The organism is Streptomyces sp. NBC_00029 (assembly GCF_045160505.1).
GTDB lineage: Bacteria > Actinomycetota > Actinomycetes > Streptomycetales > Streptomycetaceae > Streptomyces.
Genome location: NZ_CP108292.1, coordinates 3,658,811 through 3,713,223 on the forward strand (window position 1 = coordinate 3,658,811; position 54,413 = coordinate 3,713,223).

The 54,413-nt window shown below is 71.0% G+C and carries 59 protein-coding genes, 2 tRNA genes and 1 riboswitch (2 of these 62 running past the window's edge); of the genes, 22 read left to right on the top strand and 39 right to left on the bottom strand.

The window, feature by feature from the left end; genetic code table 11:
* Both OG753_RS17220 and OG753_RS17225 read right to left on the bottom strand, forming a co-directional pair.
* Positions 1-71 carry the start of a DUF6412 domain-containing protein gene (locus OG753_RS17220; protein ID WP_405789068.1) on the bottom strand. It extends 298 nt beyond the left edge of the window, so only the first 71 of its 369 coding nucleotides appear in the window; its start codon is at positions 69-71; its stop codon lies off the left edge, out of view.
* 82 nt (positions 72-153) lie between these two features.
* Complete coding sequence (locus tag OG753_RS17225) at positions 154-990, bottom strand: class E sortase (protein WP_405789069.1); 837 nt, start codon at positions 988-990, stop codon at positions 154-156.
* A 56-nt stretch (positions 991-1,046) separates the two neighbouring features.
* On the opposite strand from OG753_RS17225, the gene OG753_RS17230 reads away from it, so the two are divergent.
* Positions 1,047-2,042, top strand: a complete 996-nt coding sequence (locus tag OG753_RS17230; protein WP_405789071.1) for an SEC-C metal-binding domain-containing protein — start codon at positions 1,047-1,049, stop codon at positions 2,040-2,042.
* Positions 2,043-2,056: 14 nt separating this feature from the next.
* On the opposite strand, the gene OG753_RS17235 is transcribed toward OG753_RS17230, so the two are convergent.
* The 3 genes from OG753_RS17235 to OG753_RS17245 form a co-directional block, all read right to left on the bottom strand.
* Positions 2,057-2,983 carry a YDG/SRA domain-containing protein gene (locus OG753_RS17235; RefSeq protein ID WP_405789072.1) on the bottom strand — a complete coding sequence of 309 codons (927 nt, stop codon included), beginning with the start codon at positions 2,981-2,983 and terminating at the stop codon, positions 2,057-2,059.
* Between the two features lie 134 nt (positions 2,984-3,117).
* Entirely contained in the window at positions 3,118-3,417 is a 300-nt protein-coding gene (locus tag OG753_RS17240; protein WP_401283623.1) for a hypothetical protein, read from the bottom strand.
* A 39-nt stretch (positions 3,418-3,456) separates the two neighbouring features.
* Positions 3,457-3,648 (bottom strand): hypothetical protein, encoded by a 192-nt coding sequence (locus OG753_RS17245; RefSeq protein ID WP_401283621.1) that lies wholly within the window; start codon positions 3,646-3,648, stop codon positions 3,457-3,459.
* Between the two features lie 186 nt (positions 3,649-3,834).
* Between OG753_RS17245 and OG753_RS17250 the strand changes: the two genes are divergently transcribed.
* Together OG753_RS17250 and OG753_RS17255 are read left to right on the top strand one after the other, a co-directional pair.
* Complete coding sequence (locus OG753_RS17250) at positions 3,835-4,371, top strand: GNAT family N-acetyltransferase (RefSeq protein ID WP_405789073.1); 537 nt, start codon at positions 3,835-3,837, stop codon at positions 4,369-4,371.
* A gap of 35 nt (positions 4,372-4,406) precedes the next feature.
* Entirely contained in the window at positions 4,407-5,438 is a 1,032-nt protein-coding gene (locus OG753_RS17255) for a hypothetical protein (protein WP_405789074.1), read from the top strand.
* Here OG753_RS17255 and OG753_RS17260 read toward each other — a convergent pair.
* From OG753_RS17260 to OG753_RS17280, 5 genes are all read right to left on the bottom strand, one after another.
* Positions 5,408-6,781, bottom strand: a complete 1,374-nt coding sequence (locus OG753_RS17260) for a DUF445 domain-containing protein (protein WP_405789076.1) — start codon at positions 6,779-6,781, stop codon at positions 5,408-5,410. The two genes, OG753_RS17255 and OG753_RS17260, sit on opposite strands and share 31 nt — an antisense overlap.
* Positions 6,782-7,508: 727 nt before the next feature.
* Complete coding sequence (locus tag OG753_RS17265) at positions 7,509-8,168, bottom strand: DUF1707 domain-containing protein (protein ID WP_327262671.1); 660 nt, start codon at positions 8,166-8,168, stop codon at positions 7,509-7,511.
* A gap of 129 nt (positions 8,169-8,297) precedes the next feature.
* Positions 8,298-9,266 carry an ATP-binding cassette domain-containing protein gene (locus tag OG753_RS17270; RefSeq protein ID WP_405789078.1) on the bottom strand — a complete coding sequence of 323 codons (969 nt, stop codon included), beginning with the start codon at positions 9,264-9,266 and terminating at the stop codon, positions 8,298-8,300.
* 4 nt (positions 9,267-9,270) lie between these two features.
* A complete protein-coding gene (locus OG753_RS17275; protein WP_383195599.1) occupies positions 9,271-10,191 on the bottom strand; it encodes an ABC transporter permease in 921 nt (306 codons plus the stop codon).
* Complete coding sequence (locus OG753_RS17280) at positions 10,184-10,987, bottom strand: ABC-2 family transporter protein (RefSeq protein WP_327262673.1); 804 nt, start codon at positions 10,985-10,987, stop codon at positions 10,184-10,186. Before OG753_RS17280 ends, OG753_RS17275 begins: the two co-directional genes overlap by 8 nt.
* Positions 10,988-11,245: 258 nt before the next feature.
* Here OG753_RS17280 and OG753_RS17285 point away from each other — a divergent pair, with 258 nt between their 5' ends.
* Entirely contained in the window at positions 11,246-13,672 is a 2,427-nt protein-coding gene (locus OG753_RS17285; RefSeq protein ID WP_405789081.1) for a transglycosylase domain-containing protein, read from the top strand.
* A gap of 24 nt (positions 13,673-13,696) precedes the next feature.
* On the opposite strand, the gene OG753_RS17290 is transcribed toward OG753_RS17285, so the two are convergent.
* The 3 genes from OG753_RS17290 to OG753_RS17300 form a co-directional block, all read right to left on the bottom strand.
* Positions 13,697-14,017, bottom strand: a complete 321-nt coding sequence (locus tag OG753_RS17290; RefSeq protein WP_030158619.1) for a multidrug efflux SMR transporter — start codon at positions 14,015-14,017, stop codon at positions 13,697-13,699.
* 31 nt (positions 14,018-14,048) lie between these two features.
* Positions 14,049-14,120, bottom strand: a riboswitch (guanidine-III (ykkC-III) riboswitch).
* Positions 14,121-14,206: 86 nt separating this feature from the next.
* The gene (locus OG753_RS17295) at positions 14,207-14,548 is read right to left on the bottom strand and encodes a co-chaperone GroES (RefSeq protein ID WP_030009035.1); all 342 of its coding nucleotides are present in this window, start codon (positions 14,546-14,548) and stop codon (positions 14,207-14,209) included.
* Positions 14,549-14,591: 43 nt separating this feature from the next.
* Positions 14,592-14,912, bottom strand: coding sequence for a DUF3618 domain-containing protein (locus tag OG753_RS17300; protein WP_327266789.1), 321 nt, complete (start codon positions 14,910-14,912; stop codon positions 14,592-14,594).
* 103 nt (positions 14,913-15,015) lie between these two features.
* Here OG753_RS17300 and bcp point away from each other — a divergent pair, with 103 nt between their 5' ends.
* The 4 genes from bcp to OG753_RS17320 all read left to right on the top strand — a co-directional run bounded on the left by bcp (position 15,016) and on the right by OG753_RS17320 (position 17,049).
* Positions 15,016-15,483 carry a thioredoxin-dependent thiol peroxidase gene (gene bcp, locus OG753_RS17305; protein WP_327262675.1) on the top strand — a complete coding sequence of 156 codons (468 nt, stop codon included), beginning with the start codon at positions 15,016-15,018 and terminating at the stop codon, positions 15,481-15,483.
* Between the two features lie 153 nt (positions 15,484-15,636).
* On the top strand, positions 15,637-16,275 hold the full coding sequence (locus OG753_RS17310) for an HNH endonuclease signature motif containing protein (protein WP_401688732.1): 639 nt from the start codon (positions 15,637-15,639) through the stop codon (positions 16,273-16,275).
* Entirely contained in the window at positions 16,272-16,928 is a 657-nt protein-coding gene (locus OG753_RS17315) for an HNH endonuclease (protein ID WP_405789083.1), read from the top strand. Before OG753_RS17310 ends, OG753_RS17315 begins: the two co-directional genes overlap by 4 nt.
* Before the next feature lie 48 nt (positions 16,929-16,976).
* Positions 16,977-17,049, top strand: a tRNA-Leu gene (locus OG753_RS17320).
* Positions 17,050-17,098: 49 nt separating this feature from the next.
* Here OG753_RS17320 and rdgB read toward each other — a convergent pair.
* From rdgB to OG753_RS17340, 4 genes are all read right to left on the bottom strand, one after another.
* On the bottom strand, positions 17,099-17,713 hold the full coding sequence (gene rdgB / locus OG753_RS17325; RefSeq protein WP_327262678.1) for an RdgB/HAM1 family non-canonical purine NTP pyrophosphatase: 615 nt from the start codon (positions 17,711-17,713) through the stop codon (positions 17,099-17,101).
* Positions 17,714-17,720: 7 nt separating this feature from the next.
* On the bottom strand, positions 17,721-18,101 hold the full coding sequence (locus OG753_RS17330; protein WP_383195583.1) for a hypothetical protein: 381 nt from the start codon (positions 18,099-18,101) through the stop codon (positions 17,721-17,723).
* Positions 18,102-18,254: 153 nt separating this feature from the next.
* Positions 18,255-18,980 carry a ribonuclease PH gene (rph, locus tag OG753_RS17335; RefSeq protein WP_327262680.1) on the bottom strand — a complete coding sequence of 242 codons (726 nt, stop codon included), beginning with the start codon at positions 18,978-18,980 and terminating at the stop codon, positions 18,255-18,257.
* A 126-nt stretch (positions 18,981-19,106) separates the two neighbouring features.
* Positions 19,107-19,430, bottom strand: coding sequence for a PTS glucose/sucrose transporter subunit IIB (locus OG753_RS17340; RefSeq protein WP_327262681.1), 324 nt, complete (start codon positions 19,428-19,430; stop codon positions 19,107-19,109).
* 138 nt (positions 19,431-19,568) lie between these two features.
* Here OG753_RS17340 and OG753_RS17345 point away from each other — a divergent pair, with 138 nt between their 5' ends.
* Together OG753_RS17345 and OG753_RS17350 are read left to right on the top strand one after the other, a co-directional pair.
* Positions 19,569-20,870 (top strand): PTS transporter subunit EIIC, encoded by a 1,302-nt coding sequence (locus OG753_RS17345; RefSeq protein WP_405789086.1) that lies wholly within the window; start codon positions 19,569-19,571, stop codon positions 20,868-20,870.
* Positions 20,871-21,136: 266 nt separating this feature from the next.
* Entirely contained in the window at positions 21,137-22,411 is a 1,275-nt protein-coding gene (locus OG753_RS17350) for a PTS transporter subunit EIIC (RefSeq protein WP_405789087.1), read from the top strand.
* A gap of 101 nt (positions 22,412-22,512) precedes the next feature.
* Here OG753_RS17350 and OG753_RS17355 read toward each other — a convergent pair whose 3' ends face one another.
* Positions 22,513-23,265, bottom strand: a complete 753-nt coding sequence (locus tag OG753_RS17355; protein ID WP_383195574.1) for an MBL fold metallo-hydrolase — start codon at positions 23,263-23,265, stop codon at positions 22,513-22,515.
* A 195-nt stretch (positions 23,266-23,460) separates the two neighbouring features.
* On the opposite strand from OG753_RS17355, the gene OG753_RS17360 reads away from it, so the two are divergent.
* Positions 23,461-23,880 carry a hypothetical protein gene (locus tag OG753_RS17360; RefSeq protein WP_327262684.1) on the top strand — a complete coding sequence of 140 codons (420 nt, stop codon included), beginning with the start codon at positions 23,461-23,463 and terminating at the stop codon, positions 23,878-23,880.
* Entirely contained in the window at positions 23,877-24,239 is a 363-nt protein-coding gene (locus tag OG753_RS17365) for a DUF488 domain-containing protein (RefSeq protein WP_405789090.1), read from the top strand. Before OG753_RS17360 ends, OG753_RS17365 begins: the two co-directional genes overlap by 4 nt.
* Positions 24,240-24,411: 172 nt before the next feature.
* Here OG753_RS17365 and OG753_RS17370 read toward each other — a convergent pair whose 3' ends face one another.
* The 7 genes from OG753_RS17370 to clpS form a co-directional block, all read right to left on the bottom strand.
* Positions 24,412-25,362 (bottom strand): cysteine synthase, encoded by a 951-nt coding sequence (locus OG753_RS17370; protein ID WP_327262686.1) that lies wholly within the window; start codon positions 25,360-25,362, stop codon positions 24,412-24,414.
* Positions 25,362-25,640: a MoaD/ThiS family protein gene (locus OG753_RS17375; protein ID WP_030010597.1), complete on the bottom strand. Its 279-nt coding sequence runs from the start codon at positions 25,638-25,640 to the stop codon at positions 25,362-25,364. Before OG753_RS17375 ends, OG753_RS17370 begins: the two co-directional genes overlap by 1 nt.
* 90 nt (positions 25,641-25,730) lie before the next feature.
* Positions 25,731-25,838: a putative leader peptide gene (locus OG753_RS17380; RefSeq protein WP_314252769.1), complete on the bottom strand. Its 108-nt coding sequence runs from the start codon at positions 25,836-25,838 to the stop codon at positions 25,731-25,733.
* A gap of 77 nt (positions 25,839-25,915) precedes the next feature.
* A complete protein-coding gene (locus OG753_RS17385) occupies positions 25,916-26,338 on the bottom strand; it encodes a M67 family metallopeptidase (RefSeq protein WP_327262687.1) in 423 nt (140 codons plus the stop codon).
* 101 nt (positions 26,339-26,439) lie between these two features.
* Positions 26,440-27,879, bottom strand: coding sequence for an amino acid permease (locus tag OG753_RS17390; protein WP_405789092.1), 1,440 nt, complete (start codon positions 27,877-27,879; stop codon positions 26,440-26,442).
* Positions 27,880-28,197: 318 nt separating this feature from the next.
* Positions 28,198-28,800, bottom strand: coding sequence for a DUF2017 domain-containing protein (locus OG753_RS17395; RefSeq protein ID WP_405789093.1), 603 nt, complete (start codon positions 28,798-28,800; stop codon positions 28,198-28,200).
* Positions 28,800-29,114: an ATP-dependent Clp protease adapter ClpS gene (clpS, locus tag OG753_RS17400; RefSeq protein WP_327262690.1), complete on the bottom strand. Its 315-nt coding sequence runs from the start codon at positions 29,112-29,114 to the stop codon at positions 28,800-28,802. The genes OG753_RS17395 and clpS overlap by 1 nt, the downstream gene beginning before the upstream one ends.
* Before the next feature lie 143 nt (positions 29,115-29,257).
* On the opposite strand from clpS, the gene OG753_RS17405 reads away from it, so the two are divergent.
* Positions 29,258-30,586, top strand: coding sequence for a nicotinate phosphoribosyltransferase (locus OG753_RS17405; RefSeq protein ID WP_327262691.1), 1,329 nt, complete (start codon positions 29,258-29,260; stop codon positions 30,584-30,586).
* A 169-nt stretch (positions 30,587-30,755) separates the two neighbouring features.
* Positions 30,756-31,370 carry an isochorismatase family protein gene (locus OG753_RS17410; protein ID WP_327262692.1) on the top strand — a complete coding sequence of 205 codons (615 nt, stop codon included), beginning with the start codon at positions 30,756-30,758 and terminating at the stop codon, positions 31,368-31,370.
* Positions 31,371-31,374: 4 nt separating this feature from the next.
* Here the strand turns inward: OG753_RS17410 and OG753_RS17415 are convergent, their stop codons facing one another.
* Entirely contained in the window at positions 31,375-31,677 is a 303-nt protein-coding gene (locus OG753_RS17415) for a hypothetical protein (protein ID WP_033226620.1), read from the bottom strand.
* Positions 31,678-31,789: 112 nt separating this feature from the next.
* The gene (locus OG753_RS17420; protein ID WP_327262693.1) at positions 31,790-34,144 is read right to left on the bottom strand and encodes an immune inhibitor A domain-containing protein; all 2,355 of its coding nucleotides are present in this window, start codon (positions 34,142-34,144) and stop codon (positions 31,790-31,792) included.
* Positions 34,145-34,637: 493 nt separating this feature from the next.
* Here OG753_RS17420 and OG753_RS17425 point away from each other — a divergent pair, with 493 nt between their 5' ends.
* Positions 34,638-34,943, top strand: coding sequence for a hypothetical protein (locus tag OG753_RS17425; RefSeq protein WP_405789096.1), 306 nt, complete (start codon positions 34,638-34,640; stop codon positions 34,941-34,943).
* Between the two features lie 75 nt (positions 34,944-35,018).
* Here OG753_RS17425 and OG753_RS17430 read toward each other — a convergent pair whose 3' ends face one another.
* Both OG753_RS17430 and OG753_RS17435 read right to left on the bottom strand, forming a co-directional pair.
* Positions 35,019-35,750: an RDD family protein gene (locus OG753_RS17430; protein ID WP_405789097.1), complete on the bottom strand. Its 732-nt coding sequence runs from the start codon at positions 35,748-35,750 to the stop codon at positions 35,019-35,021.
* An 87-nt stretch (positions 35,751-35,837) separates the two neighbouring features.
* Complete coding sequence (locus OG753_RS17435) at positions 35,838-37,394, bottom strand: RDD family protein (protein ID WP_405789098.1); 1,557 nt, start codon at positions 37,392-37,394, stop codon at positions 35,838-35,840.
* Between the two features lie 257 nt (positions 37,395-37,651).
* Between OG753_RS17435 and OG753_RS17440 the strand changes: the two genes are divergently transcribed.
* A complete protein-coding gene (locus OG753_RS17440; RefSeq protein WP_327262697.1) occupies positions 37,652-38,131 on the top strand; it encodes an SsgA family sporulation/cell division regulator in 480 nt (159 codons plus the stop codon).
* A gap of 44 nt (positions 38,132-38,175) precedes the next feature.
* On the opposite strand, the gene OG753_RS17445 is transcribed toward OG753_RS17440, so the two are convergent.
* The gene (locus OG753_RS17445; RefSeq protein ID WP_327262698.1) at positions 38,176-39,558 is read right to left on the bottom strand and encodes an FAD-linked oxidase C-terminal domain-containing protein; all 1,383 of its coding nucleotides are present in this window, start codon (positions 39,556-39,558) and stop codon (positions 38,176-38,178) included.
* Between the two features lie 124 nt (positions 39,559-39,682).
* Between OG753_RS17445 and OG753_RS17450 the strand changes: the two genes are divergently transcribed.
* Positions 39,683-41,212 carry a tetratricopeptide repeat protein gene (locus OG753_RS17450; protein WP_327262699.1) on the top strand — a complete coding sequence of 510 codons (1,530 nt, stop codon included), beginning with the start codon at positions 39,683-39,685 and terminating at the stop codon, positions 41,210-41,212.
* A gap of 139 nt (positions 41,213-41,351) precedes the next feature.
* On the opposite strand, the gene hppD is transcribed toward OG753_RS17450, so the two are convergent.
* Positions 41,352-42,506: a 4-hydroxyphenylpyruvate dioxygenase gene (hppD, locus tag OG753_RS17455; protein ID WP_327262700.1), complete on the bottom strand. Its 1,155-nt coding sequence runs from the start codon at positions 42,504-42,506 to the stop codon at positions 41,352-41,354.
* 141 nt (positions 42,507-42,647) lie between these two features.
* Here hppD and OG753_RS17460 point away from each other — a divergent pair, with 141 nt between their 5' ends.
* The 3 genes from OG753_RS17460 (at position 42,648) to OG753_RS17470 (ending at position 45,192) form a co-directional block, all read left to right on the top strand.
* Positions 42,648-43,127 (top strand): Lrp/AsnC family transcriptional regulator, encoded by a 480-nt coding sequence (locus OG753_RS17460; protein WP_327262701.1) that lies wholly within the window; start codon positions 42,648-42,650, stop codon positions 43,125-43,127.
* A 75-nt stretch (positions 43,128-43,202) separates the two neighbouring features.
* Entirely contained in the window at positions 43,203-43,802 is a 600-nt protein-coding gene (locus OG753_RS17465; RefSeq protein WP_327262702.1) for a helix-turn-helix domain-containing protein, read from the top strand.
* Positions 43,803-43,896: 94 nt separating this feature from the next.
* The gene (locus OG753_RS17470) at positions 43,897-45,192 is read left to right on the top strand and encodes an MFS transporter (protein WP_327262703.1); all 1,296 of its coding nucleotides are present in this window, start codon (positions 43,897-43,899) and stop codon (positions 45,190-45,192) included.
* Here the strand turns inward: OG753_RS17470 and OG753_RS17475 are convergent.
* Together OG753_RS17475 and OG753_RS17480 are read right to left on the bottom strand one after the other, a co-directional pair.
* Positions 45,122-45,919 (bottom strand): S16 family serine protease, encoded by a 798-nt coding sequence (locus OG753_RS17475; RefSeq protein ID WP_327262704.1) that lies wholly within the window; start codon positions 45,917-45,919, stop codon positions 45,122-45,124. The genes OG753_RS17470 and OG753_RS17475 overlap by 71 nt on opposite strands.
* A gap of 212 nt (positions 45,920-46,131) precedes the next feature.
* Positions 46,132-46,773 (bottom strand): IclR family transcriptional regulator, encoded by a 642-nt coding sequence (locus OG753_RS17480; RefSeq protein ID WP_007264382.1) that lies wholly within the window; start codon positions 46,771-46,773, stop codon positions 46,132-46,134.
* A 437-nt stretch (positions 46,774-47,210) separates the two neighbouring features.
* Here OG753_RS17480 and OG753_RS17485 point away from each other — a divergent pair, with 437 nt between their 5' ends.
* Complete coding sequence (locus tag OG753_RS17485) at positions 47,211-47,501, top strand: hypothetical protein (protein ID WP_327262705.1); 291 nt, start codon at positions 47,211-47,213, stop codon at positions 47,499-47,501.
* Positions 47,502-47,558: 57 nt separating this feature from the next.
* Here the strand turns inward: OG753_RS17485 and OG753_RS17490 are convergent, their stop codons facing one another.
* From OG753_RS17490 to OG753_RS17505, 4 genes are all read right to left on the bottom strand, one after another.
* Positions 47,559-49,343, bottom strand: coding sequence for a DEAD/DEAH box helicase (locus OG753_RS17490; RefSeq protein ID WP_327262706.1), 1,785 nt, complete (start codon positions 49,341-49,343; stop codon positions 47,559-47,561).
* 136 nt (positions 49,344-49,479) lie between these two features.
* A complete protein-coding gene (locus tag OG753_RS17495; RefSeq protein WP_327262707.1) occupies positions 49,480-49,890 on the bottom strand; it encodes a type II toxin-antitoxin system death-on-curing family toxin in 411 nt (136 codons plus the stop codon).
* Positions 49,887-50,087 (bottom strand): hypothetical protein, encoded by a 201-nt coding sequence (locus OG753_RS17500; RefSeq protein WP_327262708.1) that lies wholly within the window; start codon positions 50,085-50,087, stop codon positions 49,887-49,889. Before OG753_RS17500 ends, OG753_RS17495 begins: the two co-directional genes overlap by 4 nt.
* Positions 50,088-50,139: 52 nt before the next feature.
* Entirely contained in the window at positions 50,140-51,591 is a 1,452-nt protein-coding gene (locus OG753_RS17505; RefSeq protein ID WP_327262709.1) for an MFS transporter, read from the bottom strand.
* A gap of 180 nt (positions 51,592-51,771) precedes the next feature.
* Between OG753_RS17505 and OG753_RS17510 the strand changes: the two genes are divergently transcribed.
* Positions 51,772-51,843 (top strand) — tRNA-Cys (locus tag OG753_RS17510).
* 56 nt (positions 51,844-51,899) lie between these two features.
* Here OG753_RS17510 and OG753_RS17515 read toward each other — a convergent pair.
* Together OG753_RS17515 and OG753_RS17520 are read right to left on the bottom strand one after the other, a co-directional pair.
* Entirely contained in the window at positions 51,900-52,445 is a 546-nt protein-coding gene (locus OG753_RS17515) for a hypothetical protein (protein WP_405789102.1), read from the bottom strand.
* A protein-coding gene (locus OG753_RS17520; RefSeq protein WP_405789104.1) for a hypothetical protein crosses the window boundary here: on the bottom strand, positions 52,445-54,413 show its 3' portion. The gene runs 314 nt beyond the window's last position; only the last 1,969 of its 2,283 coding nucleotides appear in the window; the start codon falls outside the window, past its right edge; it ends in the stop codon at positions 52,445-52,447. The genes OG753_RS17515 and OG753_RS17520 overlap by 1 nt, the downstream gene beginning before the upstream one ends.

Here is a 54,413-nt window from a genome sequence, read left to right on the forward strand (position 1 = left end):
GACAGGGGGAACGGCGGCGAGAAGGACGAGGACAGCGAGGGCAGCACACCCCGTCGCTGTTGCCGAGCCATGCAGACCACCCCCTCTCCACTCCCGCGCACGAACTCCCGTACGAGACCGATATTAACCGGGCCCACCGACAAAGCGCCCGGGTCAGGAGGACTTGAGGGTCCCCCAGACCACGAGCCGGTACTTCGAGCTGTACTCGGGCGTGCAGGTGGTGAGCGTGATGTACGCGCCGGGCTCGCTGTACCCCTGGTCCGGCTTGACCACGCTCCGCGGCACGGGCGCGATCACCCCGGTGTCCCGCTCGGTCGTCTGGCTCAAGGTCTTCCCGACCATGTACGTGTACCGGCGCCCCCGCATCTCGACGATCAGCTCGTCGCCCGCCCGCAGCCGGTTGATGTACCGGAACGGCTCGCCGTGCGTGTTGCGGTGCCCGGCCAGCGCGAAGTTCCCCTGCGCCCCGGGCCCGGCGGTCCCCGGGTACTGCCCGGCGTACCCCTTGTCCAGGACGGACCGCTTGTCGACCCCCTGCGCGACGGGGACGACGAGGCCGAGGCGCGGGACGCGCAGAACGGCGTACGCCGGCTCCCGGTCCGGGGCCCTGGCGGGCCGGGTCGCGGCGGGGCCCGGCCCGCGCCCGGCCGCCGGAACCCCGTCGCCCTCGTACCCGGCCCCGTCCGCAGGCTCCGACGGAATCCCGGCGACGGGCTCCGCACCGCCGCCGTCCGCACCGCCGGCCTCGCCATCGGCTCCGTCGCCGTCACCGTCACCGTCGCCCCAGGCCCGTTCCAGCGCCCGTACCTGCTCCTGCGCGGCGGCCACGGCCTGCCGATTGGTCCACCACACCTGGTGCACCACCAGCAACAGGACCACCACGCCCACGGTGACGATCAGCTCGGCGCCCGCCCACAGCACCCCCGCGAGACCGGCCCGGCGCCCACGCCGGCCGCTCCCCTGCACCACCACAGGTACGCGATCTCGCACGGGCGGCACCTTAAGTCCTCCCCCGTCAACTGACCAGCGGCAGTACGGTGTGAACCATGCGCCCCGACACGCCTGCCGAGCACATCGCCGAAGCCGAGCGCCTCATCCGCACGGCGACCCGCTACCCCGAGGACCAGGAGCCCTTGCTCCTCCAGGCCGCGGCCCACCTGGAACTGGGGGACGCACGCGACCGGGCGAGTGCCCTGTACGACCAACTCCTCTCCTCCTCCCCGTCCGACCCCCACCTGATCAAGGCCCTGCAGGCGGCGAACCTCTGGGAGTACGGTCACGAGGCGGAGGCCCGCGCACTCATCTCGGGCATCCGTGCCGCCTCGCCCAAGGACCCGGCGCCGTGGGAGGTCATCGCGGAAGCCCTGGAGGCCCACGACGAGTTGGAGGCCTCGCACGACTGCTTCACCGAGGCGGCCGCCCTCCTGGTCGCGGAGGACGACCCGCTGACGCCGGCCACCACCGCCCTGCTGACGGGCCGCCACCGCGTACGCCGCCTCCTCGGGCGCCCGCACGACGACTGGGACATGGTCGCGGACACCCGGCACATCGGCCCGATCCCCCTGGACGAGCTGCACGACCCGAAGCGCATCTGGGCCCTGGGCTCCGACGACCCCGCCGAGCTGCGCGCCGAGATCGCCCGCCTGCGGGCCGAACTGGGCGACCGCCGCGCGGCGCTCTCCCGCCCCTTCCCGGTGGCGATCCTCCACTGGCCCGCGCGCGAGCTGGCGGAACTCCTCACGTCATACCCGACCCTCGCCTCGGAGTACCCCTCGCACGAGGCCCACCTGAGGGACATCGAGTCCTCCCTCCGCGCCCTGGCCGCCTCGGGCACCACGAACCTCGGCATCGTCACCGCGAGCGTCCCGTCCTACGAGGCCTTCGCGGCGTCGGAGAAAACCTCCCCGGCCTCCCCGTCCCTCCTGGCCGAATACGCAACAACCCTGGCCGCCCGCGGCAAGGCCACCCCTTGGCCCCCCACCCCGACGGCCCCCTGCTGGTGCACCTCGGGCAAGCCGTACGCGGAGTGCCACGGAGGTTAGGGCGTCCCTACCCCTTAGGGGAGCCGGTTCGCCCACCGTTCGCGGTGCTTGCGCGCAAACTCAATGCCGATGTTGTGGCCCTTGACCTGCGCAAGCTCCGCGCGAAAACGACCGGTGAGTCCGTCGATCACATGGAGCTCGTCCGTAAGCTGCAGTGCCCCTCGGTCGAACAGCACATGACAGGTGGGGCACAAGCACAGGACGTTCTCAAGCCTGTCGTCGCCCATGTGCGGCTTACCGACGGCCTGTATGTGCGCCCCCTCGCTGTAGGCCTGACCCCCTACCGAGACGATCAGCCGCGTGCGACAGATCTGGCAGGTGTTGTCGTACATCTTCTTCACCGCACTCACGACCTTGGAGTCGCGCACCAAGCGGTCCTGGGAGATGTAGCGGCGGGCTTGCTCCTCGAATGCCGTCTCGGCGCCGGCCAGCGGGTCCACCGGCTGAGGGGTCGGCGCATCACCCGATTCGATCTTGACCAGTTTGAATTGGCAGATGCGGAAGCCTTCTTGCCCGACCGTCATCCAGTGTTCCGCTGCCTGGAACAGCCCCCGGTAGACGTACCCCTTGGTCGCCCTCCGGCGCTTGCCCTGGGTAACCCCTAGGCCCTCGATCACGCGTACGGGATGCCCCATGGCCTGCGAAACGACCAGGGCGGCATTGCCCCGCTCCCCGAGGGTCTGGTCGGCGACCATCTGTCCCGAATCCCGGTCCCGTCCGCCCTCGCCCGTGTAAATGATCACGTCGCCTTCGTCGCGATCGTCCACGTACCCGCCGGAGAGCACGATGGAGTCGGCCCCAGTCTTCTCGGTCCCCGAGATTCCGCGGCCACTGAAGCGATGCAGACCCTTGGCGTGGAGTGCCGCATGACCCGCGAACCAGTCCCCCTCGGTCACACCGTCAGGGGTACCAAACGCAACGGATCTTGAAGGCGTAGTCATGCACGCATCATGCCAAAAGATCACTGGCGGGTCGGGGCAATAGTCGAGGCGCTGCAAGGCACTGATGGCCGGGCGGGTTCAGCATGCCCGGCCTGCGCATCGACCGGCCGCCACGGCCCGGCGAAGCAGCCAGACTAGGCCCGGTCCGCCGCCGCGTAGGAGGCCGTCGCCATCGCCGCCGCTGCCGTGAAGACCGCCGGCCAGGGGCCGATCTTCTTGGCCAGGGGGTGCGATCCCGCGAACGCCGCCACGTAGGCCGCGCCCAGGAGGGCCGTCGTCGTCGGGGTCGTGCGGCGGTGCCATTCGCGGGCCGCCAGGGTTCCGGCGGCTGCGAGGATCACCCCGCCGAGCGGTCGCCTGCCGGTCCAGCGTGCCGTGGCGTAGCCGCCGACCAGGCCGGCCGCCGCTATTGCCGAGGTGGGGATCTGCGCCATTGTGAGGCCTCCGGTCGTTCGAAAAGTGACGGTACGAGGCTAACGCGCGCGGCGCATGAAGCGGCGCGCGGCCGCCACGCCCAGCACCACGACGGCCCCGCCGAGGATGCCGGGCGGGACGGTGTCCTGGACGGCGCGGGGCAGTACCGCCATGACCCCCAGGATGATGAAGAACGCCACCGCGCACGCGGTGAGGCCGACCAGGGCTCGGTTCAGGAGAGAGGTGCGCACACCGGTTCAACGCCGGGCCCGGGCCCGGCGATACGGGCGGCCCGGCCCGGCACACGGAAGTCGGATTTGTCGCACACCCTCCGGATCCGCCCGCGTGCCCTCCGTGGAACCTCCCCGGCGTAGATTCACTCTCCTACACGGGCGATACGACCGAAGCCGCCCAAGCCGGCCCAAGGAGCTGCAAACGTGATCTGCTATGGACCGGCCGTGCTGGACCTGTCGGACGAACTGGCCGACGCCTACAGCGAGGTCTTCTCCGCTCCACCGTGGAACGAGGGCGAAGAAACCATTCGCCAGTTCGCCCTCCGCCTCCAGGCGGACAGCCGCCGCACCGGATTCCGTACCGCCTTCGCACAGTCGGCCACCGGCATCGACGGCTTCGCCACCGGCTGGCTGACCCCCAGGACCTTCCCCCGGGACCGCGCATACGGGCAGGTCACCGCACAGCTCGGCAGGCAGCGCGTACGGGAACTCCTCATCGGCGCCCTGGAGATCGACGAGCTCGCCGTACGCCCGCACGCGCGCGGGACCGGCACCGGGCGCGCCCTCCTCGCCGAGATCACCGCCGACGCCCCGGACGACCGGGCCTGGCTGCTGACCGCCCGGGTGGCCACCGACACCGTCGCCACCTACCGCCGCCTCGGTTGGCACGAGGTCACCCCGCTGCCCGACACTCAGAACGGCGTCGTCGTCTTCCTCGCCCCGAACCACCCCTCGGCCTGAGCATCGCCCGCGCCCCACCCGGGCATACCCCGGGCATGATCGCCTGCAAGGATTCCGTCGCCCGCATCGCCCAGCGCCAGCTGAACATGGCCACCTACCACCAGCTCAAGCAGGCCGGCATCCCGGCCGGCACCATCAGCGGCCGAAGCCGCCGCGGAGGACCCTGGCAGCGTCTCCTGCCACGGGTGTACCTCCTGCAGACCGGCCCGCCGGACACCAGGCAGCGGGCGCTGTCCGCCGTCCTGTACGCCGCCCACCCCGCGGCCGATCCCCTCTCCGGATCCACCGCCGCGCTCACGGGCGGCGCCGCCCTTGCGCTCCTGGGCATCCGCGACGCCCCGCCCGAGCCGCTGGACGTCCTCGTCCGCGCCCCGCGCTCGCCGGCCGCCGCAGGCCGGGTCCGCCCCGCCGCGACCTCGCGCTGGCCCGCCACCATCCACATCTCCGGAGTCCCCGGCACCCGCCCGATCCGGGCCGCCGCGGACTTCGCGGCCCGCACCGACGATGCCGATCTGGTGCGCTCCGTACTGGCCAACGTCGTCCAGGGCGGCTGGTGCCACCCGCACGACCTGCATGCCGAACTGCGCGCGGGCCGGGTCCGCGGGCGCCCCGCCGTCCGGGTGGCCGCCGCGGAACTCGTCGCCGGGGTCCGTTCGATCGCCGAGGGCCGGGCCCGCGACACCCTGGCGGCCACCGACCTCCCGGCCCCGCTCTGGAACGCCCGCCTCCACGGCCCGGACGGGGCGTTCCTCGCCAGCCCCGACGCGTACTGGCCCGACGAGGGCGTGGCACTGGAGATCGACTCCGCGGAGTACCACTACACGCGCGACGCCTGGCAGGCCACCCTGCACCGGCGACTGCGCCTGGAGTCCCGGGGCGTCCTGGTGGCCAGTACGACGCCGGGGATCCTCCGCGACAGACCGGCCGACGTGATCGCCGCCCTGCGCGCCCTCCTCGCCCTAGGCGCCGCCCGCGCCGCGCCCCCGGACGTCACCGCCCGCGGCCACGCGCAGCTGGAGCTGCCCCTCCCGGCGGCCTATGCGCCGAAGGCGCGGGACACCGTGTAGATCAGCAGGCCCGCCAAGGCGCCGACCACCGTGCCGTTGATACGGATGAACTGCAGGTCGCGGCCGATGTGGGCCTCGATCTTGCGGGAGGTGTGCTCGGCGTCCCAGCCCGCGACCGTGTCCGTGATCAGCGAGGTGATCTCGGTCCGGTAGTGGGTGACGACATAGACGACCGCGCCCTCGATCCAGCCCTCCACCTTCGCCTGGAGGCGGCCGTCGGTGGCCAGGCGCGCACCGAGGGACATCAACGAGGCGCGGACGCGCAGGCGCAGCTCGCTCTGCTCGTCCTCCGCCGCCGAGATGATCATCGAGCGGATCGCCGACCACGCGGAGGCGATGACGTCCTGGACCTCGTCGCGCGCCAGGATCTCGGACTTGAGCCGCTCCACCTTCGCCCGGGTCTCCCTGTCCGACTGGAGATCGGCGGCGAAGTCGGTGAGGAAACGGTCCACCGCCCCGCGCGCCGGGTGTTCGGGCATGTCCCGCATCTCCGTGACGAAGCGGAGCAGCTCCTTGTAGACGCGCTCGCCCACCTTGCGGTCCACGAACCGCGGGGTCCAGCCGGGCGCTCCCCCCTGGACCGCGTCCGTGATGGAGGCCCCGTGCGTGATCAGCCAGTCGTGGGCCTTGGCACAGATGAGGTCGACGGCGCGGCGGTGGCCGCCGTCCTCGACGACCCGCTCCAGGGTCTTGCCGATGCCGGGCGCGATCTCGGCGGTCTCGGCGCGCCGGGTGATCGCCTCGCCGACGACGGCCTGCACGTCGGAATCGCGCAGGACGGTCAGGGCGCCGCGGAGCGCCGCGGCGAGCTCGGCGGTGACCCGGTCGGCGTGTTCGGGCTCGGCCAGCCAGGACCCGAGGCGCCCGCCGATGCCGAGGGAGTGGAGGCGGGCCCGGACCACGTCCGCGGAGAGGAAGTTCTCCCCGACGAACTCGCCCAGGGAGACCCCGAGCTGGTCCTTCTTGGTGGGGATGATCGCGGTGTGCGGGATGGGCAGGCCGAGCGGGCGCCGGAAGAGGGCGGTCACGGCGAACCAGTCCGCGAGCGCGCCGACCATGCCGGCCTCGGCCGCGGCGGCGACGTACCCGGCCCAGCCGCCCGCGCCCCAGGCGTGCTGGGCGTACTTGGCCAGTACGTAGACCAGCGCGACCAGGATCAGCAGACCGGTCGCGGTGACCTTCATCCGGCGGACCCCGCGGCGGCGCTCCTCGTCGGCGGCGCTGAAGACGAACCCGCCGCGGGAGGGTGGCGGCGGTGGGGGCGGTGCGGGTGGTGCCGGTGGCGGTGCGGTCCCGGCACCTCCTGCGGTGCCGGGACCTCCGGTGGTGCTGCGGTTCTCCACGTGCTCCTGCCTTCCCCCGGGGGCGCCGGTTTTGTCTGCATAGCATCCGACTCCCGGGAGGGGCGAGGAGTTCCCGCCACGCCAGTCCGCTCCCGCGAGGGGTGCCGGTCCGGGGTGGCCCCCGCCTTCCCCGTCATACCCGCCGGTCCGGAGCGGGCAGCCTTGCCGGACACCCCGTTCCGGACGATCGACCGGCTCACTGCGGCGTGCCGCCGGCCCGAGCCCGGGCCGCTCCCGCACGACCCCGGTCGGGGCGCCGGTTGCCGCTCGCCCGCGACCCGCCGCCGCCGAGAGCAGCTCCCGCCGCCTCACGGACACCCCTGCCCGCCGGGCCCCGGCCCGTGCAGCGCGTGCCGCCGTCGAGGCCGGGGCGCGCCCGAACCACCGGCTCCGCAGTGAGCACCGCCGCCCAGGGACCGGGCGGTCCAGGACCGCCGGGGCGGTGGCCCGCTCGCGGTGGCGAACCGCTGCCCAGAGCCGATCGCGGCCGTCGGCCGGAGCCACGCCGGCCGAGGCTCCACCCGGGCAGCCGGCCCGGGTGGAGCCTCGGCCGGACCGGGGCCTAGGCCGTCTCTTTCGGATCTTGTCGGCCGAGCCCGCGTTGTCCGGTGCCGTGCATCGCAAGGCGGAGGAGCTCCCCGCGTACTGGACGTACTAGGGAGAACCGACAACACAGCGAGGTGCGGTGCCGGGCAACGCGGGCCCGGCAAGATCCGAAAGAGACGGCCTAGAGCTGTTTGCGGAGGGGGTCGTCCGTCAGTGGGGGCTTGCGCTTCTTGATCTTGATTTCGACGCCGCCCCAGAAGGCGAAGCCCGTCACGACCACCCGCGGAGCACCCGGCTCGGAGGGGCCCGGGTTGTCCCGCTGGTCGAAGGCGCCCATGACACCGAAGCCACGGACATCGAGCTCCACCCCCGGCGGGACCGTGATCTCGATGCCGCCCATGATCGCGACACAGTTGATCACCACCTCGCGCTGCGCGAAGTCCGCCTCGCGCAGGTCCAGCTCCCCGCCGCCCCAGAACGCCAACGCGTCGAACCGCGCCGGCACCGTCCACCGGCCCTTGCGCTGGAAGCCCGACATGACGGCCACGGCCGCCGTCGAGGATCCCGCGCCGCCGATCCGGCCCCGCCAGGGCTCGGCCGCCGACCCGGCGACCGCCGCCGGATGGGAGGACGGCCCGGTGGGCGCCGGCAGGTCCTGCGTCAGTGGTTCCAGTTCCGCGTACGTACGGGACTTGTACGCCGCCTCCAGCCGCTCCTCGAATTCCTCCATGTCGAGCCGGCCCTCGGCGACGGCGTCCCGCAGGCGCTCGACCACCCGGTCCCGGTCGGCGTCCGACGCCCTCAGCTCCGGCAACGGCTTCTCCGGCCGCTCGTCACTCATACCCACCAGACTATGCAGAGTGCGGGGGGGAGTTGTATGACTGCGCCCCTGAGATCGCCCCCGGATCACCCCCGGCTTTCCCCTGATTCAGGACCCAGGAGACGAAAGACGCGAGACGTGAGCCGCGCGTCAGCCCCGCCCCGCGTACATCCGCGCGATCACGTCCTCGATGTCCGGCTCCCGCACCGACAGGTCCACCAGCGGGTAATCCGCCGCCACCGCCGCCACCAGCGGCGCCGCCGACGCCCCCGCCGGGAAGGCCAGCCACTGCCGCGGCCCCTCCACCTTCACCACCCGCGCCCCCGCCACGCTGATCGGCGCGAGCTCCCGCTCCAGGTCCACCACCAGCGTCCGCTCGCTCTCCCCCGCCGACCCCGCCGCGTGCAGCCCGCCCAGCGCCCCGTCGTACATCAGCCGCCCGTGGTCGACCACCATCACCCGCTCGCACAGCTGCTCGATGTCCTGCAGGTCGTGCGTGGTCAGCAGCACCGTCGTCCCGAGCTCCTCGTTCAGCTGACGCAGGAAGCCCCGTACCTTCGCCTTGCTCACCACGTCGAGCCCGATCGTCGGCTCGTCCAGGTACAGCACCTCCGGATCGTGCAGCAGCGCCGCCGCGATGTCCCCGCGCATCCGCTGCCCGAGCGACAACTGCCGTACCGGTACGTCCAGCAGCTCGGCCAGGTCGAGGCGCTCCACGCAGCGCTCCAGGTTCTCCTCGAACCGCGCCCGCGGCACCCGGTACAGCCGCCGCATCAGCCCGTACGAGTCCTTCAGCGGCAGGTCCCACCACAGCGTGGTGCGCTGCCCGAACACCACCCCGATCCGGTGCGCGAGGCGCATCCGCTCCCGCGCCGGGTCGATGCCCGCGACCCGCAGCCGGCCGCCGCTCGGCGTCAGGATGCCGGTCAGCATCTTGATCGTGGTCGACTTCCCGGCGCCGTTGGGCCCGATGTAGCCGACCATCTCTCCCCGGGCGACCTCGAAGCTGATCCCGTCCACCGCCCTGACCTGGCGTTTCTCACGGCGCATCAGGCTCACCCGGCGCCTCACGTCGAAGACCTTCTCGACCCCGTCCAACGAGATCAGCGCATCCGCCACAGCTCTAGCTCCCCGTGCTTCGGTACGAACGGACTCCCGCGCGCCACGCCAGCGACGCGGGCAGGAACACCACGAAGGCCACCAGCGGGCTCAGGAACGCCACCCACCCCGGCAGCCCCAGCGGATCGGGCCGCCCCAACACGTGCAGTGCGGGAAGCCAGTTGACGAAGGCCAACGGGACGATGAAGGTCACCCCGCGCACCAGGTCCTGCGCGAACACCGTCGGCGGGTACTGGAGCATCGTGCAGCCGCCGTAGGTGAAGGAGTTCTGCACCTCCGCCGCGTCCCCGGACACGAACTGGAAGGCCGCGCCCGTCACCATCACCGCAGCGAAGATCGCCGCCCCGGCGAGGACCATCACCGGGACCAGCAGCACCTTCCCGGCCGTCCACTCCACGTCCAGCGTCCAGACCGCCCAGCCCATCACGCCCAGCCCCTGCCCGATCCGGCCCAGCCGGCGCAGCGCGAACCGGTCCGCCGCGACCTGCGCGAGCACCGGGACCGGACGCACCAGCATCGTGTCGAGCGAGCCGTCGCGGATCCGGGCGCCGATCCGGTCGGTGTTGCCCAGCAGCATGTCCGCCAGGCCCAGGGAGGCCGAGCAGGAGCCGTAGAGCAGGGCGATCTCGGGCAGCGTGAAGCCGCCGAGGGCGTCCACGTGGGAGAACATGATGTAGATCGCGACGAAGTCCAGCAGGGTGATCGCCGCGTGCCCCACGGTCGTCAGGACGAAGGAGGTCCGGTACGTCATCGTGGACCGGATCCACATCCCCACGATCAGCCGGTAGCCGCGCAGCCCCTCGCGCACACGACCGCGCCGCGCCTCCTGCGCCACCGCCCCGTCACCCGCGAACCCGCCCGCCCGGAACCTCGGACCCGCAACCGCCCCCGCAACCGCCTCCGCCTCCACTCCCGCCTCAGCCACCCTGGACCACCACCTTCCGCGTCGCGGCCGACTGCAACAGCCGCCCCGCTCCCAGCAGTACGAGCGCCCATCCGGCCTGGAAGGCCAGCGCCTCGGCCGCACCCCCGGCCCCCGCGTGCTTGCCCAGCAGGACGTCCATCGGCACCTGGAGCATCGCCGCCCACGGCATGGCCCGGACGAACTCGCCGAAGCCGCCCGGGAAGACGGTCAGCGGCAGCAGCATCCCGGAGAAGAAGATCGAGGAGACGGTGGCCATGATGTTGATCCCCTGCCCGTCCATCAGCCAGAAGGCCACCAGCCCCACCATGTAGCGCAGCGCGAAACTCACCACCAGCGCGAGCAGCACGGACACCAGGAACAGCAGCCAGCGCACCGGATCGACGGGCAGCGCCAGCGGGAACACCAGGGCTCCCGCCACCAGCGGCACCACCCCGCGGCCCAGCAACTGGAAGCCCGCCCGGCCCAGATCGGCCGCGAGCCACCACATCTGCAGGTCCGCCGGCCGGTACAGGTCGACCGCGACGTCGCCCGTCCGGATCCGCTCCTGCAGCTCCTCCTGGAACCCGCCGCCGATCAGCGCGGCGGCCGCCAGCAGCGACTGGCTCACCCAGACGAAGGTGAGCGCCTGCGCCTGGTCGTAGCCGCCGAGTCCGGGGCGCTGGTCCCACAGCGCGATGTACGTGTACGCGACGATGAATCCGAACACGGTGTTGGTGAACACCCCGGCCGCTGTCGCCGTCCCGTAGGTGGCGTAACGCCTGAATCCGCCTGCCGCGACCGCCAGGTGGAGACGCACTGCGTGACCTACTCCGTGACCTACTCCGTGACCCACTCCGTGACCCACTCCGCGTTGCACTCTGCGACGCACTCTCCGGCGCACCGTATCCCTCCGTTTCCCACGTCGTTCCTACGTCGGCCAAAGCGCGCGAGCTTAGTGCGGAGGGGCGAGCCACGCGACCGATTTATGCCCGTCCGGAGCGGATTCAGCGGCCATCGGGTAGACACCATGAGGTACAGAAGTGGATATTTCGAACGGCGTCGAGGAGTCCTGGAGATGAGCGACCAGTCACCACCCCCTGGCTGGACCCCTCGCGACCCCGACACCCCGCCCGGCGGACCGCATGACGTCCCGCAGCCGCGGGCGCACGACCGGGCCGGGCCCCGGCAGAGCCGGCCGGGGAAGAACGACCGGCGCAAGAGAACCGGCTGGCGCCGCCTCCTGCCCACCTGGCGCATGGTCCTGGGCGGTGTCCTGCTGGTCGCCCTGCTGCTCGGCGGCGCCCTCGTGGCCGGCTACCTGCTGGTCGACATCCCGCCGGCCAACGCCGCCGCCACCGCGCAATCGAACGTCTACCTCTACTCCGACGGCTCCCAGATCGCCCGCGACGGCGAGGTCAACCGCGTCAACGTGCCGCTCTCGCAGATCCCGCGGACCGTGCAGGAGGCCGTACTCGCCGCCGAGGACCGGGACTTCTACTCCGAACGGGCGGTGGATCCCAAGGCCATGATCCGTGCCGCCTGGAACACCGCGACCGGCAAGGGCACCCAGTCCGGTTCGACCATCACTCAGCAGTACGTCAAGAACTACTACTTGGGCCAGGAACAGACGATCAAGCGCAAGGTGAAGGAGTTCTTCATCGCGATCAAACTCGGTCGCGAGAAGTCGAAGAACTACATCCTCGAGGGGTATCTGAACACCAGCTACTTCGGCCGCAACGCCTACGGCATCCAGGCCGCCGCCCAGGCCTACTACGGCAAGGACGTCGGCAGGCTCACCACCGCCGAGGGCGCCTACCTCGCCACCCTCCTCAACTCCCCCAGCGCCTTCGACGTCGTCTCCCACCCCCAGAGCCGCCCCCGCGCGCTCGCCCGCTGGAACTACGTACTCGACGGCATGGTCAAGAAGGACTGGCTGCCCGCCGCCGAACGCGCGACGACCCGGTTCCCCGAGCCGGGCAAGGCCCGCGCGGCCGCCGGCCTGTCCGGCCAGCGCGGCTACCTCGTGGAAGCGATCAAGGACTACATCGTCGAGAACAAGATCCTCGACGACAAGACCCTCGCCGAGGGCGGCTACCGCATCACGTCCACCATCGACAAGCGCCGCCAGACCGCCTTCGTCGACGCCGTCGACGAACAGATGGTCGGCAGACTCGAACCCGAGACGCGCAAGGCGGACCGGCTGGTCCGGACCGGCGGCGTCTCCATCGAACCCACCACCGGCAAGGTCGTCGCCATGTACGGCGGCATCGACTACACCAAGCAGTACGTGAACAACGCGACCCGGCACGACTACCAGGTCGCCTCCACCTTCAAGCCGTTCGTCTTCGCCGCCGCCTCCGAGAACGACTCCCGCACCCAGGACGGCCGCCGGATCACCCCGAACACGATCTACAACGGCGACAACAAACGCCCGGTCGTCGGCGGCCGCATCCGCTTCGCCCCCGAGAACGAGGGCCAGGTCTCCTACGGCAACATCTCCGTCAACACCGCCACCGACCTCTCCGTCAACGCCGTCTACGCACAGATGGCCGTCGACGTCGGCACCGCCGAGGTCAAACAGACCGCCATCGACCTCGGCATCCCCGAGAACACCCCCAACTTCGTGACCGGCCCGGCCATGGCACTCGGCACCCTCCAGGCCAGCGTCCTGGACATGGCCCAGGCGTACGCCACCCTCGCCGACCACGGCCGCCGCACCCCCTACACCCTCGTGGAGAAGATCACCAAGGGCGACGACACCATCAACCTGCCCGAGCGCACCCCCACCCGGGCCATCAGCCGCGAAGCCGCCGACACCACCACGTCCATGCTGGTCAGCGTCGTGGACAACGGCACCGGTACGGCAGCCCTCGCCGCCGGCCACCCGGCCGCGGGCAAGACCGGCACCGGCGAACTGGACCGCTCGGCCTGGTTCGCGGCCTACACCCCGGAGCTGGTGACGGTGGTCTCGATGATGGGCCAGGACCCCGACACCGGAACCCTGCAGTCCCTCTACGGCGCCCTCGGCGAGTCCCGCATCGGCGGCGGCGGATACCCCGCCCGGATCTGGGCCGCCTACACCAAGACCGCCCTGGAGGGCACCGACCCCGTCGACTTCGACCTGGAACTCCAGCCCGGCGCCGCACAGCCCCCGCCGCCCCCCAGCCCGGAGTCCGAACCGCCGCAGGAAACGACGGGCGAACCCTCACCCAGCGCTCCGCAACGCCCGACCCGGCCCACGCCCTCGAACCCGACGGGCGGCCGCAACCAGGGCGGACAGAACAACGGCGGCCAGAACCAGGGCGGCCAGGACAACGGCGGCCGCACGAACTCGGGCCAGGACAACGGAGGCCAGGACAACGCGGGCACCACCCAGGGCGGCGACCAGGGCGGCACCACACAGGGCACACAAGGCACACAGGGCAGCGCCCAGGGAGGTACGGAGGGAAGCGACGGCGGCCCGGCGGAAGGCCTGCGCCCGCCGTCGGCGTTCCTCGAATAGCGGGCCGGCCGACCAGCGGGCCGGTCAGTGACCGGAGGTCGCCTTCAGCCCCACCACGGCGACCAGCAGCAGACAGATGAAGAAGATCCGGGCGGCGGTGACGGGCTCACCCAGCACCGCCATACCGAGCACGGCCGCACCGGCGGCGCCGATGCCCACCCACACCCCGTACGCCGTACCGATGGGCAGGGTCTTCGCGGCGTAGGACAGCAGCACCATGCTCGCGACGATCCCGGCGCCCGTGAACACACTGGGCCACAGCCGGGTGAAACCTTCGGTGAACTTCATGCCGATCGACCAGCCGACCTCGAGCAGACCGGCGACGAGAAGAAGAACCCATGCCATGACGGCACCTCCGAGACATCGAGCGATACGGGGTGCGTCGTCTTGTCGTACCCGGTACGGCGCGTCTCGTCGGGGTTCTCCCCCACCGTAGCAAAGGGCAGCAAAAAGGGCCGGTGACCTGGGCCACCAGCCCCTTCCCGCTTCTCTGCTCCCCCTGCTTCCCTGCTTCCCTGCTTCCCTGCTTCCCTGCTACAGGTACAGCCCGGTGGAGTCCTCCGACCCCTCCAGCCGCTCCGCGGCCACGGCGTGCAGGTCCCGCTCGCGCATCAGCACGTACGTCGCGCCCCGCACCTCGACCTCGGCACGGTCCTCGGGGTCGTACAGCACCCGGTCACCGGGCTCGACCGTCCGGACGTTCTGACCGACGGCGACCACCTCGGCCCAGGCCAGCCGCTTGCCCACCGCGGCCGTCGCAGGAATCAGGATGCCGCCGCCCGAGCGACGCTCGCCCTCCGGCAGGTCGGACTTCACGAGCACGCGGTCGTGCAGCATGCGAATGGGTAGCTTGTCGTGGGTGGTGTTCTCGCTCACGCCCCGAACCTACCTGTCCGTACCCGCTCCGTACCGCTCAGGGTCATCCGCGCCTACGGCGCGCCGACACCACGAGCAGGCCGACCACGCCCACCGCGACCAGGGCGACGGGCACGATCCGGTCGATGCGCGGAGCCCCGTCGTCGTCGCGCAGGCCGTCCCGCAGGTCCGTCACGATCCGGTTCACCGTGGCGAAGGCCCGCCCGGCGGTGTGGTCGACGGTCGAGGCGACCCGGGCCTTCGCATCCCCGATGATCGTCTTCGGGTGCATGCGCACGCCGATCTCGTCGAGCGTCTCGGCGAGCTGCTCGCGGCGGCGGACGATGTCCGCCTCGATCTGTGCGGGGGTCCTGGCTTCCGACACCGCGCTGCCTCCGTCGTCGTGGTCCTGTGGGGCGTAGTCCGCCATGAACAGTCTGTCAGCTTAGTCTCATGGCATACCGATCCCCTCCCGAGGAGCAGTCAAGATGAGCGAGCGACTCCAGCCGGGCGACACCGCCCCCGCCTTCACCCTGCCCGACGCGGACGGCAACGAGATCTCGCTCGCCGACCACAAGGGCCGCAAGGTGATCGTGTACTTCTACCCGTCCGCGCTGACGCCGGGCTGCACGAAGCAGGCCTGCGACTTCACGGACAACCTGTCCTTCCTGACGGGCCACGGCTACGACGTCATCGGCGTGTCCCCGGACAAGCCGGAGAAGCTGGCGAAGTTCCGCGAGAAGGAGGACCTGAAGGTCACCCTGGTCAGCGACCCGGAGAAGGAGACGCTGACGGCGTACGGGGCGTACGGCGAGAAGAAGCTGTACGGCAAGACGGTCACGGGCGTCATCCGCTCCACGGTGGTCGTCGACGAGCAGGGCAAGGTCGAGCACGCCTTCTACAACGTCAAGGCCACGGGCCACGTAGCCAAAATCATCAAGGACCTGGGCCTCTGACCCCCGCCCTCCCGTACGGAAGCGGCCCGCACCCCCACCGGTGCGGGCCGCTCCGCTTATCGGACGAAACAGCCCGTAACCGTCCGCCAACCGGTGCGTTACTCCGTACGAGAGCCGCACGCGCGGCCGAACAGAGCACGGAGAGGGGCGGGCATGCCGATCAGCCCGTACACGAAGGAACGCCTCGCGGAGGCGGCGCGTACGTCGCGCACGCTGTCGGAGGCACTGGAGAAGCTGGGGGTCGACCCGAAGAGCGGCTCGCGGCGCTATCTGCACGACCGCATGCGGAAGCTGGGCGTGAACGTGTCCCACTTCGAGGCGGAAGGGGTGAAGTGGACGAGGGAGGTTCTGGCGGAGGCCGTGGCCGGCTCGACGACCATGTGCGAGGTCCTGCGTCGCCTCGGCCTTGAGGTCGTGGGCGGCCACCACACCCACATCAGCCGCCGGGTGAAGGCCTTCGGCATCGACACCTCGCACTTCAAGTTGCCCTCACCAGCGGGGCGGCCCAAGATCCGGCGAACACCGGAGGCGCTCCTGGTCCAGCAGGCCGGTCCGCGTGCCCGCCGAGCGCAGAGCGAGCAGCTGAAGTGGGCGCTCAGGGCGCGGGGCGTACCCGAGCAGTGCGCGCGATGCGGTGTCGAGGCCCGCTGGCGGGGGCACCCGCTGCCACTGGAGGTGGACCACATCGACGGAGACTGGCGCAACAACCAACCGGGAAACTTGCGGCTGCTGTGCCCCAACTGCCATTCGACGACGGACACGTATCGCGGTCGAGGCAAGGCCCGCCGATGACCAGCAGAGCCCACTACACAGCCGAGCTCCTGGCCGAGGCCGCGGCACGATGCAAGGACATCGACGAGGTCATCGCCCGCTACGGCGTGGAGCCGTTCCCGCAGAGACTGAAGCAGTACCTCATGCGACGCTTCTCCGCCTACGGCATCGACGTCTCCCATTTCGACCGACGCCCCTACCGGCGCCATGAGAAACCGCACGAGTCGCTGCTGCGGAACGCCGTCGCCGCTTCGCAGTCCTGGGCGGAGACCCTGAGGCGTCTCGAACGTCCCGACACCGCACCATGGCGAGCCTCGCTCAGAACATGGGTCCTCGAATCGGGGCTGGACACCTCGCACTTCCTCGGCCAGGCCCACAACCGGGGCAAGCCGCAGCGCCCCGTCAGGTCTGCCGAGGAAATCCTCGTGAAGCACGAGGGACGTCGGCGCACCCGCAGCCGCCTTCTACGAAGGGCCATGCACGACATAGGGGTCCCGGAGCGCTGCGCCGAGTGCGGCACGCCCTCGGAGTGGCTGGGTGCCCCGATGACGCTTGAGGTCGACCACATCAACGGGGATTGGAGCGACGACCGTCGGGAGAACCTGCGCCTGCTGTGTCCCAACTGCCACGCCATCACCAGCACCTGGTGCAGAGGAGGTCGGCGAAACCCTTGATGCCGCTTCCCCTGCACGGCACGGTGCGCAGTAGAGTGTCCATGACTCGCGCCCGTACGCGACCTGGTTAGCGGTGGTCTTTAGGTGGCCACGTATGTCGGTTCGAATCCGACCGGGCGTACCCAGGACGAGGCCTGGTTCCCGACATCCGGGAACCAGGCCTCACTGCGTCAGCCCAGGAGGGCGCGGATGAAGGGGACCAGGGCGCGGAAGGCCTGGCCGCGGTGGGAGATCGCGTTCTTCTCCGCCGGGGTCAGCTCCGCGCACGTGCGGGTGTCGCCCTGCGGCTGGAGGACCGGGTCGTAGCCGAAGCCGCCCGTGCCGGAGGGGGTGTGGCGGAGGGTGCCCAGGAGGCGGCCCTCGACGACGCGTTCGGTGCCGTCCGGGAGGGCCAGGGCGGCCGCGCACGCGAAGTGGGCCCCGCGGTTCTCGTCGGCGATGTCCCCGAGCTGGGCCAGCAGCAGGTCCAGGTTGGCCTTGTCGTCGCCGTGCGTGCCGGCCCAGCGGGCCGAGAAGATGCCGGGGGCGCCGTGCAGGACGTCCACGCAGAGGCCGGAGTCGTCGGCGACGGCCGGGAGGCCGGTGGCGCGGGCCAGGGCGTGGGCCTTGAGGAGTGCGTTCTCGGCGAAGGTGATGCCGGTTTCCTTGACGTCCGGGATCTCCGGGTACGCGTCCGCACCGACCAGCTCGTGCGGCAGGCCGGCGTCGGACAGGATCGCGCGGAGTTCGGAGACTTTGCCCGCGTTGCGGGTGGCCAGGATCAGGCGGCTGGGCGTCGGGGTCATGCCCCCATTATCCCGGGGTGCAGACCTTGGAGATCTCGCCGGCCGCGTCGGCCACCGGCTGGATGTCCGGGGCGGTGTTGCCGCTCTGGATCGAGGTGCGGACGTTCTTGACGGCCGTGTTCATCGAGTCGATGGCCTTGCCCAGGTCGGCGTTGTCCGTCTGGTCGCCGATCTTCTTGAGGTTCGTCTCGATCTGGTCGAGCGCGTTCTGGGCGTCCTGCGGGCTGTTGCCCGCCTGGGAGACCGCCTGCTGGAGGTCGTTCGCGCCGTCCGTGATGGCCACGGCCGTGTTCGCGCAGTCCATCGCCGTGGAGATCGCGTTGCACGCGGACAGGGCCGGGACGGTGAGTACGGCGGCCACGGCCACGGCGGCTATGCGGAACTTCATGCGGTTCTCCCCTGAGGACTTGGACGGTGTCGGTGTCGATGTCGGTGTCGAGGACGACGGCTGGGTCGGTGACGACGGCGAGGACGGGCGCACGGCTTCGAGACCGTGCGCCCGTACCTTCCTGGACGCCGGGCACGGCCCGGCGGTTGCCGCCTACAGTTCGAGCGCGCCCAGCTGGATGGCTTCCAGGTCCGCGCAGCCGCCGGCCGCGAGGTCGAGGAGGGCGTTGAGCTCCTTGCGGTCGAAGGGCTCGCCCTCGGCGGTTCCCTGGACCTCGACGAAGCGGCCGTCGCCGGTGCAGACCACGTTCATGTCGGTCTCGGCGCGCACGTCCTCCTCGTAGCAGAGGTCGAGGAGCGGGACGCCGTCGACGATGCCGACGCTGACGGCGGCGACGGTGCCGGTGAGCGGCTTGCGGCCGGCCTTGATCAGCTTCTTCTTCTGGCCCCAGGCGACGGCGTCGGCGAGGGCGACGTAGGCGCCGGTGATGGCGGCGGTGCGGGTGCCGCCGTCGGCCTGGAGGACGTCGCAGTCCAGGACGACGGTGTTCTCGCCGAGGGCCTTGTAGTCGATGACGGCGCGCAGGGAGCGGCCGATCAGGCGGGAGATCTCGTGGGTGCGGCCGCCGATCTTGCCGCGGACGGATTCGCGGTCGCCGCGGGTGTTGGTGGAGCGCGGCAGCATCGAGTACTCGGAGGTGACCCAGCCTTCGCCGCTGCCCTTGCGCCAGCGCGGGACGCCTTCGGTGAAGGAGGCGGTGCAGAAGACCTTGGTGTCTCCGAAGGAGATGAGGACGGAGCCCTCGGCGTGCTTGCTCCATCCGCGTTCGATGGTGACCGGGCGGAGCTGTTCGGGCGTACGGCCGTCAATGCGAGACATGGCTCCGAGCCTAGTCCCTGGGAGGGAACGCGAAGACCCCGTCCGGGTGCTTCCTGGACGGGGTCTTCGATGGCCGGGCGGAAGGCCGGGCGGGGCCGGGTCCGGCCGGACTCTAGGGAGTCCGGATCACATCATGTCTTCGATGTCGGCGGCGATCGGGTCGGCGTCGGTGCCGATGACGACCTGGATCGCGGTGCCCATCTTGACGACGCCGTGGGCGCCGGCGGCCTTGAGTGCGGCTTCGTCGACCTTGGAGGGGTCGATGACCTCGGTGCGCAGGCGGGTGATGCAGCCCTCGACCTCTTCGATGTTCTCGATGCCGCCGAGCCCGGCGACGATCTTCTCAGCCTTGGTGGCCATGTGTTTCTCCCTGAGTGTTTCGAAGAACGAGTCTCGGCGGCCAGTACGTGGATCCTCACCTGCACGGTCCGCTTTGTCACGGTAACGCACGGTTGGCCCATCTACGCGAGCGCGTGACCGACCCCTGCCGAATGATGACGATCAGCAGCAACCTACCCACAACTGGTCTACACCAGTGTGCCGTACGTGTTGCGGCAGCCAAAAACGGGCCGGTCAGGGAGGACGCCGATGAGCGCGGAGAGCGCCACCGCAGTGCCGCAACCGAAGTGGTGGAACGGCCTGTTCCAGGCGCTGCAGAAGATGGGCCGGAGCCTGCAGCTGCCGATCGCCGTCCTCCCCGCGGCCGGCATCCTCAACCGCTTCGGCCAGCCGGACATGTTCGGCGCGGAGGGCCTCGGCTGGACGGACGTCGCCAAGGTCATGGCGGCCGCGGGCGGCGCCCTGCTCAACTCCGACCTCGGCCTGCCGCTCCTCTTCTGCGTCGGCGTCGCGATCGGCATGGCCAAGAAGGCGGACGGCTCGACCGCCCTGGCCGCGGTGGTCGGTTTCCTCGTCTACCGGAGCGTGCTGCGGATCTTCCCCACTCCCTGCCCGACGGGGACGAAGGACATCGGGGGCGGCTGCCTGGGGCCGGACGACACCTTCGCCGAGTACACCTTCCAGAATCCGGGGGTCTTCGGCGGCATCGTCATGGGCCTGCTCGCCGCCTGGTTCTGGCAGCGCTACCACCGGGTCAAGCTGGTGGACTGGCTCGGCTTCTTCAACGGCCGCCGGCTGGTCCCGATCATCATGACCTTCGTCGCGATCGCCTTCGCCGTCATCTGCCTGTGGATCTGGCCGCCGATCGGCGACGGGCTGGAGAGCTTCTCGGACTGGCTGGTCGGCCTGGGCTCCTGGGGTGCCGGCATCTTCGGCATCGCGAACCGGGCGCTGCTGGTGATCGGCCTGCACCAGTTCCTGAACGTGCCGGTGTGGTTCCAGTTCGGCAGCTACACCAAGTCGGACGGCCAGGTCGTGCACGGTGACATCCCGATGTTCCTGGCGGGCGACCCGGATGCCGGTCAGTTCCTCTCCGGCTTCTTCCCGATCATGATGTTCGCCCTGCCGGCCGCGGCCCTGGCGATCACGCATTGCGCGAAGCCTCAGCGGCGCAAGGAGGTGGGCGGGCTGATGCTGTCGGTGGCCCTGACCTCGTTCGTCACGGGCATCACCGAGCCGCTGGAGTACTCGTTCCTGTTCGTGGCGCCCGCGCTGTACGCGGTCCACGCGGTGCTGACGGGCGTCTCGATGGCGGTGACCTGGGCGCTGGGTGTCCACGACGGCTTCAGCTTCTCGGCCGGCCTGATCGACTACGTCATCAACTGGGGGCTGGCGACGAAGCCCTGGCTGATCATTCCGATCGGTCTCGCCTTCGCGGTCGTCTACTACGCGATCTTCCGCTTCGCGATCACGAAGTTCGACATCCCCACCCCGGGGCGGGAGTCGGACGAGGAGATCGCGGCGATGCAGGCGGAGAACACCAAGGCCTGAGCCGCTTCGCGGAGGCTGCGGGGCCGGTCCGTCAAGGGCCTCCGGATCACGATCCGGAGGCCCTTCGGCACGCCCCGCCGGATGTGATCCAGGCCACAGGAAATCGAAGGTTCCTTATCTAACCCTCACCGTGTTACAACTGGTCTACACCATGAATTGGTGTAGACCACGACCGCTTCCCCCGGCGGCGTGTCCCCCTTTCTGAGACGTCGCCGTCCCTCTTGGTTGCACCCCTTGGCGGCGCCTTGCTCCCCCCGGAGGAAGTTATGAGTACGGCTACTGACGCCGCTGCGCCGCCCGCCAAGAAGCGGGGATCCGGCCTGATCCAGGGTCTGCAGAAGGTCGGCCGCAGCCTCCAGCTGCCCATCGCCGTCCTGCCCGCCGCCGGCATCCTGATGCGCCTCGGCCAGCCCGACGTCTTCGGCAAGGACGGCCTCGGCTGGGGCAAGGTCGCCACGGTGTTCGCCACCGCCGGTGACGCCGTCTTCGCCAACCTGCCCCTGCTGTTCTGCATCGGCGTGGCGATCGGCTTCGCCAAGAAGGCGGACGGTTCCACGGCGCTCGCCGCGCTCGTCGGCTTCCTGGTCTACAAGAACGTCCTCACCGCCTTCCCGGTGACCGAGGCCGTCATCAACACCACTGAGAACAAGGGTCTCGACGTCGCAGCGACGTACAACAACCCGGGCGTTCTCGGCGGCATCATCATGGGTCTGCTCGCCGCGGTCCTGTGGCAGCGCTACCACCGCACCAAGCTGGTGGACTGGCTCGGCTTCTTCAACGGCCGCCGGCTCGTCCCGATCATCATGGCGTTCGTCGGCGTCCTCGCCGGTGTGTTCTTCGGTGTGGTCTGGGAGCCGATCGGCGAGGTCATCTCCAACTTCGGTGAGTGGATGACCGGTCTGGGCGCCGCGGGCGCCGGTGTCTTCGGTGCCATCAACCGCGCGCTGATCCCGATCGGCATGCACCAGTTCGTCAACACCGTCGCCTGGTTCCAGATCGGTGACTTCACCAACGCCGCCGGCGAGGTCGTCCACGGTGACCTGAACCGCTTCTTCGCCGGTGACCCGGACGCCGGTCTGTTCATGACGGGCTTCTTCCCGATCATGATGTTCGGCCTCCCGGCCGCCGCCCTGGCCATCGCGCACACCGCCCGTCCGGAGCGCCGCAATGCCGTCACCGGCATGATGGTCTCGCTCGCGCTCACCTCGTTCGTCACGGGTGTCACCGAGCCCATCGAGTTCTCGTTCATGTTCATCGCGCCGGTGCTCTACGCGATCCACGCGGTCCTGACCGCCCTCTCCATGGCGATCACCTGGGCGCTCGGGGTCCACGCGGGCTTCACCTTCTCCGCGGGTCTGATCGACCTCGGCCTCGGCTGGAACAAGGCGACCAACCCATGGATGATCATCCCGATCGGTCTGGTCTTCGGAGCCATTTACTACTTCGGGTTCCGTTTCGCGATCACCAAGTTCAACCTCCCGACGCCGGGCCGCGAGTCCGACGAGGAGCTGGCCGAGATGGCCAAGGCCGAGGCCAAGTAGCAGGCCCAGCCCCGCAGCACCGCAGAAGCCCCCGCTCTCCCGGAAGGGAGGGCGGGGGCTTTTCGCTGTCGGGAGCCGGGAGCCGGTGAGCCGGGCCGGGCTCAGATCTCGTACACCGCGCCCGCGTGCGCCAGGTCGACCCGGCCGCCGTAGACCGCGCGGGCGTCGGCGAGGTTCTGCTCGGGGTCGGTCCACGGCGGGATGTGGGTGAGGACGAGCCGGCCCACGCCGCCGCCGGCCGCGTACTCGCCCGCCTGGCGGCCGTTCAGGTGCAGGCCCGGGATGTCCTCCTTGCCGTGCGTGAAGGAGGACTCGCACAGGAAGAGGTCGGCGCCGTCGGCGAGCAGGCCCAGCTCGGGGCAGGTGCCGGTGTCCCCGGAGTACGTGAGCGAGCGGCCGGCGTGCTCGATGCGGATGCCGTACGCCTCGACCGGGTGGGAGACCCGCTCGGTGCGGACCTGGAAGGGGCCGATCTCGAAGTTCCCGGACTTCAGCGTGCGGAAGTCGAAGACCTCGCTCATGGAGCGCTCGTCGGGGACGTCGTCGTAGGCGGTGGTGAGGCGCCGCTCGGTGCCCTCGGGCCCGTAGACGGGGATGGTGCCGCAGCGGCCGCCCTCGTGCCGGTAGTAGCGGGCGACGAAGTACGCGCACATGTCGATGCAGTGGTCCGCGTGCAGGTGGCTCAGGAAGATCGCGTCGAGGTCGTAGAGGCCGCTGTGGCGCTGGAGCTCGCCGAGGGCGCCGTTGCCCATGTCGAGGAGCAGCCGGAAGCCGTCGGCCTCGACGAGGTAGCTCGAACAGGCCGATTCCGCGGAGGGGAACGACCCCGAACAGCCGACGACGGTGAGCTTCATGGAGCGTGAACCTCCGAGGACGGTCCGTGGACGGAATGCGGGCCGTGCGTGCGTCGAGCGTAAGGCGCGAAACGTCCGGTCGCTCCTCCGCGGCAGGCCGTTGTGGGGGGAATCACCTGCGCTGTCACCCGGGGGAGCGACGGTGGGCACGGGCGTTGCCATGCCGGGGCGTTCCGGCGCGGCTACGGTCGAAGCATGGACACGTCCTGGTGGCCCGCGGTGGCCGCGGTGGTGGCCGTGGCGCTGCTGGTGCTGGTCGCCGGAGGCCGGCTGGGTCTCCCGCGCCGGGCCCGGCCGGCGCACGGGCCCGGTCCGCCGCCGCAGCCGAAGGCCGGTGAGCTGTGGTCGCTGGCGGACGGCCGTACGTGCCTGGTCCTCGCGGTGAGGTCGGTACGGGGCCACCGGGCGCGGGTCGCGTGGATCACCGGGAAGTACGACGACCGGCGGGCCGGGGTGATCCCGCTGCCCCCGGGGACGGTGGGCTCGCAGGGCCGGGCGGCTTTCCTGGAGGCCGACCGGCCGGCGGAGGTGTCGCTGTGGGAGTTCCGGACCCGGATGGGGATGCTGGACCCGGCGGTGTGGGACGAGATCAAGGGGCTGGGAGGCGCACGGTGACACGGGAGCCGGTGATCCGCCTGCGGCGGGTGTACGACGCGCCGGATCCGGCGGCGGACGGGGTGCGGGTCCTGGTGGACCGGCTCTGGCCGCGGGGTCTGGCGAAGGCGGCGGCCGGGGTGGACGAGTGGCCGAAGGCGGTGACGCCGTCTTCGGAGCTGCGGAAGTGGTTCCACGCGGGCGGGTCGGCGCGGGAGTTCCGGGAACGGTACGAGGCGGAGCTGGCGGAGCCGGAGGCGGTGGCGGAGCTCGCGCGGCTCCGGTCGCTGGCCGCGGCAGGCCCGCTCACCCTCCTGAGCGCGGTCAAGGACCCGGCTTCCAGCCACGCGGCCGTGCTCGCGGAGCTGCTGTCCGACTAGCGGTGCGGTGCGGTGCCGCGGGGCGGAGCCTCTCCCCGCCCCGCCCTTTCGCCGTTTCCCGGGCTCTGCCCGGACCAGCGCCTCAAACGCCGGCGAGGCTGACTCTCAGCCTCGCCGGCGTTTGAGGCGCGGGGGTTCGTGGGCGGCGCCCCCGACAGCGGCGCCGCAGGGGCTACGCCCAGAGCTGGCCCTGGAGGACCTCGATGGCCTCTTCCGTCGTCGCCGCGGTGTAGACGCCCGTCGAGAGGTACTTCCAGCCGCCGTCGGCCACGACGAAGACGATGTCGGCCGACTCGCCGGCGGCCACCGCCTTGCGGCCGACGCCGATCGCCGCGTGCAGGGCGGCTCCGGTGGAGACGCCCGCGAAGATGCCCTCCTGCTGGAGCAGCTCGCGCGTACGGGTCACCGCGTCCGCCGAGCCCACCGAGAAGCGGGTGGTGAGCACGGAGGCGTCGTAGAGCTCCGGGACGAAGCCCTCGTCCAGGTTGCGCAGCCCGTAGACGAGGTCGTCGTAGCGCGGCTCGGCGGCGACGATCTTGATGCCGTCCACGTGTTCGCGCAGGTAGCGGCCGACGCCCATGAGGGTGCCGGTGGTGCCCAGGCCCGCGACGAAGTGGGTGATGGAGGGGAGGTCCGCGAGGATCTCCGGGCCCGTGGTGGCGTAGTGCGCGCCCGCGTTGTCCGGGTTGCCGTACTGGTAGAGCATCACCCAGTCCGGGTGCTCCGCGGCCAGTTCCTTGGCCACCCGGACCGCGGTGTTCGAGCCGCCGGCGGCCGGCGACGGGATGATCTCGGCTCCCCACATGGCCAGCAGGTCGCGCCGCTCCTGGCTGGTGTTCTCCGGCATCACGCACACGATGCGGTAGCCCTTGAGCTTGGCCGCCATCGCCAGCGAGATGCCGGTGTTGCCCGAGGTGGGCTCGAGGATGGTGCAGCCGGGGTACAGCCGGCCGTCCTTCTCGGCCTGCTCGACCATGTGGAGCGCGGGGCGGTCCTTGATCGAGCCGGTCGGGTTGCGGTCCTCCAGCTTCGCCCAGATGCGGACGTTGTCCGAGGGCGAGAGCCGGGGCAGCCGGACCAGCGGCGTGTTGCCGACCGCGGCCAGCGGGGAGTCGTAGCGCATTACTTCGATCCGCCGGCCACGGCCGGGAGGATGGTGACGCTGTCGCCGTCCTTGAGCGCGGTGGAGATGCCGTCGAGGAAGCGGACGTCCTCGTCGTTCAGGTAGACGTTGACGAAGCGGCGCAGCTGGCCGCCGTCGACGATGCGCTCCTCAATGCCCTTGTGGCGGGTCTCCAGGTCGGCGAAGAGGTCGGCGAGGGTCGCGCCCTCGCCGGAGACGGCCTTCTCGCCTTCGGTGTAGGTGCGGAGGATGGTGGGGATGCGGACCTCGATGGCCATGGCTGTCTCCAGTCGTCGGGGAGTGCGTGCGAAGCGTGGGAAGGGTGCGGCGCGCGGTTCGTCGGCCCTCCGCGCGGAGGGCTCCGGTGCTCAGAGCGCAGGACAGATGGCACTGGCGAGGCGGCACAGGTCGACGTGCAGCCGCGCCACGAGCAGTAGCCTGCCGGGCGTCTCGATGCTCACGTCGTGGGAAACCATGCGGTCATGTTAACGATTCCCGGTCCCCCGTTTGGAGTGTGATCCCGCATCGTGGACGTCAAGCGCTCACATACTGGTCAGTAGGCGTCGACGACCTGCACTTCTTCCTCGGTGATCACTCCGTCGAGGATCCGGTACGAGCGGAACTGGAACTCCCCGAGGCCGTCCTTGTCCGCCGTCGAGACGAGCACGTAGTGGGCGCCGGGCTCGTTCGCGTAGGTGACGTCCGTGCGCGAGGGGTAGGCCTCGGTCGCGGTGTGCGAGTGGTAGACGATCACCGGCTCCTCGTCGCGGTCGTCCAGATCGCGGTAGAGCTTCAGCAGATCCTTCGAGTCGAACTCGTAGAACGTGGGCGAGCGGGCCGCGTTGAGCATCGGGACGAAGCGCTCGGGGCGGCCGGTGCCCGCCGGGCCGGCCACGACACCGCACGCCTCGTCGGGGTGGTCCTGGCGGGCGTGCTCGACGATCCGGTCGTACAGGGCCTGGGTGAGGGTCAGCATGAGCGACAGGATAAGCAGACGGGCCCTTCCGTACCGAGGAGTGGTACGGAAGGGCCCGCATGATGGACACAGGGTCCGTGGGAACGTGGTTCCGGGCCTGGTTACGAGGCCTTGCTGAAGGCCGCGGCGCGCGGGTCGCGGGACTTCATGACCAGGTACGAGACGCCCAGGATCAGGCCCCAGAGGGGGGCGCAGTACAGCGACACGCGGGAGTCCTTGTCGGCGCCCATCATCACGATGACCATGCCGATGAAGAGCAGCGCGAACCAGCTGGTGTACGGGGCGCCGGGGGCGCGGAACGCGGACTGCGGCAGCTCGCCGCGGTCGGCCTTGGCCCGGTAGCGGATCTGGCAGACCAGGATCATGATCCAGGCCCACATGCCGGAGATGGTGGCGAAGGAGACGACGTAGTCGAAGGCCTTGCCCGGGGCGACGTAGTTGATCCAGACGCCCACCAGCATCAGCGCGGCGGAGAACGTGGTGCCGATGAGCGGGGTGCCGCTCTTGGTGAGCCTGGTGAAGAACTTCGGGCCCTGGCCGTTGAGGGCGAGGTCGCGCAGCATGCGGCCGGTGGAGTACATGCCCGAGTTGCAGGAGGACAGGGCGGCGGTCAGCACGACGAAGTTGACGATCGCGGCGCCGATGCTGAGGCCCATGCGCTCGAAGGCGGCGACGAAGGGCGAGACGCCGGGCTGGAAGTGCGTCCACGGGACGACCGAAAGGATCATGATCAGCGCGCCGACGTAGAAGACGGCGATGCGCCACGGCACGGTGTTGATGGCCTTGGGCAGGGTCTTCTCGGGGTCCTTGGACTCGCCGGCGGTGACGCCGACCAGCTCGACCGCGAGGAAGGCGAACATCACGATCTGCAGGGTCATCAGCGTGCCGCCGATGCCCTTGGGGAAGAAGCCGCCGTCGTTCCACAGGTTGGAGACGGTGGCGGTGTCGGCCGCGTCGGAGAAGCCGATGGTGAGGATGCCGGCGCAGATCAGGATCATGCCGACGATGGCGGTGACCTTGACCATGGAGAACCAGAACTCCAGCTCACCGAAGAGCTTCACGGAGATCAGGTTGGCGGCGTAGAGGATGACCGTGAAGATCAGCGCGTAGGCCCATTGCGGGAAGCTGTCGTGGGTCCAGTACGACATGTACTGCGCGGCCGCGGTGACCTCGGTGATGCCGGTGACCACCCAGAACAGCCAGTAGGTCCAGCCGGTGACGTATCCCCAGAACGGACCCAGGAACTCGCGGGCGTAGTCCGAGAAGGAACCGGAGACGGGCCGGTACATGAGCAGCTCGCCCAGGGCCCGCATGATGAAGAAGATGACCAGGCCGGCGATGGCGTACGCCAGGATCAGGCTCGGGCCGGCCTTGGAGATGGCCTTGCCCGCCCCCAGGAACAGGCCGGTGCCGATGGCCCCGCCGATGGCGATCATCTGGATCTGGCGGGCGCCGAGCGTGCGGTGGTAGCCCTCGCCGCCCTCGCCCTGTGTGCCCTCACCGGGCGTCTTGTCGTGCTGCTCGACCTGCACAGAGGTCATGTCTGGTGCACCTTTCTCCACGCCGGTCCGCGCCTTCATTGGCTGCGGATCGGGTCCTCGATCCCCCCGGATACGGATGGAGTTGCACGCCGGCGATCAGCCGGTCCAAGCGAGCCGGGGGACATGGGTGGCGTCCCGTCGGCGATCGTGAAGATTTATCACGTGCTTACGGCTGCCCGCGGGGGAGAAATGTGGCGCAGGGCATCAAAAATTCACCCCAAAGGCGCTCAAATGGATCAGATCACCGCATGGCGGTGATCTGATCGTTATCCGGATTTGAGCGTCCGCTGAGCGAACGGAGTGCCCTCTTGAGGATCTTCAGAGGGTTTCGATCAAGGTCTCCTGGAGACCGCCGAGCCACAGGTACGCCATCACCATCGGCTTGCGCGGGTCCTCGTCCGGCAGCCGGAACAGCATCGCGCTCTCGTCGTCCTCGGTGATGTCCAGGCGGGCCGCGATGGTCAGTCGCAGGTCGTTGAGCGCGCCGAGCCAGCGCAGCGGCAGCTCGCCGGACAGCTCCAGCACCGCCGCCCCGTCGCCGGCCGGGGTGAGCCCGTTCAGGCTGTGCACGACCGCCAGCGCGTCCTCGCGCTTGCGGGCGCGCAGGTCGTTCTCGGTGAAGCGGCGGAACTCCGCCGCACGGGCGGCGATCTCCTCCGGGTCCACGCCCTTGTCACCGTCGCCGTCGGGGGACCCGTACGCGTCGGGGAAGAGCCGGGCCAGCGCCGGGTCGGACGGAGGCTCGGAGGGACCCTCGGCGAACAGTGCGGCGAGCGGGTCGTCGTCCTCGCCGGGCTCCGGCCAGCCGGGTCCGATCAGCTCCAGCAACTGGACGGCCAGGGAACGAAGGATCGAGATCTCGATCTCGTCGAGCGCGATGGCGGCGCCGCCGCCCTTGAGGGACTCGAAGGTGCCGCCCATCAGTTGCGGTCCTGCGTGAGGGTCGCCCACAGGCCGTAGCCGTGCATGGCCTGCACGTCGCGCTCCATTTCCTCGCGGGTGCCGCTCGAGACGACCGCCCGTCCCTTGTGATGGACATCGAGCATCAACTTGTGTGCCACGTCCTTGGAATAGCCGAAGTACGCCTGGAACACGTACGCCACGTAGCTCATGAGGTTGACCGGGTCGTTGTGCACCAGGGTCACCCAGGGGACGTCGGGTTCGGGGACCGCGAAGGTCTCTTCGGCCGATTCGGTGCGTTCGATCTCAACAGGAGCAACACTCACTCGTCCCATGCTGCCACCTCGACTGCGCCGCTGCCCAAACAGGGACCGCACGGCCCCCGCCACCGAGCGCTCTTCTACCCCGCGAAGGGCCGGTCTCACAATCGGCACCCACATCTCGTCACTTTGACGAAATGTGCGCTAGCATCCCAGCCATGAACCCTGCGGACCTGGGCCTGCCGGTGGACGTGCCGTCGACAGCGCTCTTCACGGACCATTACGAGCTCACGATGCTGCAGGCCGCACTGGCCAACGGCACCGCCGACCGACGCTCGGTCTTCGAGGTGTTCACCCGGCGGCTGCCCGAGGGACGCCGCTACGGGGTGGTCGCCGGAACCGGGCGGGTGCTCGACGCGGTGGAGAACTTCCGCTTCGACGGCGCCGTGCTGGAATTCCTGCGCGAGCGGGCCGTCGTCGACATGCGGACCCTGGACTGGCTCGCCTCCTACCGCTTCTCCGGCGACATCTGGGGCTATCCGGAGGGGGAGGTCTACTTCCCCGGCTCCCCCGTCCTGCGGGTGGAGGGCAGCTTCGCCGAGTGCGTCCTGCTGGAGACCGTGATCCTGTCGATCCTGAACCACGACTCGGCCATCGCCGCGGCCGCCTCCCGGATGTCCTCGGCGGCGGGCGGACGCCCGCTGATCGAGATGGGCGCGCGGCGCACCCACGAGCTGGCCGCCGTCGCCGCGTCGCGGGCCGCGTACGTGGGCGGCTTCACCTCGACCTCGGACCTGGCGGCCGGATTCCGGTACGGCATCCCGACGGTCGGCACGAGCGCCCACGCCTTCACCCTGGTCCACGACAGCGAGCGGGACGCCTTCACCGCGCAGGTGGCCTCGCTGGGGCGGGGCACCACCCTGCTGGTGGACACCTACGACGTGGCCGAGGCGGTCCGCACGGCGGTGGAGATCGCCGGACCGGAGCTGGGCGCGGTCCGGATCGACTCCGGCGACCTGCTGCTGGTGGCCCACCGGGTACGGCAGCAGCTGGACGAGCTGGGCGCGACCTCGACGAAGATCGTGGTCACCTCGGACCTCGACGAGTACGCCATCGCCTCGCTGGCGGCGGCGCCGGTGGACGCGTACGGCGTGGGCACCCAGCTGGTGACGGGCAGCGGGCACCCGACGTGCTCGATGGTCTACAAGCTGGTGGCGCGGGCCACCTCGGCGGACCCCAAGGCTGCGCTGGCGCCGGTGGCGAAGAAGTCCTCGGGCGGGAAGACCTCGATCGGCGGCCGCAAGTGGGCCGCGCGGCGGCGGGACGCGGAGGGCGTGGCGGAGGCCGAGGTGATCGGCGTGGGTCCCGTGCCGGCGGCCCTGGCCGACGACCAGCTCCTGACCCAGCTGGTCAAGGCCGGCGAGGTGGTCGCCCGCGAGCCGCTGGAGGCCGCGCGGGACCGCCACCGCGCCGCCCGCGCGGGCCTGCCGCTCTCCGCGACACAGCTCTCCCGCGGCGAGGCCGTACTCCCGACCGAGTACGTCTAGGTCCGCGGGCCCGCCGGCGGGGCCGAATGAGCCCCGCCGGCGATCGGGGCGCGGGCGCGGAGCGCCGTGGGGTCCGGGGCAGGGCCCCAGTTTCGGGAAGGGGCGGGGTGGGGGAAGAGCCCCCCGCAAGTCCCGCCGCAGCACACCATCGAGCCGAAGGGCACGCGAAATGCACCGCGCACTGATCGTCGTCGACGTACAGAACGACTTCTGCGAGGGCGGCAGCCTCGCGGTCACCGGCGGAGCCGACGTCGCCGCCGCCGTCACCGAGTACATCGGGCAGGCCACGCCCGCGTACCGGCACGTCGTCGCCACCCGCGACCACCACGTCGACCCCGGGTCGCACTTCGCGCACCCCCCGGCCGAGCCGGACTTCGAGACTTCCTGGCCCGTCCACTGCGTCGCCGGGACCGAGGGCGTGGGCTTCCACCCGAACTTCGCCCCGGCCGTCGCCTCGGGAGCCGTCGCCGCCGTCTTCGACAAGGGCGCGTACGAGGCCGCGTACAGCGGTTTCGAGGGCGCCGACGAGAACGGGGCGACCCTCGGCCAGTGGCTGCGGGACCGGCAGGTCACCGAGGTGGACGTGGTCGGCATCGCCACCGACCACTGCGTGCGGGCCACCGCCCTCGACGCCGCCCGCGCCGGCTTCGGCACCCGCGTCCTGCTGGACCTGACGGCCGCCGTGGCCCCGCACACGACCGCACGGGCCCTGGACGAGCTCCGTGCGGCCGGTGTGACCCTCGTCGGCGGCCAGACGGCCCGGACCGCCCAGGACGCGCCCTGACCCGCTAGGTGCCCAGCAGGGCCCGGATGGGGTGCCAGAGCTCCTGCGCGCGGTCCGGTGCGCCGCGCCACAGCAGGCCGTCCGGATGGTGCAGGACGGCCGTCACCTCGTCCGGCGTCGGCGGGTGCGCGTTGCCCCGCAGGTACACCGCCCGCATCCCGAGGTTCCGCAGCCTGGTCAGGGCGCGGGCCCGGTTCGCGGCGTGCACCAGCACGCGGACATTTCCACCTTCTCCGGACGGCCTCGGCAGCGTGAGCGCAACCACCACACTGCCGCCCGGCAATCTGACGAAACCTCCACCTGGCACGGCTGTCATCTCCCCCGTCAATAAGAAACTCGTACCGGGCATCTAAACGCGATCGGCCGCCGCCCGCTAGGGGGCGACGGCCGATCATGCTTTGACCTGCAGTTTTACCGAGTTACTTCTTCGAGGGACCCACCTCGACGGTCATGACTTCACCGTCGTAGGTCTCCTTCAGGATCTTGATCTTGGTGTTGGTGTCAGTGACCTTCACCGATCCGGTCGGGTTCTCGTCGTAGTAGTACTTGCCCTTGCTGTCGTCGAAGACCAGGTTCGCGGGCTTCGGCTTCAGGAACAGCGACTCGCCGTTCTTGTGCAGGGTGAAGGCATCCGTCGAGTACGCGCTGAACGCGGCGTCGTACGGCTGGATCTTGTTGCGCAGCAGGGTGCCGTCCGCCCACTTCATGGGCTTGGCGTTGGCGTCGATCGGGAGGATCAGACCCTGGCCCGGGTGGGCGCTGGTGTTGTTGTCCTTCTGGCTGGTGTCCCACTGCCAGATGAGCAGGCCGTCCTGGTACGGGTAGTGCTCGACCCAGTCGGGCTTGGTGTTGCCGAAGCCGAAGTTGTACGGGCCGACCTTGAGGGTCTTGTCGTACGAGACGTAGCGGCGGTTCTCGGCCAGGTAGTACTGCGCGTACTCCTTGGTGAAGCTGGCGCCGATCCGCGTGAAGCCCTTGCCGGTCCAGCCGTTGTCGCCGTTCTCGGCGCCGTCGGTGAACAGCGCGGAGCCGTCCGCGGTGATGGTGAGGGCGTCACCGGTGAAGCCCTTGCCGCCCGCGCCGCCGTCCGTCTGGTAGCGGAAGCGGAGGTCGACCTTCTTGCCCGCGTAGGCGTCGAGCGGGAAGTTGAGGTTCTTCCAGGCGCCGGAGACACCGGTCAGCGACGGGCTGCCGGAGGCGTCGACCGGGAGGGCCGTGCCGTCGGCGGTGCCGGCGAGAGCGGTCCAGGTGGCGCCGCCGTCCGTGGACACCTCGGTGTAGAGGTAGTCGTAGTCGGCCTCGATGTCCCACCAGCCCTTGAGGGACACGGCGGCGGACGTCTTGCCCGTCAGGTCGACGGAGCGGGTCAGGGTGTTCTTGAGGTCGTCACCCATGCCGCTCCACCACTGGGTGGAACCCTCGGCGGGCGCGACGACCTCGGTCTTGACCTGCTTCTTGGGCAGCTCGACGACCAGCGCCTGCTTGTCCTTGGTGTTGAACGCCGACACGCCCAGCTTGTGGGTGGACTTCGTTGCGGCCTTCGCCGTGTCGTAGTTCAGCCAGCCCAGCTGGAGCTTGTCCCAGGCGGTCATGTCGCCCGGGAGGTCGCCGATCGAGTCCTTGCCGGTGCCGAGCCAGGAGCCGGCCGACATCAGGGACCAGAAGCCGACGCCGTTCTCGCCGCCACCGGAGGTGTCGTAGAGGTCCGGCAGGCCCAGGTCGTGGCCGTACTCGTGCGCGAAGACGCCGAGGCCGCCGTTCTCGGGCTGCATCGTGTAGTCGCCGACCCAGATGCCGGAGTTGCCGATCTGGGTGCCGCCGGCCTTGTTGTTGTCCGGGCCGGTCTTGCCCGCCGCGGTGCCGTAGGCGTACCAGCGGTGCGCCCACAGCGCGTGCGTGCCCTGCACGCCGCCGCCGGCCGACTCGTCCTCGCCCGCGTGGACGATCTGGAAGTGGTCGATGTAGCCGTCGGGCTCGTTGAAGTTGCCGTCGCCGTCGAAGTCGTAGCGGTCCCAGAGGTCGTACTGGGCCAGCTTCGCCTTGATCTCGGCGTCGGACTTCCCGGCCTTCTTCTGGCCCTCCACCCACGCCGTGACGCCGTCCTTGACGGTGTCCCAGACGTTGGAGCAGTTCGACTGGCCGCAGTAGTTGGAGCCGTAACGGCCCTCGTTGTACGGGACCTTGACCCAGTCGGCGACCTCGCCCTCGACCGAGTAACGGCCCGAGGAGGTCTTCTCGTAGTAGGTCTTCAGCGAGTCCTTGCCCTGACCCGACGCGAAGTACAGGTCCTGGAAGTAGTCGCGGCTGAAGTCCTTGCGCCAGGCGGTGCTGTTGTCCTTGGCGCGGTCCGGCTGGGCGATCGTGTTGTGCAGCGGACCAGGGGTGCCGCCGTACTTCGGGACCGCCGGCTGCGGGCCGGGACCGTCCGGGTCGTGCATGGTCGTGTTGTCGACCTGGTCACCGAACTCGACGAGGATCGTGAAGATCTTGTCGGTCTTCTCGCGGCCGAGCTCGACGTACTTCTTGTCGTCGAGCTTGACGACCTTGGAGGCGCCGCGCTGCTCGACGTCCTTCTTGCCCTGCAGAACCTGGTCCAGAGCGGCCTTGCGCTGCTGCGCCTGCTGCTCGCTGAACGGGCCCTTGAGGTCGTGCTCGACGACCTTGGCAGGCGCGGTCGGGTCCTGCCGGTCGGCGACCGGGGCGGCCGGGGCCTTGCCCTCGGCCTGAGCCGCGGTAACGGTGAAGAAAGTGGCGCTCGTCGCACAAGCTGCCATGGTCACGGTGACGGCTGCGGCACGTATCGCACGCCGTCTGGCGGAATTGCTGGTCACTTGATGTCGTTCCCCTCCCGCGGCCGCAACGTAGGTCGGAACTTCTCCATAGGAGCGGGGGGTTCCGCGCGGCGCGCGTCTCAAGTGACGACATTTGACCGGAGAGACGCAAGAAAAGACAGACCTTGACTTGACCCTTACAACTGCACTATGCGGTCAGGGAGTTCCGGTATCCGGACGTTCCGCTGTCATACGGGGCGAACGGCGCTTCCCGACCCCGGCACAGGTCCGTCCCGTCCCCCTTTCTCCCGCTGCGGCGGCCCGCGACCGGCCGACGTCGCCCGGAAAATGATCCCGTGCGCCCCCCATGCTCCGGCACCGTGTGTTAGGTCACGCTTACCGGTGGTCCGACTAGGGCATCTCCCGTCATAGAGTCACTTGACGCGCGAACCGGTTGAGCCGACTCCCCCTCCCCTCACCGAGGACGGATATCGCCATGCCGCGTCCGACTGCCGCACAGCTCGCTTACGGGTCCGCCACGGTCGTCGTGTCGACGATCGCCATGCTGCTGCTCTCGCAGACGAGCACCGGGCTCGGCGTCGCGGTCATCTCCGCCGCCGCGCTCGCCCTGGGTCTGCTCGTCGCCGTCACCGTGCCCGCCCCGCGGCGCCGCGGCCGCCATGCGGCCCGTACGGGCGCCCCCGCGGCCGCCGTCACGCCCGCGGCCCAGGAGGGCGCGGCACAGGGCTCCCGGGTGCCCGAGTCCCGTTCGGCCACGGTCGACCACCCCGTTCACCACTGACCTTCCGCGCCCAACGCGACGCGGGCGGCCTCCCGTTGGGGAAGGCCGCCCGCGTTGCGGTGCGTGCGGTGACGCCTAAGTGGTGGACTGGACGACGACCGTCTTGCCGACCTTGTCGTGCAGGCCCTGCTTGTACGGCTTGTCGACCAGGATCGAGACGACCAGCGCGATCGGCCACAGGCACGCGCAGCAGATCAGCGTCGGCAGCCAGAGCACGGCGGCGCGGCCGAGGGCGGCGCCGGAGTTCGGCACACTGCCGTCGTTGAGCATCGCGACGCGCAGGTTCATCAGCTTCTTGCCGACGGTCTGGCCGTTCTTCTTGGTGAACCACCAGTCGTAGCCGACGTACGCGACGATCGAGATCAGCGTCATGACCAGGCCGCTGCCGCTGTAGGACTGCGAGACGACGTCGCTGATGTCCTCGCCCTGGCCGCTGTCGAACCGGTAGCGGCTCGTGCCGAAGGCCAGCTGGATGAGGGCCAGCGGGATGGCGATGATGACCACGTCGATGATGCGCGCGAGGAGCCGCTTGCCGAAGTCGGCGAGCGGGGGCATCCCGGCGAGCGGATCGGGCATGCCGTAGCCGCCGCTCCCGCCGTAGGGGTCCCCTCCGCCGTACGGAGGCGGCGGGGGCGGGTATCCCCCTCCGCCGCCCGGGCCTCCGGGGGGCGGCGGCGGAGGACCACCGCTTCCGGGAGGCGGCGGGCCGTACGGCGAACCGCCCGACGGAGGCGTCGGTTCCTGGGGCTTCTTGAGGAACGGGTCGTCCTCGGGCGGCTGGCCCGGCGGCGGCTGGTCGGTACTCATGGCCCGAGTCGAACCCGGCTCCGGCCACCTCGCAACGGGACCGCGTCCATTCGGGGGGAGGCGCGGGTCCGGGGCAGCCCGAACCGGTCAGCGGGCCACGTACGTCCTGGCCGCCTTGTCGTGCCAGGCCTGGCGGCGCGGGCGGTCCACGAGGCACCAGAGGCTGCCCGGGAGGCCGAGGAAGGCGTACACGAGCCAGCGGCGCAGGGCCGCGCCGAAGGTGGGCGGGCGCAGCGTGGCGGTGGCCAGGACCCGAATGCCGAGCAGCTTCTTGCCCGGGGTGCGGCCCCAACGGGCGGTGGGCAGCGCCTCGTACAGGATCCCGAAGAGGAGGACCGCGCCGAGGACCAGGCCCAGGTGACCGGCGATGGTCGTGTCGAGGAGCCAGACGGTGGTGGTGCGGCCGCTCGCGCGGGCGGCGTCCACCTTGGCCTCGACGTGGGCGGTGGCCCCGGGCAGGAGGGGCCGGGCGACCGCCACCGCGACGGCGGCGAGGACGAGGGAGTCCAGGGCGCGGGCCGTGGCACGGCGCATCAGGCCCGCGGGGCGCACGGCCCGTTCCGCCATCCGCTCGAACACCTCCCGGGGCGTACGGGCCCCCGCGGGGCGGGAGCCGGAGGCGGAGCCGGCCGGGCGTTCCTGCCCGGGGGTGCTCGGCTCCGGGTTCCGGGGCCGGGGCTCGGCGGGAGCGGCCGCCGTCTCGGGCCGCGCCGCGATCCTCGGGCGTACTCCGGCGGGGCGCGGGGCCCACACCTCGGGCCGGTCGGCGGCCGGGGCCTCGGGCGCGGGCACCCGGGCAGGGGTGGGGACGGGGGCCGGCGCCGGGACAGGAACGGGCGCGGGGGCAGGTGCGGCGGCCACCGCCTCGGGCCAGGAGGAGGTGAGCCCGGAGGCACCGGGCCCGCCGGTCCCGGGGGCGTCGGGCCAGGCCTGGGCCGGGGTGCGGTCCTGCGCCGGGGTCCGGTCCTGCGCCGGGGTCCGGTCCTGCGCCGGGGCCTGGGCGGCCGGGGACCGGTCCGGTGCCGGGGCCTGGGCGGCCGGGGACCGGACCGACAGGATCCCGGCGGAGGCCTGCCCGGAACGTCTCGAGGCCGCTGCGGCGGGGGCCGCCGCGGCAGCCGCCGTACGGGCCAGGGAGATGCCCGCGGACCGCGGGGCGGCCTGTCCCGCGCCCGATTCCGGCAGGGGTTCCGGCCGGGGTTCCGGTTCGGGACGGGGCGCGGAACGGGGGGCGGGCTGCGGGTCCGGCGCGCTGCCCCACGACACCCGGTGGTCGCGGGGCCCGCCGAAGCCGGCCTGGTGCAGGGGGTCTGCCTGCCACACCACGGGCTCGGCGGCCGCCTCGGCGACGGGCACAGGAGCCGGGGCCGGGGCGGCGGCGTGCTCCGGCAGCGCCTCGGCCGTGGAGGTGTCGTCCAGGAACACCGGCCCGGTCTCGTCCGCGCGCGGGGCGTGCCCGCCGCGGACGGCGGGGGCGGCGACGGGCGCGGGCGCGGCGGGCGCCGGCTCCGGGGCAGGGGCAGGGCGGCTCGTTCCCGGAACCCAGGCCGCGCCGTTCCAGTAGCGGATGTACCCCGGGATGGACGGATCCGGGTAGTAGCCCTCGCGGGCCGCGTGCTCGCCGTCACCAGGGGAGGCCGTCATGTCCCCAACTCCGATCGTGGCTTGAGGCTTGTGCAAGGGAGGACCATAGCCAAGAACCACCCCCCGGCAGGTCCGGTAACGGGAGAATCCAAGCAAACGAGCGAACGTCACCCTCCATGACGGTTTTCGGTCAGCCGATAGAAATCGGCCAATCTCCGGTTCGCCTCCGGAAGTCGCGTCATACCCGGGCACACCGGTGCTCTCTCCGGGTGTGGGGCGCCGTCCGGCCCCGCACACCGAACCGAAGTGAGGCCGTCATGCACCACCCCGTCATCGAGCGCGAGCTGGAACTGAAGCTGGTCCTGTCCCCCGAGCGCAGCATCCCCGTCCCCGCACGGCTCCTCTACCTCGCGCACGACCCGTACGCCGTGCACATCACCTTCCACACCGGCTCGAACACCCCCGTCAACTGGACCTTCGCGCGCGAGCTGCTCGTGGAAGGGGTGTTCCGCCCCTGCGGGCACGGCGACGTCCGGATCTGGCCCACGAAGGTCGACAACAAGGCCGTGCTCTGCATGGCGCTCACCTCCCCCGACGGTGACGCCCTCCTGGAGGCCCCCGCGACCTCCGTGTCGGCCTGGCTGGAGCGCACCCTGCGCGCCGTCCCGCCCGGCACCGAGACCGACCGCCTCGGCCTCGAGGCGGCGCTGGCCGAACTGCTCACCCCGACCCCGGCCGATGACCTGTGGCTGCGCGACCCGTGGCCGTCGGACGAGTCGGCGGACGGGGACCTGTGATGGCGGGCGGCCGTACGCCCGGCGGCGGACCCCGGCGGGGTACGTCAGAAGAGCTTGCCCGGGTTGAGCAGCCCCAGCGGGTCGAAGGCGTGCTTGACGGCGCGCTGCATCTCCAGCCCCACCGGTCCGAGTTCGCGGGCCAGCCACTCCTTCTTCAGCACGCCGACCCCGTGCTCGCCGGTGATGGTCCCGCCCAGGGAGAGCCCGAGCGCCATGATCTCGCCGAAGGACTCGCGGGCCCGCCGCGTCTCGTCCTCGTCCGCGGGGTCGAAGCAGACGATCGGGTGGGTGTTGCCGTCCCCGGCGTGCGCGCAGACCCCGATGAGCAGGTCGTGCGTACGGGCGATGGCGGCCGTCCCGTCGAGCATCTCGCCGAGCCGCGAGCGCGGTACGCAGACGTCGTCGATCATCGTCGCGGGCCTGAGCGCCTCCAGGGCGGGGAAGGACATCCGCCGGGCCTGGAGCAGCAGTTCGGACTCCGCCTCGTCCTCGGCGGGGACCACGGCGGTGGCCCCGGCGGCCGTGCACAGCTCTCCCACGGCCGCGAGGTCCTCGGGGGCGTGCGGGGTGTCGAAGGCGGCCAGCAGCAGGGCTTCGGTGGCCTCCGGCAGGCCCATCTTTCCGAGGGCGTTGACGGCCCGGACGGTCGTCCGGTCCATGAGCTCCAGCAGGGACGGGGTCAGGCCCGCCTCCATGACGGCGCAGACGGCGTCGCAGGCCGCCGCGACGGTGGGGAACTCGGCGGCCAGCGCCAGCTGACGGGGCGGCGCCGGCCGCAGGGCGAGGACGGCCTGGACGACGACACCGAGGCTGCCCTCGGAGCCGACGAAGAGCCGTGTGAGGTCGTAGCCGGCCACGCCCTTGGCGGTACGCCGGCCCGTGCGCAGCAGCCGTCCGTCGGCCAGGACCACGTCGAGGCCGAGCACGTACTCGGCGGTCACGCCGTACTTGACGCAGCACAGGCCGCCCGAGGCGGTGCCGATGTTGCCGCCGATGGTGCACTGTTCCCAGCTGGAGGGGTCGGGCGGGTAGTACAGGCCGCGGCGGGCGACCTCGCGGGAGAGCACGGCGTTCACCACGCCCGGCTCGACCACGGCGATCCGGTCGACGGCGCTGATCTCCAGGATCCGGTCCATCTTGACGAGCGAGAGCACGATGCAGCCGTCGGAGGCGTTGGCTGCGCCCGACAGGCCCGTCCGGGCGCCCTGCGGGACCACGGGGATCCGTAGCGCGGTGGCGGTGCGCATGACGTGCTGGACCTGTTCCACGGTCCGGGGCAGGACCACGGCGGCCGGGCTGCCGGCGGCGCAGAAGCTGGCCATGTCGGTGGCGTAGGAGGTGGTCACCTGGGGGTCGGTGAGCAGGGATTCGGCGGGGAGCCCTTCGAGCAGGCTTGCCCGCAGACGTGCGAAGAGATCGTCATCCATGGGACCAGCGTGGCAGTCGGCGGGGGCACTTCCCAGGGGTGGCCGAGGGACCATCGGTGTGAACACGCCCGCGCCCCTCTTCGGACACCTCGGCGAGCTCTTCATATTGACGCACAGTGACCCCATGGACCGTATCGACGAGGAATCGCAGACGCCGGCGCCGCCCGTGACCTTCACCGGCCGCAAGACGCTCGTGGCGGCCGCGGTCGCCGTGGTCCTGATCGCCGGGGCCCTGCTGATCCGGCCCGCCCGGACCGGTGACGACGCCCGCCCGCCCGAGCCGAGCGAGCGTGCCGCGTCGGCGGTGGGGATGGGCGCACCCGCGTCGGCGGTGGACGTGACGGCGCTGGTGGCGGACCGGGAGAAGTGGCTCGCGGCGCATCCGGACGACGACGCCTCGTGGGCCGTCCTCGGCTCCGCCTACCTCGAACGGGCACGGCGCACGGCCGATTCGGGCTGGTTCCCGAAGGCGGAGAAGGCGCTGAAACGCTCGCTGGAGGTACGCCCGGCCGAGAAGGGCAACTTCGACGCGATGACGGGCATGGGCGCGCTGGCCAATGCCCGGCGCGACTTCGGGACCGCCCGCAAGTGGGGCGAGCTCGTACGGGCGCAGGCGCCCAAGCGGTGGACGGCGTACCCGGTGCTGGTCGACGCGTACACCGGGCTCGGCGACTACAAGGGCGCGCAGCAGGCGATGGAGCTGCTGCTGGAGATGCGGCCGGGGCTGGCCGCGTACGTCAGGGCCTCGCAGGTCTACCGGGACCGCGGCTGGCGCGAGGACGCGGTGGTGGCGATGGAGCACGCGGCGGGCGCGGCCAAGGCCCCGGCGGAGAAGGCGTACGCGCTGTTCCGGCTCGGGGAGCTGTCCTGGGAGCGGGGCGACGCGACGGAGGCGCTGCGGCAGTACGAGGGTGCGCTGCGCACGGATCCGGCGCAGGCGCAGGCTCTGGGCGGGCGGGCCCGCGTGCTGGCGGCACTGGGGCGCGGCGGGGAGGCGGTGCGCGACTACCGGATGGCGCTGGGCCGGACGCCGGTGCCGCAGCTGGCGCGGGAACTGGGCGAGCTGCTGGAGTCGCTGGGGCGGGCGCAGGAGGCGCGCGCCCAGTACGACGCGCTGGCCACGATGGCGGCCCGGGACAGCGGGAACGGGGTCGACGACGACGTGGTGATCGGCCTGTACGAGGCGGACCACGGCGATGCGGCGGCGGCGGTGAAGCGCCTGTCGCAGGAGTGGTCGCGGCACAAGAGCGTGCAGGTCGCGGACGCGCTGGGGTGGGCGCTGCACCAGGCCGGCGAGGACGCGGCGGCGCTGGAGTACGCGAAGAAGGCCACGGAGCCGGGGCTGCGGAGCGCCGACTTCGCCTACCACCGGGCGATGATCGAGCAGGGGCTCGGTGACGAGGAGGCGGCCCGCCGGCACCTGCAGGAGGCCATGCGGACGAACCCGCACTTCTCGCCGCTGCGCGGGCCGCTGGCGAAGGAGGCCCTGGCGGCGATCGCGGCGCCGCCGCCGGGGGGCCCGGAGAACATCCGGCCGACGGCCCCGTGGGTGGAGCCGGAACTCCCGAAGGCGGCGAAGCCGACCCCGACCCCGGATCCGAAGGCCACGCCGGACCCGAAGGCCACGCCGGCACCGACGCCGTCGGGCCGTTGAGCCGCCGGAAGCACAGGGGCGCCGCACCCGTGCACGGGTGCGGCGCCGGGCCCCCCTCGGGCCGTGCCGTGACGACCCGCTGCCCGGTGCACCGAAGTGGTGCGGGCAGCGCGTCGGATTCTGCGGGCCGAGCCGCAGGCTAGAGGTTGCCGCGCTTGTCCTGCTCGCGCTCGATCGCCTCGAACAGGGCCTTGAAGTTGCCCTTGCCGAAGCCCATCGAGCCGTGCCGCTCGATGATCTCGAAGAAGACCGTCGGGCGGTCCTGCACCGGCTTGGTGAAGATCTGCAGCAGGTAGCCGTCCTCGTCGCGGTCGGCCAGGATCTTCAGCTCGCGCAGCTCGTCGATCGGGACGCGGGTGTCGCCGACCCACTCGCCGAGGGTGTCGTAGTACGTGTCCGGGACGGACAGGAACTGGACGCCCGCCGCGCGCATCGAGCGGACCGTGGAGACGATGTCGTTCGAGGCCAGCGCGATGTGCTGGACACCGGGGCCGTTGTAGAACTCCAGGTACTCGTCGATCTGCGACTTCTTCTTCGCGATCGCCGGCTCGTTGATCGGGAACTTGACCTTCTTGGTGCCGTCCGCGACGACCTTGGACATCAGCGCCGAGTACTCGGTCGCGATGTCGTCGCCCACGAACTCCTTCATGTTCGTGAAGCCCATGACCTTGTTGTAGAACGCGACCCACTCGTTCATCCGGCCGAGCTCGACGTTGCCGACGCAGTGGTCGATCGCCTGGAAGGTCCGCTTGGCCGGGGCCGCGACCATCGGCTCGGCGGCCGCGTAGCCCGGCAGGTACGGGCCGGTGTAGTCACCGCGCTCGACCAGCGTGTGGCGGGTCTGGCCGTAGGTGGCGATCGCGGCCAGCACGACCGTGCCGTGCTCGTCCTTGACCTCGTACGGCTCGTCCAGGCCGCGGGCGCCCTGCTCGACGGCGTACGCGTACGCCGCACGGACGTCGGGGACCTCGATGGCGAGGTCGATCACGCCGTCGCCGTGCTCGGCGACGTGCTCGGCGAGGAAGCGGCCGTGGTCGGTCGTCGCCTTGATGACCGAGGTCAGCACGAAGCGCGCGGAGCCGTTGGTCAGGACGTAGCTGGCCGTCTCGCGGGTGCCCGTCTCCGGTCCGGAGTAGGCCACGAGCTTCATGCCGAAGGCGGTCGAGTAGTAGTGCGCGGCCTGCTTGGCGTTGCCGACGGCGAAGACGACCGCGTCCATTCCCTTCACCGGGAAGGGGTCTGCCTCACGCGCGGTGTGCGGGGTGGTTTCGAGGTTCGCCAGAGACTCAGTCATGACCGCAGAGTCCCGCCGAACCACAAGCTGCGCAATAGTTTCCTCTTTGACTGTACAAACTGCCCAGGATGACCGCAGGCTGGTTGAAACATCTGTGCACTATGACCACCCACGAGCACGCGTGGGAACCCGGAGGCATCCATGGGCATCGACGAACTCGACGGCCGGCTCATCGTCCTGCTCGCCCGCGAGCCGCGGATCGGGGTCCTGGAGGCCTCGCGCCGGCTCGGCGTGGCCCGCGGGACGGTGCAGGCACGCCTGGACCGGCTCCAGTCGAACGGGGTGATCCGCGGGTTCGGCCCGCAGGTGGACCCGACGGCCCTCGGCTATCCGGTGACCGCGTTCGCGACGCTGGAGATCAAGCAGGGGCAGGGGGCCGACGTACGGGCTCACCTGAACGGGGTGCCGGAGGTGCTGGAGCTGCACACGACGACGGGGCACGGGGACATGCTGTGCCGGCTGGTGGCCCGCTCCAACGCCGACCTCCAGCGGGTCATCGACCGCGTCGTCGGCTTCGAGGGGATCGTGCGGGCCTCGACGGCGATCGTGATGGAGAACCCGGTACCGCTGCGGATCATCCCGCTGGTGGAACAGGCGGCGGAGGACGGCACCGGGGCCTGAACCCGGGCAGGCATCCAAAGAAGACGTTGCAAAGAAACCCTTGCATAGAGTTCTTTGGAACTCTATCGTCGAGCCATGCCCGAAAAGCCCCGGCCGCCGGAAGCGGCGACAGAGCCCAAGGTCCGCGCACTCGACGCACGTTCCCTGCGCGGCCTCGCCCACCCCCTGCGGATGCGGATGCTGACCGCTCTGCGGCACGACGGTCCGGCGACCGCGTCCCAACTCGCCGAACGCTTCGGTGAGTCCAGCGGCTCGACCAGCTACCACCTGCGCCAGCTCGCCACCCACGGCTTCGTCGAGGACGCGGTCGGGCACGGCAAAGGCCGCGAGCGCTGGTGGAAGGCCTCCCACGAGGGCAACAGCCTCGACGAGTCACTGATCCAGGACGCCGACCCGGCCACGCGCAGCGCGGCGGAGGTCTTCCTGCGGGAGATCGCCACGACCCACGCGCAGGAGGTCGGCGCCTGGCTCAACGACGCGCCCAACTGGTCGACGCAGTGGCGCAGCGGCTCCGACCTCAGCAACTTCACCCTGCGGCTGACCGCGGCACAGAGCGAGGAACTGCTGCACAGGATGCACGACTTGATCGACAGCTACCGCCGCCTGCCCGAGACGGACGGCACGGAGACGGTCCGTCTCCACACGCACGTCTTCCCGCTCGGCGCGTCCGAGTAGCCCCCTCTTTCCACCGGAACCGAAGGAGCCCTGCCGTCGTGCGCGCCTTAGCCCACACCCGCAGCCAGCCCGAGAGCCACGCGCGGAGCGCCGTATGAGCCGGCGCCCCCTGGTCGGCGTACTGGCCGCCAACACCATTTCCATAGCCGGGAGTTCACTCACCCTCATCGGCGTCCCGTGGTTCGTGCTCCACACCACGAACAGCGCCGGCCGGGCCGGGATCGTCGCCTTCTGCGCCACCCTGCCCGTCGTCGTGGCCGCCCTGGCCGGCGGACCGGTCATCGACCGGATCGGCCGTCGCCGGGTCTCCGCCGCCTCCGACCTGATCAGCGGCCTGTCGGTCGGCGCGATCCCGCTGCTGCACTACGCGGGCGTGCTGGAGTTCTGGATGCTGTGCGCGCTGATGGCCGTCGGCGGCCTGGTGCACACGCCGGGCCTGACCGCCCGCGCCGTGCTCCTGCCGGACCTCGCCGAGCACGCGGGCACCACCATCGCCCGGGCCGCGAGCCTCTACGACGCGGTCTCGCGCGGAGCCCGGATGATCGGGGCCGCGGTGGCGGGACTGCTCATCGCCGCGTTCGGCGCCGAGACCGTACTGCTGCTGGACGCGGCGACCTTCGGGGCGTCGGCGCTGCTGGTCACCGCCTTCCTGCGCGGTGTCCCGGCCGCCGAGCCGCAACGGGCCGCCGGGAAGGCGTCCTTCGGGGCGTACCGCGCCGAACTCGCCGAGGGCTGGGCCTTCATGACCCGCACCCGGCTGCTGCTGGGCATCACCGTGATGGTCATGATGACCAACGGGCTCGACCAGGGCTGGTCGTCCGTCCTGCTGCCGGTGCACGGCCGGGACGCCCTCGGCGGCGCCACCGCCCTCGGCCTGCTGATCTCCCTCTTCGGCGGCTTCGCGCTGCTGGGCGCCCTGCTCTACGGAATGTGGGGCGAGCGCTTCCCGCGCCGCGTGGTGTTCACCGTGGCCTTCCTGCTGTCCGGGGCGAGCCGGTACGTGGTCGCCGCCTTCACCGACACGACGCTGCCGCTCGCAGTGACGATGGCCCTGGCCGGCCTGGGCGTGGGCGTGCTCAACCCGATCCTGACCACGGTCATCTACGAGCAGGTGCCGGAGGCGCTGCGCAGCCGGGTCTCGGGCGTGACCACGGCGGGCTGCGAGCTGACCATGCCGCTGGGCGGACTCGCGGCGGGCCTGCTGGTGGACGGCTTCGGGGTGGGCACGGCGCTGCTGCTGTTCGGCGGAACGTTCTTCCTGACGACGCTCGCGCCCGCGGTCTTCCCCGCCTGGCGCGGGATGGACCCGGAGCCGGCCGTCAGCAGGACGGGGCGGGTTCTCCCCGGTTCAGCGCGCGAAGAGCGTTCACCGCATCCGTCAGCGAAGTGACGGGGACGAGCCGCAGCCCTTCGGGGAGCTCCGACTGGGCGTCCGCGCACTCGGCCTTCGGTACGAGGAACACGCTCGCCCCGTCGCGCCGCGCGGCCTGGGTCTTCAGGGCCACCCCGCCGACCGCGCCGACCTCACCGTCGGCGGTGATGGTGCCCGTACCGGCGATGCTGCGGCCGCCGGTGAGATCGCCGCCGCTGCCGTCACCGTCGAGCTTGTCGATGATGCCGAGGGAGAAGAGGAGCCCGGCGCTCGGGCCGCCCACGTCGGCGAGGTTGAGATCGACCTTCACGTCCTTGGGGTCCTTGTGGAGGAAGCCGAGGGCCGCATCGGTGGCGACCGACTGCGACTTGGCCATTTCCTCCAGATTGTGCTTCTCGATCTCCTCATCGCTTCCGCCCGTGGAGTAGACGGCCTCCCTGGGCATGACCGCTTCATCGGTCTCGAACCAGTGCCCGATGAGCTCGTGCAGCCTCATGGACGAGGACGGGCCGGTGGCCCGGATGGTGGTCATCCGCAGCTCACCCTTGGTCTCCCGGACCGGGGCCCCGGTGACGGTGATGACCGGCTTGCCCTGGTCGGACCCCAGAACGTCGGCCGTCAGCCCCGGGATGGCGACCACGAAGGGAAGCGGCGCGAAGGCCGCGGCGACGAACAGCCCGAGCACGGGCACGGCGCAGACGGCCAGGGCGGCGGGACGCGGCAGACGTGTGAGGCGAGTGAGCACCCGCCCAATCTATCCGCCCACTCCCACCCCACCGGCCCGCCCCGCTCCTTCAGCCCCGCCGACGCCTGAGGCGCTCCTTCAGCCCCGCCGGCGTTTGAGGCGCGGGGGTCCGGGGGCAGCGCCCCCGGCCACGGCGCCGCACGCGGCAACGGCACGGCACGGCACGGCCCGGCAGCGGACCTCACGCGTGAGGACACCGCCGGGCCCGCGGCTCAGCGAAGGGCGTCGGCGACCTCGCGCGCCGCGTCGACCACCCGCGGCCCGACCCGCTCCGGCACCGCATCCGCCAGCATGACGACGCCGACGCTGCCCTCCAGCCCGGTGATGCCCACGAGCGGCGCGGCGGCGCCACTGGCGCCCGCTTCCAGCTCTCCGTGGGTCAGCGTGTACCCGGGTTCGATGAGCGAGCCCTGACGGGCGGCCAGGATGGCCCGCCCGGCGGCCCCGCGGTCCAGCGGGTGGCGGAAGCCGGCCCGGTAGGCCACGTGGTAGTCCGTCCAGGTCGGCTCCACGACGGCGACGGCCAGCGCCTCGGTGCCGTCGACGAGGGTCAGGTGCGCGGTGGCACCTATGTCCTCGGCGAGGGACCGCAGCGCGGGCAGGGCGGCCTCGCGTACGAGCGGGTGGACCTGCCGGCCCAGCCGCAGCACTCCGAGGCCGACCCGGGCCCGGCCGCCGAGGTCACGGCGGACCAGGGCGTGCTGTTCGAGGGTGGCGAGGAGCCGGTAGACCACGGTGCGGTTCACACCGAGGCGGTTGGAGAGCTCGGTGACGGTCAGACCGTGGTCGGTGTCGGCGAGCAGTTTGAGGACTCTGAGCCCTCTGTCGAGAGTCTGGGAGGTTTCCGCGGTCACGACGCCTCTCCCTCTTTCGGTGAGCGGCGGTGACTCTCGGGGCGGCACGCCGCCGGTCCCGCGGCGACGCACGGAGAGGCCGCCGGTAGCGGCCATTGCACCGGCTGCGCTCCCGCGGCGGCGCTGCCACGGTGCGTTTGTTGCGGGGACAGTAGCGAGCGGGTCCGCTCAGCGGAAGGGCTCGTCCAGAATCCGGGCGCTCACTACCTGTTTATGCCGTTTCCTGATCGGCCTCGGTGTCAATTCGTGACCTCGATTGCCACAGGACGTCTTTGCCGCCCCATTACTCTGAGCATGTTCAAAACGATGGTGATCGGCTCCAGGGGGGATGCGCGCACGCGCACCTGGGGCCGCACGAGGCCGGGAAGGGCGGGCAGACCGGGAAGGCCGAGGAGCAGGCCGCCACCGCGGGTCCGAGGCGCGAGTTCTCTCTGTACGTGGACCGCTCGGGCCGCCCGGCGGTCGACGACTGCTCGCTCGCACTGGTCCTGTGGATGCTCGACACCTTCGGCCGGGAGGCGAGCGACATCCGGGCGGAGGTCTGCGCCCCCGATTCCGAGGGCACCCGGGGCCGGCACCCCGTTGCGGCGGACGGATCCGCGGAGGTGTACTCCTTCAGCCTGGCCGACCTTGATGTCGAAAAGAACGAGGTCTTCGACCTCAAGCTTCGGATGAAGTTCGGCAAGGCGCCCCTCCCTCCCGCTTCTCGTAGCGGCGAAGCCCCGTAACGGCGGACGGGGTCCGTGCGAAACACCGCACGGACCCCGTCCCCACTCCGTATGAACTCACCGCATACGGGTGGCCCACTCCTGCACCTTCTTGATCCGCTCGCGCAGCTGCCCCGCGGTCGCCTCGGCGCTCGGCGGACCTCCGCACACCCGGCGCAGCTCCGTGTGGATCACCCCGTGCGGCTTCCCGCTCTGGTGGACGTACGCGCCCACCATCGTGTTCAGCGACTTCCGCAGTTCCAGCAGCTCCTTGTGCGAGACCACGGGCCGCCGGTCGGCCGGCAGCTCCAGCAGGTCCGCCTCCGAGTCCGGCTTGCGCCGGCTGTGCGCGATCTGCCGCGACTGCCGCTTCTGCAGCAGCATCTGCACCTGGTCCGGCTCCAGCAGCCCGGGGATGCCGAGGTAGTCCTGCTCCTCCTCGCTGCCCGGGTGCGCCTGCATGCCGAACTCGGCGCCGTCGTAGAGGACCCGGTCGAAGACCGCGTCGGACTCCAGCGCCTCGAAGGACATCTGCTCCTCGTCGCCGGTGTCCTCGTCCTCCTGCTTGTTCGCCTCGTCCATCTCCTTCTCGGACTCGGCGTACGGATCCTCCTCGCCCTGCTTCTTCGGCTTGTCGAGGACGTGGTCCCGCTCGACCTCCATCTCGTTGGCGAAGCCGAGGAGATAGGGAATGGTCGGAAGGAAGACGGACGCGGTCTCGCCGCGCCTGCGCGAACGCACGAAGCGCCCGACGGCCTGCGCGAAGAACAGCGGGGTCGAGATGGTGGTGGCGTAGACGCCGACCGCGAGGCGCGGTACGTCGACGCCCTCGGACACCATCCTGACCGCGACCATCCAGCGGCTGCCGTCCTCGCTGAACTCGTCGATCCGCTTCGAGGCGCCGGTGTCGTCGGAGAGCACCACGGTCGCCTTGGTGCCGGTGATCTCCTTCAGCAGCTTGGCGTAGGCGCGCGCCGACTCCTGGTCGGAGGCGATGACGAGGCCGCCGGCGTCCGGGATGCCCTTCCTGACCTCCGTGAGCCGCTGGTCGGCGGCCCGCAGCACGTTCGGCATCCAGTCGCCGCGCGGGTCCAGCGCCGTGCGCCAGGCCTGGGAGATGGCGTCCTTGGTCATCGGCTCGCCGAGCCGGGCGGCGATCTCGTCGCCGGCCTTGGTCCGCCAGCGCATGTTGCCGCTGTAGGAGAGGAAGATGACCGGCCGGACGACGCCGTCGCCGAGCGCGTTGCCGTAGCCGTAGGTGTAGTCGGCGGAGGACCGCCGGATCCCGTCGTTCCCCTCCTCGTACGCGACGAAGGGGATCGGGTTCGTGTCGGACCGGAAGGGCGTTCCGGTCAGCGCCAGGCGCCGGGTGGCCGGGTCGAAGGCCTCCAGGCAGGCCTCGCCCCAGGACTTCGAGTCACCGGCGTGGTGGATCTCGTCGAGGATCACGAGGGTCTTGCGCTGCTCGCAGCGGTTGCGGTGCAGCATCGGGCGCACGCCGACACCGGCATAGGTGACGGCGACCCCGTGGTAGTCCTTGCTGAGCGGTCCGGCGGAGTACTCGGGGTCGAGCCGGATGCCTATCCGGGCCGCCGCCTCCGCCCACTGCTTCTTCAGGTGCTCGGTCGGCGCGACGACGGTCACCTGCTGGACGATGTGGTGGTGCAGCAGCCACGAGGCGAGGGTGAGCGCGAAGGTGGTCTTGCCGGCGCCGGGCGTGGCGACCGCGAGGAAGTCCCGCGGCTGGCTCTGGATGTAGCGGTCGAGCGCCCCCTGCTGCCATGCACGCAGCTTGTTGGCGGTACCCCAGGGGGCACGGCCGGGGAAGGCGGGTGAGAGATGGTGGGAGGCGGTAGTAGTCACGGTCTCCGGTTCGTGCTCTCGGCGTATCTGGTACGGGTGGCAGGCAGTCGTACGTAGGACAACCGGGCCACCCTACCGGCCCGGGCCCGCCCCTCGCGGAGGGACAGGCCCGTGACCTCGGCGGGTGCGGCGAGCGTCACACCGCTTCGGTCAGCGCCCTCAGTCGGCGGGCGATCCGCGCGACTTCCGTCTCGCCTCCGGCGGCCACGTCGATGACCAGGCCGTAGGCGGCCTCCTGGTCCGCATCGCCGAGGTCGACGCCGTTCACGGCGAGGAAGGTCGCCGCGGCGAGCCAGGCGGTGCGCTTGTTCCCGTCGACCAGGGGGTGGTTCGTGGCGAGGGCGTGGAGCAGCGCGGCGGCCTGCTCGTACAGGTCCTCGTAGGCCGGAGTCCCGAACATGCGGGCCCGGGGCCGGTGCACGGCCGACTCCAGCAGCCCGGGGGCCCGCAGCTCCACGGGCTGGTCCTGTGCCAGGCAGGCGTGCCGGGCGAGGTCCAGGACCTCGGCGAGCGTGAGGTGGCGCACCGGGGCCGTGACGGCGCTCATGCGCCGAGCCGCTTCAGCAGGGGCGCGTGCCGCAGCGCGAGCCGTCCCGCCTCGGCCCCGACCCGGTCCCGCTCGGCCCGCAGCCGTGCCCGCACGGCGTCGAGCGCGAACTCCTCGGGCGTGCGGCCGGTGGCGTCGGCCAGGTCGGCCCATTGCGCCCGCTCCGCGTCGGACAACCGGATGATCAACTCGTTCATGGCGGGAACGGTAGTGCCGGCGCCGGTCCGGACGCACCCGGATTCCCGGCGCTCACACCTTCGCGGGCTCCAGCCGGGTCGCCACCCACGCGCCGACCAGCGCCACGCAGGCCATCGGCAGGAACACGGCGGCGAACGCGGCCGGGTGCGAGGCCGGGGCTCCGGAGGTCACAGCGTGCGCGGCGCCCACCGCGCCGCCCCCCAGTGCGGCGAAGGCGGCGCCCCCGCCGGCCAGCAGCACCACGTTCGCCAGCGCGTCCGAGATCTGCAGCGAGGCCGAATTGGAGCCCGCCTCCTCCGGGGCCGACAGCTGGAGCAGCAGCACGCTCGTGGAACCGATCACCAGGCCCATGCCGAGGCAGCCGACCGCCCATGCCAGCGCCAGCGTCCACACGGGCACGGACTCGATCAGCACGGCGGGCGCCGCGGCGATGGCCAGGGCCACCAGCACCATCCCGCTCACCATCAGCCGTTCCCGGTACGGCGCCATCCGCCCCTTGGACTGCACCCACGAGCCGCCCGCCCAGGTGAGCCCGCCCAGCGCGAGCGAGAACCCGGCCATCGTCGGGCTCAGCCCCCGCTGGGTGACCAGCATCAGCGGTACGAAGCTCTCCGCGGCGACGAACGACCCGGCGGCCACCCCGCGCAGCAGCACCACGGACGGCAGCCCGCGCCGCGCCAGGTAGGTCCCGCGCGGCAGCAGCCCCAGCACGGCGGGCACCAGCAGGACCGCGCCCGCGATGCCCGGCACCAGCGACAGCCACCGCAGGTCCTGGGCGGCGTACTGGAGCAGCCCCGCCCCCACCGAGATGCCGAAGGCGAGCCGGATCCGCCGCCGGTCGAAGGCCATGGGCGGGGCGTCGGCGTCGACGGGTCCGGACGCGGTGCGCCGTATCGCGGGGAGCGCCACCACGAGGGGGACCACGACCAGCGCCGGTATCCCGAGGAAGACCCACCGCCACCCGAGGTGCTCGGTGACGGTCCCGGAGGCCAGCGGCCCGACGATCGAGGGCACCACCCAGCTGGCGGCGAAGGCCGCCATGATCGCGGGCCGCAGCCGCTCCTCGTAGGCCCGGCTGACGACGACGTAGAGGGCGACGATGACCAGCCCGCCGCCGAAGCCCTGCACGGCCCGGCCGAGCACGAACACCCACATGGCTCCGGCCGTCCCGGAGATCACGAGCCCGGAGGCGAAGGCGCCGATCCCGATGGTCAGCGGCCGCAGCGGCCCCTGCCGGTCGGCCCACTGACCGGCCAGGACCATGCCGAAGAGGCTGGTCGTGAAGTAGGCGGAGAAGGCGAAGGCGTAGAGCCCGATCCCCTCCAGCTCGCGCGCGGCGACGGGCATGGCCGTGCCGACGGCGGTGGCCTCGAAGGCGATGAGGAAGACGACGGAGATGATCCCGATGCTGAGCGTCCGGTACGCGGGCCCGAGGATCCCGCCCCGGGGCGGGGGCGGGATCGGTGCGGTTCTCTGGGGCACGCGGGGTTCAAGGGCGCTCATCGCCCCAGAGTAAGGTGCGTAGCCCTGCATCGACCCTGTCTTTTAGACGGATCCGGCTCTCGTCCCGAAGTCCTAGGTCGCCGGACTGTGAACGCGGCATGGCAGTCGCATTGCACGGCCGCCGAACCCCTTCCCGCCCCCCGCGGGCCCCCCGTACGGTCGTGCACATCACCACCTCACAGCCGTGTGCCCGAGTGGTTGAGGGACTCGCCTGCAAAGCGGGTTACGCCGGTTCGATTCCGGTCACGGCTTCGCGGCGGGCCGCTCAGGGGCAGGCGCACCCCTGAGCGGCCTTCGCCTTTTCCGGCTCAGGCACCGCAGCCGGTCTGCTCCCTGGCGAAGTCGAGGTACTTCTTCATGAGCCCCGCGAACAAGGGGCGGCGTTCCTCCTGCTTGATCTGCTCCGTCGAGCCGTCGAGCCACAGCTTGAGCTCGAAGGCATCGGCGGGGCCGTTGCAGGAGAGGAAGATCGCGGCACCGCTGTCCCACAGCTTGCTGTTCTCGGCGAAGGCAAGCGGCTCCGGTTTCTGCTCGTCGACCGCAGGAGCCCAGAAGAAGTGCTGCCCGTGCGGCAACCGCTCCGCCGAGGCGAAGAAGCGGGTCTTCCCGTCCACATAGATGTTGCAGATCGCGCTCTTCCGGCCGGCGCTCAGACGAACGTCGGCCGGCCCGTCCACCTGCACCTTCTCCCCCGTGCCCATGAAGGGCGCGAGCTCCGTCGGCGTGAAGGCCCCGAAGCAGGTGGAAGCGGGCAGCTCGGGCGCAGCCGACGTCTTGCCTTCGGAGCAGCCGGCGAGCAGTGCCGCCCCCATGGCGACGGTGACGACCACACGAGGGGTGCGGGGACGGAACATCAGGATCCTCCGTTCATGGTGGCCACCAGGTCCCGGCCGACCGAGTAGGCGTTCGCCGTCTCCGTTGACGCGACACCGGCGTAGGAGTCGATGGTCCGCTCGGACAATCCGGATCCGCGGGCTGCGATCCGGACCGAGGCCGCGGCCGAGTCGGACGCGCCGGTCTGCGCGCGCACGTACTCCTCGCCCGCCTTCTGGTTGCTGTCCTCGACCTTCTTCGCCGCGTCCTTCTGGGCCCCCTCGACCACGCTCTCCGTGATGTCCTCCTGAAGCCATTCGACGACGTCGCCGGCCAACGGCACCAGTTCGAGGTACTTGCCGCCCGCCGCGGTGATACCGCGGTTGACCCACTTGGCGTTGTCCTCGACGCCCTTGACGTACTCCTCCTGCTTGTGGGCGTTCTCGCCGAACGTGCCCTCAGCACGGGCCTCGGACAGCATGCCGGCGATCTGTCCGCCGGGGTGCACCGCGACCTTGACGGCCGCATCGACGTCGTCGTACTCGCCCCGGTGGTCGAACACGTCGTTGACCAGTGCTGTGGTGAAGGTGCGCTGGGCGGTGGTCATCGCACCGTAGGCGTCCGGATCCTGGCCCACCGCGCCGATGAACCGAGCCATGCCGGCCTTGTCGAACTCGGCCATCTCGCCGTTGGCCTTGATCGTCCCGCTGCCGTTCTCCGCGGCGGCCTGCATGTCCGGCATGTACTCGGCCGCCATCTGGCCGAAGTGCCCGGACAGCCCGTTCAGCGGCCCGTCCGGTTCCTTCGGGTCCGCGTCGACCAGCTCCGGCTTGTCGCCGATCTTCTCGACGACCCGTTCCATGACGGCCGCCATCTCCTTGGTGTGTGCCACCGGCGGGGAATCCTCGTCGCCGGGGCTCCGGTGCGAGACCGCCGCCATCAGGGCATCGCCGACGGCCTGCTGGGCCGGGTGCAGCTCACCGGTCCGCGAGATGTCGAAGCTGTCCATGTACGGCTTCTTGTCGAGCATGTAGTCGACCATGCCCTGATCCTTGCCGTGCTGCCCCGAGACCGGCTTGTCGTCCTTCGTGACGATGCCGTCCTTGTTGCTGTCCTCGCGGACCGGCTCGTTGAAGAAGGCCGTCGCGGCGTCCGGGTTGTTGCCCAGCGCCTCCATCAGGCCGGTCAGCGGGTAGAAGCCGCGGCCGTCCTTGCCCTGGCTGAGGACCGACTCCAGTCCGTACGGGGTGTGGAACTCCCAGGCCCGCGGGTCCTTGCGGTCCATGGCGACCATGTCCCGGCCGACGGAGGTGAGGAACTCCGTGTCGTACTTCCCCTCGCGCAGCAGCGCGCCCAGGGCCTGGTAGCCGTAGATCTGCTGCACTCCGCCGTAGACGGCCATCTCCTTGCGGCCCGCCTTCATCAGCTGGGTGGTCCAGGTCGCATCGAGGTGGTTCGGGACGTCCTTGTGCGTCGCGAGGCCGAGCATCGCGCCCATGTCGCTCTGGATGTTCGCGACCATCAGCGCGCGGTCCTTGCCGGGCGCCCCCAGACCGGTCGCGTCGAGGGACATCTTGGAGTACATCTCCAACGTGCCCTCGGCGCCGATCGTCCGGTAGAAGCCCGTGGAGAACTCCGGGTCCGTGCGGTTGTCGTCGAGCAGTTCCTCCAGCTCGCGCAGCGCCTCGACGTTGCGGGCCGTGCCGCCCTCGCCGGTGACCTTCTTCATCAGATCGGCGGCTCGGGAGGCCTGTTCGGCATCGAGGGTGGTGAACTTCGGTCCACTGAAGTCGTGTTCGTCGGCGACGTTCGCCTGGAGGACCCGGACCAGGGAGTCATCGGCGTCCTGGGCGTCCTCGACCGCCCGGTTGATCCGGGTCTGCCACGCGTTGCGGGCCGCGTTCAGGGTCGCCTGGTAGTCGGGGTCGTGCCGGGCCGCGTTCCGCTCGCCCTCGGTGGGCAGCGGGATGGCGGTGACCCGCCCGTCCGCATCGACCTTGAAGCCGGCC

Excerpts from the sequence above, each read along its gene's own strand:
- OG753_RS17230 (WP_405789071.1), top strand. The coding sequence starts at position 1,047 with ATGCGCCCCGACACGCCTGCCGAGCACATCGCCGAAGCCGAGCGCCTC.
- OG753_RS17235 (WP_405789072.1), bottom strand. The coding sequence starts at position 2,983 with ATGACTACGCCTTCAAGATCCGTTGCGTTTGGTACCCCTGACGGTGTG.
- OG753_RS17240 (WP_401283623.1), bottom strand. The coding sequence starts at position 3,417 with ATGGCGCAGATCCCCACCTCGGCAATAGCGGCGGCCGGCCTGGTCGGC.
- OG753_RS17255 (WP_405789074.1), top strand. The coding sequence starts at position 4,407 with ATGATCGCCTGCAAGGATTCCGTCGCCCGCATCGCCCAGCGCCAGCTG.
- OG753_RS17265 (WP_327262671.1), bottom strand. The coding sequence starts at position 8,168 with ATGAGTGACGAGCGGCCGGAGAAGCCGTTGCCGGAGCTGAGGGCGTCG.
- OG753_RS17285 (WP_405789081.1), top strand. The coding sequence starts at position 11,246 with ATGAGCGACCAGTCACCACCCCCTGGCTGGACCCCTCGCGACCCCGAC.
- OG753_RS17290 (WP_030158619.1), bottom strand. The coding sequence starts at position 14,017 with ATGGCATGGGTTCTTCTTCTCGTCGCCGGTCTGCTCGAGGTCGGCTGG.
- bcp (WP_327262675.1), top strand. The coding sequence starts at position 15,016 with ATGAGCGAGCGACTCCAGCCGGGCGACACCGCCCCCGCCTTCACCCTG.
- OG753_RS17310 (WP_401688732.1), top strand. The coding sequence starts at position 15,637 with ATGCCGATCAGCCCGTACACGAAGGAACGCCTCGCGGAGGCGGCGCGT.
- OG753_RS17315 (WP_405789083.1), top strand. The coding sequence starts at position 16,272 with ATGACCAGCAGAGCCCACTACACAGCCGAGCTCCTGGCCGAGGCCGCG.
- rdgB (WP_327262678.1), bottom strand. The coding sequence starts at position 17,713 with ATGACCCCGACGCCCAGCCGCCTGATCCTGGCCACCCGCAACGCGGGC.
- OG753_RS17330 (WP_383195583.1), bottom strand. The coding sequence starts at position 18,101 with ATGAAGTTCCGCATAGCCGCCGTGGCCGTGGCCGCCGTACTCACCGTC.
- rph (WP_327262680.1), bottom strand. The coding sequence starts at position 18,980 with ATGTCTCGCATTGACGGCCGTACGCCCGAACAGCTCCGCCCGGTCACC.
- OG753_RS17345 (WP_405789086.1), top strand. The coding sequence starts at position 19,569 with ATGAGCGCGGAGAGCGCCACCGCAGTGCCGCAACCGAAGTGGTGGAAC.
- OG753_RS17350 (WP_405789087.1), top strand. The coding sequence starts at position 21,137 with ATGAGTACGGCTACTGACGCCGCTGCGCCGCCCGCCAAGAAGCGGGGA.
- OG753_RS17355 (WP_383195574.1), bottom strand. The coding sequence starts at position 23,265 with ATGAAGCTCACCGTCGTCGGCTGTTCGGGGTCGTTCCCCTCCGCGGAA.
- OG753_RS17360 (WP_327262684.1), top strand. The coding sequence starts at position 23,461 with ATGGACACGTCCTGGTGGCCCGCGGTGGCCGCGGTGGTGGCCGTGGCG.
- OG753_RS17370 (WP_327262686.1), bottom strand. The coding sequence starts at position 25,362 with ATGCGCTACGACTCCCCGCTGGCCGCGGTCGGCAACACGCCGCTGGTC.
- OG753_RS17375 (WP_030010597.1), bottom strand. The coding sequence starts at position 25,640 with ATGGCCATCGAGGTCCGCATCCCCACCATCCTCCGCACCTACACCGAA.
- OG753_RS17380 (WP_314252769.1), bottom strand. The coding sequence starts at position 25,838 with ATGGTTTCCCACGACGTGAGCATCGAGACGCCCGGCAGGCTACTGCTC.
- OG753_RS17385 (WP_327262687.1), bottom strand. The coding sequence starts at position 26,338 with ATGCTGACCCTCACCCAGGCCCTGTACGACCGGATCGTCGAGCACGCC.
- OG753_RS17390 (WP_405789092.1), bottom strand. The coding sequence starts at position 27,879 with ATGACCTCTGTGCAGGTCGAGCAGCACGACAAGACGCCCGGTGAGGGC.
- OG753_RS17395 (WP_405789093.1), bottom strand. The coding sequence starts at position 28,800 with ATGGGCGGCACCTTCGAGTCCCTCAAGGGCGGCGGCGCCGCCATCGCG.
- clpS (WP_327262690.1), bottom strand. The coding sequence starts at position 29,114 with ATGGGACGAGTGAGTGTTGCTCCTGTTGAGATCGAACGCACCGAATCG.
- OG753_RS17405 (WP_327262691.1), top strand. The coding sequence starts at position 29,258 with ATGAACCCTGCGGACCTGGGCCTGCCGGTGGACGTGCCGTCGACAGCG.
- OG753_RS17410 (WP_327262692.1), top strand. The coding sequence starts at position 30,756 with ATGCACCGCGCACTGATCGTCGTCGACGTACAGAACGACTTCTGCGAG.
- OG753_RS17420 (WP_327262693.1), bottom strand. The coding sequence starts at position 34,144 with ATGGCAGCTTGTGCGACGAGCGCCACTTTCTTCACCGTTACCGCGGCT.
- OG753_RS17425 (WP_405789096.1), top strand. The coding sequence starts at position 34,638 with ATGCCGCGTCCGACTGCCGCACAGCTCGCTTACGGGTCCGCCACGGTC.
- OG753_RS17430 (WP_405789097.1), bottom strand. The coding sequence starts at position 35,750 with ATGAGTACCGACCAGCCGCCGCCGGGCCAGCCGCCCGAGGACGACCCG.
- OG753_RS17435 (WP_405789098.1), bottom strand. The coding sequence starts at position 37,394 with ATGACGGCCTCCCCTGGTGACGGCGAGCACGCGGCCCGCGAGGGCTAC.
- OG753_RS17440 (WP_327262697.1), top strand. The coding sequence starts at position 37,652 with ATGCACCACCCCGTCATCGAGCGCGAGCTGGAACTGAAGCTGGTCCTG.
- OG753_RS17445 (WP_327262698.1), bottom strand. The coding sequence starts at position 39,558 with ATGGATGACGATCTCTTCGCACGTCTGCGGGCAAGCCTGCTCGAAGGG.
- OG753_RS17450 (WP_327262699.1), top strand. The coding sequence starts at position 39,683 with ATGGACCGTATCGACGAGGAATCGCAGACGCCGGCGCCGCCCGTGACC.
- hppD (WP_327262700.1), bottom strand. The coding sequence starts at position 42,506 with ATGACTGAGTCTCTGGCGAACCTCGAAACCACCCCGCACACCGCGCGT.
- OG753_RS17460 (WP_327262701.1), top strand. The coding sequence starts at position 42,648 with ATGGGCATCGACGAACTCGACGGCCGGCTCATCGTCCTGCTCGCCCGC.
- OG753_RS17465 (WP_327262702.1), top strand. The coding sequence starts at position 43,203 with ATGCCCGAAAAGCCCCGGCCGCCGGAAGCGGCGACAGAGCCCAAGGTC.
- OG753_RS17470 (WP_327262703.1), top strand. The coding sequence starts at position 43,897 with ATGAGCCGGCGCCCCCTGGTCGGCGTACTGGCCGCCAACACCATTTCC.
- OG753_RS17495 (WP_327262707.1), bottom strand. The coding sequence starts at position 49,890 with ATGAGCGCCGTCACGGCCCCGGTGCGCCACCTCACGCTCGCCGAGGTC.
- OG753_RS17500 (WP_327262708.1), bottom strand. The coding sequence starts at position 50,087 with ATGAACGAGTTGATCATCCGGTTGTCCGACGCGGAGCGGGCGCAATGG.
- OG753_RS17505 (WP_327262709.1), bottom strand. The coding sequence starts at position 51,591 with ATGAGCGCCCTTGAACCCCGCGTGCCCCAGAGAACCGCACCGATCCCG.
- OG753_RS17515 (WP_405789102.1), bottom strand. The coding sequence starts at position 52,445 with ATGTTCCGTCCCCGCACCCCTCGTGTGGTCGTCACCGTCGCCATGGGG.